A 57,671-nucleotide genomic window follows, 5' to 3' on the forward strand; every position below is an offset into this window, starting at 1 on the left:
CACCGAGCGACCTGCAGTGGATCCTGTCCGGGTACGCGTTGACCTTCGGTCTGATCCTGGTACCCGCCGGCCGGTTCGGCGACATCCGGGGACGGCGCAACGTCTTCATCATCGGCCTCGGACTCTTCACCCTGACCAGTGCGGGCGCGGGCCTGGCCCCGTCACCGACCTGGCTGATCGTCGCCCGACTGCTCCAGGGCGCCGCCGCCGGCCTGGTAAATCCGCAGGTGATCGGGCTGATTCAGCAGCTCTACCAGGGCGCCGCCCGAGGGCGCCCGTTCGGGCTGCTCGGGGCCACCATCGGCATCTCCACCGGGGTCGGTCCACTGCTCGGTGGGGTGCTGATCCAGCTCGGTGGTGAGCACAACGGTTGGCGGTTGGTCTTCTTCGTCAACGTCCCGGTGGGGATCCTCACGATGATCGCCGCCTGGCGGGTGCTCCCGACCCATCCCCCACGGCGGGCCGAACGGCAGGGTCTCGACCCGGTCGGCGTACTCCTGCTCGGCGTTGGCGTCGTACTGCTGCTGCTACCGCTGGTGCAGCGGCAACAGTGGCAGGGGTGGCTCAAGTGGTTGCTGATCCCCGCCGGTCTGCTGGTGCTGCTCGGCTTCGTCGGCTGGGAACTCCGGTACCGCCGGCACCGCGAGCCGCTGTTCGACCTCGCCCTGTTCCGACTCCGCTCGTACTCGCTCGGCACCCTGATCGGGCTGCTCTACTTCGCCGGCTTCGTCGCCATCTTCTTCCTCTTCACGATCTACCTGCAGAGCGGCCTGCGCTACACCGCGCTGGAGGCCGGAATCGCGATCACTCCGTTCGCGGTCGGCTCGGCGATCACCGCGACGCTCGGCGGCCGGATCGTCAACCGGTTCGGCCGGCCGCTGGTCGCCATCGGTCTGGCCACCGTCGCATTCGGACTGGCCTGCGTGGTACTCGCCCTGCACTACGTACCCGGGCACGGGGCTCCGTGGGCCACCGCCCTGCCGCTGCTGGTCGCCGGGCTCGGCAGCGGCCTGGTCATCACCCCCAACCAGAACCTCGCACTCTCCGAGGTGCCGGTCGCCCAGGCCGGCAGCGCCGCCGGAATGCTCCAGACCGGTCAACGGATCGGCGCGGCCGCCGGGATCGCCGGCGTCGGCGCCATCTTCTTCACCACCCTCGCCTCCACCCACAACGGCTGGTCGCGGGCCTTCCGGGACTCGCTCCTGGTGACCATCGGATTCGTGCTGGTCGCGCTGGTCGCCGCGATTGTCGACAGTCGGACCGAGCAACGAGGCAGTCCGGCGGGACCGGGCGGGACCGGTTGACCCGTCAGGCCGCCTCGCCCGGCCCGAGCCAGCGGTAGTCGTGGCCGCACCGCTCGGCGAGCCACCCGTGCACGCTGCGCAGTCCGCGCTCGTTGAGTTGGGCGTCGTGGATGCCGTACGCACGCTCAGGTGCGACGGCGCGGACGAAGTCGATCGCCTCGTCGGTCTTCAGCCACGACCCCTGCACCGGTACGAGCAGCGTCTCGACCGGCACCTCCGGCCGGTGCAACGAGTCGCCGGGATGGTAGACCCGCTCCTCGACCAGATACCCGAGGTTGGCGCAGTCCGGCTGCCCTCCGTAGATCACGGCGTGCCGCCCGCCGAGCGCGCGTACCCGGAAACCGGCGGCGGCGAATTCCTGGCCCGGCGTGACCGGTACGTGGGCGAGATCCGGGAGGTCCGCTCCGGCGGGGGCGTAGACCGGGACATTCAAGCCGGCCAGCCGCAGTACGTCGATGTGGTCGATGTGCTCGTGCGTGACCAGTACGGCGTCGGCTCCGCGCAAGGCGCTCGGCTCGCTCCAGACTCCGGGGTCGATCACCAGGACGGCCCCGTCCTGTTCCAGCCGGACGCAGGCGTGCGTGTACTTGAGAAGACGCATCCGGCGAAGTTACCCGGCCCGACCCGACCGGGCCGACGTGTGGCACAGATCACACAGAAGCTTGGGCTGCCGGGGTTCGACTTCTGTCCCAGCGTGTAAGCCAGTGCCGACCTGCCGCACGCTCACCGGGAGGACGCATGTCCCGCCAACAGTTCGGCTTTGTCATCGGGTTCCTCATCGCGGCGGTCTGGGCCATCGCCGGCTTCGGCGCGGCTGCGGGCACCGTGCTCGCCGGCCTGGTCGGGTGGCTCGCCGTACGGGTGATCGACGGCGACATCACCGTTGCCGGCCTGGCCGATCGAGCCACCGCGTCCCGACGGCGGTGAGCGCTGTCGAACGCCGCGTCGGACCGACCGAGGAGGCAGCAGCAGATGGGGGCAGGAAATGGCTGATACCAGCACCGCCACCAGAGACGACAACCGCGAGAAGACGAGGTCGCCGAGCCGGATGGCCCGGTCCGACGGCGGAGAGCCTGCCCGGGCCCAGCTGAGCACGGATGCCGGAAAGACGAGAATCGCCGAGGGCGTGGTCGCCAAGATCGCCGGATTCGCCGCACGGGAGATTCCGGGCGTCCACTCGATGGGTGCCGGACTCGCCCGGCGGGTCGGCCAGCTACGTGGCCTCGTCCCCGGGGCCTCCGAGACCATCGGCCAGGGCGTCTCGGTCGAGGTCGGCGAGCGCGAGACCGCCATCGACCTGGACATCGTCACCTGGTACGGCCAGAGCATCGTCGACATCTCCGACGCGGTACGCCGCAACGTCGTCGACCGGGTCCAGGCGATGACCGGACTGAAGGTCATCGAGGTGAACATCAACGTCGACGATGTCTTCGTCGAAGGCGACCAGGACAACGACAACCGTCAGCAGCAGGCGCGATGAGCGGGCGGGCGGGGCCGGGCACGACGGCGAGGGGCGACCGCGCGGAAACGACCGGCCCGGGCGCGACGGCGACGACCAGCGACGCGACGCGGAGCAGCGGCCCAACGGCGGCCACGGCCACGGCATCGCCGACGTCCGGGAATGCGACCGAGCAGGCGCAGCGGGCCGATCCGGCGACGGTGGCGGCGGAGATTCGCACGGCGGTACTCGCGGTTCCCGGCGTGACCCGGCTGACCCCGGGCACCGGCGTCGAGGTGGCCACCCACTTCCCCGGCGGCAAGATCACCGGCATCCGGCTCGGTGAGCCGATCGAGGTGCACGTCGAGATCGGCCCCGTGCCGATCGCGCCGGTGGCGGAGCAGATCCGGGACGCGGTCCGGGACGTACTGGGCAGGTTCGGTCGACGTTCGCCGGTGGAGGTGGTCGTCGACGACATCGACCTGCCGGTGCCGGCCACCGCCACGGTGGGGAACTGACGTGCGTCTGGTCAACCGGCTGGCCACCCTGCTGCTGGCACTGGCGCTGCTCGGAGGCGGCCTACTGCTGATCGCCGAGGTGGTCACGGTCGCGTTGAACCGGCCGTCGCTGGTCGTGGACCGCACCGGCTGGTACCAGACGCTCACCAGCGTACGGCTGGAGAACGCCTGGGTCCGGACCGTCATCATCGGGCTGGGGGTACTCGGACTGCTGATCCTTTCCGGACAGCTGCTGCGTTGGAAGCCTGACCGGTTGCCGAGCCGGCTGGCCGACGGCTGGCATCTCCAGCGCCGCTCGGTCGAACGACACCTGGCGATGGCGGCGGACGGGGTGCCCGGGGTGGCGTCGACGAACGCCCGGGTCCGACGGGATGGGATCGGCTGGCGGACCCGGATCCGGGCGGTCGGAGCGGACTCGTCCCGCTCCGAGGTGGAGAAGGCGATCCGGCGCGAGTTGGCGCGGCTCGGGGCCTCGGCGGACGACCATGTCGGGGTGGAGATGGTCCGGCCGGGTACCCGGCCCGCCGATCCGGGGGTCCGGGCATGAGTCGGCCCGGAGTAGGAAATCGGAACGGCCGCGTGTGCGGGCGATGCGACGACGCGGGGTGACGGCATGACGAACGGTGCGCTGCGGGTGCTCTGGACGGTGATCGGCATCGTGCTGACCGCCATCGGCGTGGTCGGGTTGATCGCCAGCCTGGGGCACCTCGCCGGCGTCGACGAGAAGACGCCACTGCTCTGGTCGGGTCTGCTCGACCTGTGGCGGAGCCTCAACCCGTGGGGACTGGTCATCCTCGGCGTACTCGGCCTGGTCTTCGCCTGGCTCGGCTTCGACATGCTCGGACGGCAGTTCCGGACCCGCCGCTACCCCGCGATGGGCGACCTCGATCTGCGGGCCGTCCGAGAGAGTCCCCCGGACGGGCAGCCGATGCTGCCCGGGGCGACCCGGATCCGTGGGGCCCGCCTGGTCCGTGGCCTGGAACGTGATCTCACCCGGGATCCACTGGTCCGCAAGGCCTCGGTCAGGCTGGCCGGTACGGTGCCCCGACCGGAACTCTGGATCGAGTTGCAACTCAGTTCCCGGGCCGGGATGGCCGTGGTCCGGGAGCACGTCTCGGCGGCGGTCGACCGGTTCCGGGACACCTCCGGTCTGGCGCCGAGCCGGCTCGAGGTGACCGCCAGGATCGACACCGCCAACCCGGTCCGGGTGCACTGACCCGTACCTCGCCCCGGTCGGGCCGGATCAGGCCGACCATCAGGTGCAGCAGCGATCCTTTCCCGGCGGCGGGACCAAGCTCCCCGCTGCGCCCTCGGTCACCACACCGGACGCAGTGGCGGCGGCGAGTCGCCGGCCAGGTGCCGGACCAGCCGGGTCAGCTCGGCACGCAGCGTGGCCAGGTCTTCGGCACCGATCCCGGCAGCGAGCTCGGCCTCCAGGGCGTGCAGTACCCGACCCGCCACCGCCAGGTGCTCGGTCGCCCGTTCGGTCAGTACGACCAGCCGCCGCCGCCCGCCCTCCGGATGCGCCTGCCGTCGTACGTAGCCGCGCCGCTCCAGGTCGTCGACGAGTTGACCGGCGGCCTGCTTGGTCACCCCGAGCCGGTCGGCCAACTCGCTGCTGGTGACACCGGGACCGCGCAGCACCTGGAAGGCCAGGCCGTGCACCGGGCGCAGGTCCGGATAGCCGGCCTCGGCGACCCGCCGGACGAACTCCGCGAGCACCAGTTGGAATCCCAGGCCGAGCAGGAAGGTGAGTTCGGTACCGGCGAGGGGGTCATGGTCTGTGGTCACGGCCCATCTTGACACGGCCGAGTCAAGTCGCTTTACTCATCTCAGCAAGTAAAGCAACTTGACTCAGGAGGCGTCATGATCGTGGTAACCGAGAGCGAGAACCGGACGATCCGGACGGCGTCCGGCATCGCGGCCGGGCTTGCCGCGCCCAGCCAGGGCAGCGGGGAGCTGGCCACCTGGCGGGTCCGGATGACCCCGGACGCGGCCGGGCCGGTGCACGAGATCGACCGGGAACAGGTGTGGATGCCGCTGTCCGGGACGTTCTCGGTCACCGTCGCCGACGACACTCAGGTGATCGGGGCGGGTCAGGCCGTGATCCTGCCGGCCGGAGCGGTCCGGCAGATCCGCGCCGGAGCCGAACCGGCCGAGGCCCTGGTCTGCATGGCGATCGGCGGCACGGCCACGGTGCCGGGCAACCCGGAGCGCCGGGAGCTGCCCTGGGCGCGCTGACTGTCGCGATGACGACGTCGGCCCGGGTCACCGGCGGGCCGCTGGAGAAGACTGCGAGACGGCCGGCCGGGGCCGGGTCAGATCCAGCCGTACCGGCGGGCGATGCTGACCGCCTCGTGCCGGTTGGCGGCCCCGACCTTGCCGGCGGCCGAGGAAAGGTAGTTGCGGACCGTCCCCGGGGAGAGGGAGACCCGTTGGGCGATCTCCTCGACCGGGGCGCCGTCCGCCGCCAACTCCAGCACGTCGGCCTCGCGGGGAGTGAACGGGCTGTCCCCGGCACTGATCGCCTCGGCGGCGAGGTGCGGATCGACGTACCGGCCGCCACGGTGGACCGTACGGACCACCTCGGCGAGCACCTCGGCGGTGACCGTCTTGGGCAGGAAGCCCCGTACGCCGGCCGAGAGTGCCCGCTTGAGGTGTCCCGGACGGCCGTGGCTGGTGACGATCATCGTCCGGCAGTACGGCAGCTCGGCGTGGATCGCCTCGGCGACCGCGATGCCGTCCAGCTCCGGCATCTGCAGGTCGAGCATCGCGACGTCGGGTCGCAGCGTCCGGGCCAGCGCCAACGCCTGGCCACCGGTCGCGGCCTGCCCGATCACCGCCAGGTCGTCGTGCAGGCCGAGCAGGGCGGTCAGGGCGCCCCGGATCAGGTGCTCGTCCTCGGCGAGCAGAATCCGGATCGGCCCGGCGGTCTTCCCCGGGTCACCCGCACCCGACACGTCGTCCGGACGCGGCAGCCCGCCGGCCCGGGTCACGCCGGCTCACCGCCCCGGGTGCCGACCCACGACCCGGTGTCCCGGGCCGGTCCGACGTCCGCCCCCGCTGCCCCGGCCGGCGGCGCCGCCGCTGTCGCAATCGCGTCCACCGTGGACAACGGAAAGTCCGGCTGGCCGGTGGACTCCGACGACGGACCGTCGGTGCGGCCGGTACGCGGTTGCGCGACCGGTGGCACCACCGGCAGTTCCGCCGTCAGCCGGAACCGGTCGCGCCCCCGCCGCTCGACCGTGACCCGGCCGCCGAGCGGGGCCAGTCGTTCGCTGAGTCCGAGCAGGCCGTTGCCGAACTGCGGCGGATCGCCCGGACGCACCCCGTCGTTCTCCATCACCAGCGTCACCAGCCGCTCGTCTGGATGGATTGTCGGGACGTGTCCGAGGCCGCTGTCGCCGTCCGGCAGGTCGCCCGGCACCGGATCGGTGGCAGCCCCGCCCCGGCGCAGCGACACCGTGCAACTGATCGCCTCACTGTGCCGCAGCACGTTCGTGGTGCCCTCCCGGACCACCCAGCCGAGCGCGCTCTGGGCCTGCGGGCTGAGTTCGTGGCCCTCCCCCAGCACCCGGCACCGTACCCCCGCCGAGGCGAGGACGGACCGCGCACCGGCCAGTTCGGCGTCCAGGTCCGCGGAACGGTAGCCCCGGACGACCTCGCGGACCTCGGCCAGCGAGTCCTGGGCGATCCGGCGCACCTCCAGCATCTCCTCCACCGCCCTGGGCCGGTCCCGCTTGGCCAACTGGGCGGCCAGCTCGCTCTTCAGGGCCACCACCGACAGGTTCCGGCCCAGCACATCGTGCAGGTCCCGGGCGAACCGGAGCCGCTCCTCGGCCACCGCCAGCCGGACCTGGTTGCCCCGGGACCGGTCCAACTCCCACAGCACCCCGAGCATCCACAGCGAGGAGCGGAAGCCGAACAGCAGCACGAAGAACCCGAAGAAGAACGTCGCGACCGCGGAGACCAGCACCTCCGGCGACGCCGCGTCGATGAGCCCGACGATCAGCAGGACCCCGGCCATCCCGGCCGCGCCGGCCAGGGCGTAGCGGGGTGTGGCGACGGTGCAGAGGACGGCGAGGAAGTAACACGAGACGACCACCGCCACGCGCAACGTCCAACTGTCCGGATCGGCGGGCAGGCTGCCCGGTCCGTTGGCGAGCAGGCAGGCGACGATGACGGTCAGAGTCATCCCGGCCGCGGCCAGCAGGAGCCGGACCGGACGGTCCCGGCGCCCGAGGTAGTGCTCGACACCGGCGCGTACGGCCAGCAGGCACAGCACCGTGTGCCCCAGGCTGAGCAACAGCACCACGGCACCGCCGACCGGCGACACCCGGCTGTCGATCGCGTTGAACAGGGTCACCGGCTCGGACGCCGAGACGAGGTAGAGGGTGGCCCGGGTGAACAGGTCGAAGCGCTCGGGCTGGCTGCACGCCCGCCACCATCCGATCACGTCGCGCACTCCCGGGCCTCCCTCCGTGCGAACCGACTAGTGACGCGTGTCCCAGCGGAACCAGCGACGGATCGCGGAGACCCCGATGGCCAGCCACAACAGTATGATCACAGCCGGCTGCCGGGCCTCGGACAGGACTCCGACGAAGTCCCGAGGTGCCTCGGCCCCCGTGGTGCCGAGCCAGCCGAGCCGGACCAGGTCGAGGACCGGGGTCAGCGGCAGCATCCGGCACACCGTGGCGAGCGTGTCGGGCATCGAGTCCAGCGAACCGGCGACCCCGGAGCCGATCATCGAGACGACCAGCACCGGCAGGGTGGTGATCTGTGCCGTCTCCACGGTCCTGGTGAAGCCCGACGAGGCGGCCGCCAGCAGGACGAAGATGGCACAGCCGGCCAGCATCGCGAGCAGCAGCACCGGAAGGTTGACCGGTACCGGCAGGTCGATGAGGACCATCGCGGCCACCACCGTCAGTACCGTCTGGGTCAGGGCGAGCGCCAGGGCCGGAACCGCCGCGCCGATCAGGATCTCGGCGTCCGTCGCCACCCCGGTACGCAGCCGCTTGAGCACCCGCTCCTCGCGCCGGGCCACGTACGTCGTCACCAGGTTGTAGTACACGACGTACAGCAGGACGAAGCCGAACATCGAGGTGGCCAGGAAGGCACCGGCGGAGACGTGTCCGTCGCCCTCCAGAAACGTCGAGAAGAGCGCCACCGTGCCCAGCGGCAGCAACAGCGCCGTCGTCGCGGCGGTCTTGTTGCGCAGCAGCAGGATCATCTCGGCCCGGCCGAGCGCGCTGATCCGGCGCGGGCTCACCCCGCCGAGTCCGAGCCGGCCGGCCATCCCGGTCCGTCCACTCCGCGCCTGCACTGGTGCCGTCATCGGGTCCCCTCCTTCATGGGATCGTCCTCGGAGTGGGCCACCGCGAGGAATGCCTCCTCCAGGGACGCGGCGCGGGCGTCCAGGCCACCCAGCTCCAGCCCACGCGGATTCGCCCACTCCAGCAGGGCGGTCAGGGCCGGCTGCAACGCGTCGGTGTAGATCGTCAGCCGCGCCCCGCCACTGGGGGCTGCGCCGGACGGCGGCGGTTGCACACCGGGCACCGTCGGCAGGTCGGCCGGGCTGGTTCCGGCAGGCAGTTCGAAGCTGATCCGGGCCGGATGCGCGGCCACCACCTCGGCGACGGTGCCGGCGGTGACGATCCGGCCCCGGTGCATGATCGCCAGCCGGTCGGCGAGTTCGGCCGCCTCCGCCAGGTAGTGGGTGGTCAGCAGCACTGTGATGCCGTCGACCAGCAGTGCCCGGACCAACTGCCAGGTGTTGTGCCGGCTCTCCGGATCCAGTCCGGTGGTCGGCTCGTCGAGGAAGAGGACCTCCGGCTGGCCGAGAATCGCCATCGCCAGGTCGAGCCGGCGGCGTTCACCGCCGGAGAGCTGCTTCACCTGCGTACGCGCGCGGTGGCGCAGGTCGACCAGTTCCAGCGTGTGGTCGACGGGGCGGGCCCGGGGCAGCGTACCGGCCCACATCCGGGCCGTCTCCGCGACCGTCAGGTCGGCCGGGAAGCCACCCTCCTGCAACATCACCCCGGTACGCGGACGTACCGCCGCCCGGTCCCGGTACGGGTCCCGGCCGAACACCCGGATCGTCCCCGCACTCGGTGCGGCCAGCCCCTCGACCAGTTCCAGGGTCGAGGTCTTGCCCGCACCGTTGGTACCCAGAAGCGCGAACAGTTCCCCTCGGCCGACCGAGAAGGAGACGCCCCGCACCGCCTCGAAGCCGCCACTACCGCCGTACCGCCGCCGCAGGTCGGTGACCTGGACGACGGTTTCCCGACCGGGCGGCGCCATCGCCGGGTCGGGAGCCGTCATCGTCTGGTTCATGCAGATGATTATTTGATGTCTCAGCCGGCGGCGGCAGTGCCGTCACTCACCGCTTTCCGGGTATCCCACCCGGCTCCGACCATGACGAATCTCATGCCCCGGATCACCGCCCCGCCGGATGGATCGCCTGGAACAGCGCGATCCACTGCTCCGGCCAGACCTGTCCGACCAGGGCCTGCGGCGGTACCCGGTTGGCCCGCAGCGCGGCGTCGACCCGCCGCGCCGGGTACCGCCGGCGGAGCGAGGCGCCCAGCGAGCCGCCGAGCCCGCTGAACCCGAGGGCCACGAACCGTTCATAGTCGACGGACTGCCGAGCCGGCAGCAGGTCCACCGGGCGGCGCTCCAGCCGCAGGATGGCGGAGTCGACCCGGGGCGTCGGCCGGAACCGTTCCCGGGGAATCCGGCCGGCCAGTCGCCAGTGGAACCGGGGCCAGGTCTGCACGGTCCGCAGGGTCCAGCGGCCGTAGTCGCCACAGCGTTTCCGGGCGTACTCGAGTTGGGTGACCAGGGTCGCGGAGGTCAGGTTCGGCGCGTCCAGACACCAGTCGACGATCCGGGTCGTCGAGGCGTACGGGATGTTGCCGACCACCGCGAACGGCTCCTGCGGAGGTGACGACGCGACGAAGTCGCCGTGCACCAGCCGGATCCCCTCGGTGGTACCGAACTCGTCGTCGAGCCGGGCGACCAGGGTCGGGTCGATCTCGTACGCCACGACCCGCCGGCACAGCCGGACCAGTTCCCTGGTCAGTGCGCCCTGCCCGGCACCGACCTCGAGGATCAGTCCGCCCGTTGCCGGTTGGACGGACCGGATTATCTGCCCGATGGTGCGTGCGTCGTGCAGGAAGTTCTGTCCGAGTACCCGCCGGGACCGGTCCGTCCCGGTCCGGGGCGACCCTTCCGGCCTGGCCCGGGGCGACCGGCCCTGGTCTGTTCCGGGCGCCGCCCGGCCGGTGTGGCGAACGTGGCGATGGTTCTCTCGATTTCCGCGATGGTGCGGCACAGCCGTGTCCTCCCGCCCGGGGTCTGCCGGGCCGGTTGTGGGACAGGCGGCACGAGCGGCCATGGCCTGTCCCGAACTGACGGGGACTCGGATGACCCTGGGCGTGCGGCCGCACGGCGGCTCGCGCCGGCGCGTCGCTATGGACGCGGGTGGCCTGTGCCGGTCACGGCGACGCGAGGCGTCGCCAGGACAGGACGGAGGTCACGGCGCGATTCGCCGGAGAAAAGGGGACGACTGTTCGGCCGACGCCGCGACAGCGGGCGCCGGGTAGTCGAACGTGCGTTGTCCGTGTTCAGCCAGCCAGGGCGGATCGCCGGGGCCGAGGGCGGAACAGGAGCAGTAGCGACGCCCCACCAGCGGTGCACATCCCGGTCAGGGACCCGCGGATCAGGGCTTGGAAGGTGCTGGACACCCGCCCACTCTAGTTCAGTGGGTGGTCACCGGATCAACCGAATAACCGCTCTGGTCCCGGCCCCTGGCCATCCGACTGATCACCTCGGGATCGCCGGGCCGGGCGAACCACCAGCCCTGGGCGTGGTCACAACCCATCGAGCGCAGCAGCTGGGCCTGCTCCTGGGTCTCCACGCCCTCGGCGGTGACGGTCAGGTTGAGCCCGTGGGCGAGCGCGATCACACTGGCCACGATCTGCCGGTCCGCCGGGGTGCCGGGATGACCGGGTGCCAGTCCCTCGATGAACGCTCCGGCGATCTTCAACTCCCGTACCGGCAGTCGGCGCAGGTAGGCCAGATTGGAGTAGCCGGTACCGAAGTCGTCGACCGCGACCCGTACGCCGTGCTCGGCCAGCACCTCCAGCGCGTCGGCCGGGCCCTGGGCCGGGCCGAGCAGGGCGCTCTCGGTCAGTTCCAGTTGCAACTGGTGGGCCGGCAGCCCGACCTCGTCGAGGGTACGCAGCACTTCGTCGGCGAGGCCCACGTCGTGCAGTTGCCGGGCGGACAGGTTGACGCTGATGAACGGCGCCTGGTCACCGAGTTCCCGGTACCAGCCGGCGGCCTCCCGGCAGCCCCGGGTCAGTACCCACCGGCCCAACTGCCCGATCAGGCCGAGCTCCTCGGCGAGGTCGATGAAGATCTCCGGTGCGATCGGCCCGTGCTCGGGATGGGTCCACCGGAGCAGCACCTCGGCGCCGATCGGCACACCGTCGGTGAGCCGGACGATGGGTTGGTACCGAAGGGCGAAGTCGCCGCGTTGCAGGGCCGAGCGGAGTCCGGAGCTGAGCGTCGAGCGGAGGGCCTGGGCATCGTGCCGGTTGGCGTCGTAGACCTCGTACCGGTCGCCGCCAGCGGCCTTCGCCCAGTACAACGCGATGTCGGCGGCCCGCATCAGATCACTTGGCTGGCTGTGCGGGATGCTGTCGTCGGTCACACCGATGCTGACCGACACCGAGAGCTGGTGTCCGGCGGCCGGAATCGGCTCTCGGACCGCCGACACGACCCGCTCCGCCACCCGTACCAGTTGGTCGAGTTCGGTCCCGGCGGCCGCGACGATGACGAACTCGTCCCCGCCCAGCCGGCCGGCGAGCCAGCCGGGCTCCGAGACGCAGCCGGTCAGCCGGCCGGCGACGGTACGCAGCACGTCGTCCCCGGCGGCGTGCCCGAACGAGTCGTTGATGGTCTTGAAGCCGTCGAGGTCGAGGTAGCAGATTCCGATGTGCTCGTCGGCCCCCAGCCCGTCGACCAGCTCGTCGAGGCGACGCAGCAGCAGGGCCCGGTTCGGCAGGTTCGTCAGCGGGTCGTGCAGGGCCTGGTGGGACAGCGCGGACTGCAGGTGGTACCGCTCGGTGTCGTCCTGCGCGGTGACCACGAGGTGGGTCATCGCGTCGTGCCGGACCGGCGCCAGCGAGAGCCGGAGCCAGACCGTACCGCCGCCCGGCCGGCTGAAGGCGGCGTCCAGCTCGGTATGCGTCCGCCGTCCGGCGTGAAGATCGCCGAGGGCCCGCTCGAGCGCCGCCCGATGGTCCGGCTGGCTCAGCCCGGTCAACCGTCGCCGGTCCAGTTCGGCCACCGGGCGGTCGAGCATCCGGGCCAGCGCGGGGTTGGCCTGGACGATCCGGTTCTCCAGGTCGACCACGCAGATCCCGCTCGCCGAGGAGACGAAGAGGGCCTCGAAGCGCGCCTCGCTCGCCGCTCGGGCCCGCTCGGCGCTTTGGCGGGCGGTCAGCACCGCCCTGATGATCGACTCCAGCTCGGACTGGGTCCGCTCCCGCAGCGCGCGGGCGTATCCGGCGGCGACCGCGCCCAGCAGCGCGGCCCGGTCGGTCGCCCCGGCCGGGCCGGCTGGCAGCCGGTCGACGAGCGCGGAAATGGTCGCCTGCACCGCATCGGTGTTGGTGTAGCCGTCGGCGACCAGCGCCGCGCCGACGTCCCGGGCCACGGCCGCACCGCCGTCGGCGCCGGTCAGCCGCACCAGGTAGCTCCGGAGCACGTGGCGCAGGTCGTCCAGACGCACCGGTACGTAGCTGATCCGGGCCATCAGGTGCGCCCAGTGCAGGGCGAGTTCGTCGAGACCGGCCGAGGTCGACCCAGGCCCGTCGCCCGCATCGGTCACGGCTTGCGTCCCACCCCGGCGTAGATCAGGGCGCCGGAGAACTGGTCGTCGACCTCCACTGTGGGGTCCGGGCGCCAGTCCGGCAGGTTCACCAGGCCGGGTTCGACCAACTCGAACCCGGTGAAGAACCGCTCGATCTCCGCCCGGCTGCGGGGGGTGAGCGGTGTCGGGGTGCGCCGGTAGAGTTCCCGGACCCGCTCGTCGGCCTCGGGACTGGCCCCGTGGGCGCCCTGGGTCAGCACCAGGCAGCTGCCGGCGGGGAGTCCCTCGGCCAGCCGGGCCACCGCCGCGTGCGGGTCGTCGGAGTCCTGGATGAAGTGCATCAGCGCGACCAGCAGCAGCCCGACCGGGCGGTCCAGGTCGAGCAGGCCGCCCTGCCGGATCTGGTCGAGGATGTCGCCTGGCTGCCGGACGTCCGCCTGGAGCACGGCGGTGCGGTCGTCGTCGTGGAGGATCGCCCGGCTGTGCGCCACCGCCACCGGATCGATGTCCACATAGACCACCCGGGCCGCCGGGTCGACGCGACGCGCGACCTCGTGCACGTTGTTCGCGGTGGGTATGCCGGAGCCGATGTCGAGGAACTGACCGATCCCCTGTGCCGCGAGGAACCGGACCGCCCGGCCGAGGAACGCGCGGTTGGCCCGGGCGTACCGGACCGAATCGGGCCAGGCCAGCTCGGTCTGCCGGGCGATCTCCCGGTCGACTTCGAAGTTGTGCGACCCGCCCAGCCAGACGTCGTAGATCCGGGACGCGCTGGGCCTGTCGATGTCGATGTCGTCGGGCGCCCAATCCGGTCTTGTCACCGTCTCACCCCGCCAGTTCGCTGTCCGCCGACCGGCCCTGGCGAGCGGCCACCGCCTCGTACTGGCTCCGCCTCGGCTCAGCGCCGGATTCCCGAGCCGACAGCGTACCGATCAAAGTGCGGTTGGCGAACCCGCAGACATCGAGACATGCCGTCGTCTTGGCCGTACACACGAATGGGTTTCGGCTGGACCGGCGGGTCCGGCCCGGCCCGGTGGACCGGCCCCGGGCAAACCCGGCCGACGCTCCGGACGGGCGGACGTGATCACGGCCGTGGGCTGGAGTTAAGGTACCTGAATGGAAAAGCCCACCGTAGGTCTGGTCGAGGGCCCACCGCCGGCCGACCTCGTCATCGAGGACATAACGATCGGGAACGGCCAGGAGGTCCAATCCGGCCAATGGGCCGTGGTGCAGTACGTCGGGGTCTCGTTCGACACCGGCGAGGAGTTCGACGCCTCGTGGAACCGTGGCTCGCCGTTCAGCTTCCAGGTCGGCGCCGGCAGGGTGATCGACGGCTGGGACCGCGGCGTGCTCGGGATGCGGATCGGCGGCCGGCGCAAGCTGGTCGTGCCGCCGCACCTCGGATACGGCAACCAGGGCGTCGGCAACCGGATCAAGCCCGGTGCGACCCTCGTCTTCGTCGTCGACCTGGTCGACATCAAGTAGTCGGACCCGACCGCCCGGGTTGGGTGGGTCCACCCGGGCGCCCAGGCCCCGGACGTCATCGACGTCCGGGGCCGTGACTGTTCTCGGGCCGGCGTCGTGCTCAGAAGCCGAGCGCGGCCCGGCCACCGACCACCGGGATGGTCAGTGCGCTGAACTTCGGCGCCACTGTCAGCCGGGTACCCGGCAACGGCAGCAGGGTGTACTCCTGGTCGCTGGAGAAGATCACGACCCCGAGCCGGTGCCCGGCCGGGAAGACGTAGTCCTTCGGTTCCAGCGTCCAGCGGTAGTCGTACATCTGGCCCTGCCGGACCGGGCGTGAGTGCGACTCGCTGGTGCGGTTCTGCGGATCGAGCCAGCCCCTGGTCACCACGAACGGGGCGTCGGTCGAGCCCGCCGGGCCGTAGTCGACAAGGTAGCCGGTCAGGTTCGCGGCCGTGCGGTTGTCGATGGACAACCGGACCCGCAGCTCCGGGCGTCCGGAGATCCGGACGTCCTCACGCAGCGCCGGGGACGTGTAGGCGAGCCGGTTCGGGTTGACGGTCTCCGGGCCGGCCACCAGATCGGCCGGTGCGATCGTCCGTCCAGAGTCGACGAAGCTCTGCTCGGCGCGGCCCCGGGGACCGTGGGTCAGCAGCTTCCCCGGTGCGGTGGGGCCGGTCGCGGAGAGTTCCACCGAGACGTCCCGGGCCGCCCGGTCCGGCCAGTCCGGGTACGTGGTGTAGGCCTGGTCCTCCCGCTGCACCACCGCCCTCGGCTCGGCCATGATGTCGTTGTCGACGCCCCAGAGCCAGTGGTCGAGCCAGCGGTTCTCGGTCTGCCGGTAGGTCCACGACCGCCCGTCCGGCAGGGTGACGCTGGCGGCGCTGCCCGGACCGCCGTGACCGCCCTGGTGCAACCAGAGCTTGCGCGGTACGCCGAATCGGGCGAGCTGCTCCCACCAGTCGGCGAACTGCCCGGTCTTGACGTTCCAGTCGTTGAGCCCGTGCACGACCATCACGCTGGCCCGGACCTGACGCGCCTCCGGCAGGTAGTCCCGGTCCCGCCAGAACTCGTTGTAGTCGCCGGTGACCCGGTCCTGTTCCTCGACGATCCTGGCGATCTCGTCGGCGCAGGGGCCCTCGGCGCGGGCCTGGCCGGCGGTGAACATGGTGAGGATGTCCGCGTCCTCGCCCTGGTACGTGCCCGGCGCCACGACGAGGCCGTTCGCCCGGTAGTACTCGTACCAGCTGCTGATCGCGGCGACCGGGATGATGGTCTTCAGACCCTTGACGCCGGTGGTCGCCACCATGTTCGGCAGGGTTCCGTTGTAGGACGCCCCGGTCATCCCGACCGCCCCGGTGGTCCAACCGGCCCGGACCGGTGCGCCGGTGGCGTCGAAGGCTCTGGCCCGACCGTTCAACCAGTCGATGATGGCCTTGGTGCTCAGCGTCTCCGCCTGGTCGCCGGTGGTCGGGCAGCCGTCGGAGTCACCGGTGCCGATGCCCGTCCCGGACATCACCGCGTAACCACGTGGAACGTAGTAGTCGTCGAGCTGGCCGGGCAGGTTCGCCTTCGCCCGGAAGATGCCCGGCTCCCCGGCCCGGGCCGCCGACGAACGGCCGGACGCGTTCTGCGGCAGGTCGTCGACCAGCACGCTCGGGTACGGAACGTCGTCCCAGGTGTCCTTCCGGTACGGCGAGTGCTCCAGGATCACCGGAACCCGCATCCCCCGGGTCTCGGTCTCGCGGGGACGGGAGATGTCGACCACGACCCGGTCACGCCGGCCGTCGGAGTCGGTGTCGAGCGGGGTCTCCACCCACACCCGTTCCTCGATCGCGTCGGCGAACGAGAACACCGGCTGGGTCATGCCGTCCTGCACGACGATGTCCGGCGGCGGGTCACCGGTCCCGGCTCGTGCCGGCACGGGTGACGCGAGCAGGGCCAGCGCGACGACGTACGCGCCGAGGATCCTCGCGGAACCTGGTAAGCGCATGGACGTGCTCCTCTCGGACGGTCCTCATGGGTGAGGCGGTGGCGCCGACGGTACGGCTACCGGAGCGGCTCCAGGTCATCGGGTTGACGCATTGTCCACACCGGACGGTCACGGGTGATTTCCGGGGTCGCCGGAAATGGTCGGAGCCGGGCCGGTACCCGATGTCGGCAGGGTTACAGAAAAGGCATTGGTGAACGTGGACACATTGACCGCCTATCCTAGATACACCAGCCGGGTACGTCGATTGGTGTCGCGTACCCCGGGCGGATCACGGCAGCACGGAGGCGGTCCCTGGCTTGGCCAACTGCCTTACCTAGAGGTAGCTTGGCCGCCGACAACATTGGAGGTCGTACCGTCGCGTGCCTCTACGGGGCCGGCACGCCGCGGTCGAAGCTCTCAGCTATGGAGGTTGCATCCCGGTGAGTTCCTACACAATTACGATCGCCCCGGACGATCAGACCCGTGCCACGACGACGTTGCGGGTCGAGGTTACCGACAACGCCACCCGGATCACCGAACTCCTGGTTCGGGCCGGCGAGGGTGACGGACTCACCCCGGGACAACTGCCGGCGGTCGATCTGGACCAGTTGCTGCGCGCCGTGGTGCCGGCCGCCACCCCACCGGCGGTTGCCGCGTCGGCAGCCACCCCGGAGACCCTCGCCCCGGTCGTGGCGTCCTCCGGCGTGCAGAACGCCGAGCCGACGGTCGACGCCTCGCACACCGACGTTTCGGCGGCATCCCCGACGGACATGCCCACGGTGACCCCGGAACCGGTGACGACGTCGGTGGAGGCGCCGGTGGCCACTGTGGACTCCGACGCGGCGCCTGAGGCGGTCGTACCGCAGCCGGTGTCGGCGGAGACGGTCGGGTCCGTCGCGGCAACGACCGGCAAGGCGAAGACGACCCCGACCCGGAGCACCGCCAAGCGTGGCGGCACGGCGCCGGCCACGACCACTCGGTCCAAGGCCGGCCGGACCGCCACGAAGCAGAGCGCCACCGCCGGCACGGGGCAGGACGGTTCGGCATCCCCGGCCACGAAGCGGGCCCCGGCCAGGAAGGTCGCGGCGAAGCGGAGCGCTCCGGCCAGGAAGACCGTCGGGACCGGTGAGAGCACCGCCCCGAAGAAGAGCCTCAGCGCCGGCAGCGGCACCCCGGCGGCGACGCGGAGTGCGGCAGCGGGCAGGAGCGGCGCGACGCGGAAGAGCACGACCCCGGCAAAGAGCGGCACCGCGCGGAAGACCACGGCGTCGAAGAGCGTCCCCGCGAAGACGACCGACGCGTCGTCGACCGCTCGGAAGAGCACCTCGGGCCGGAGCAGCGCGGCGACGGCCGGAACCGGGCGTACGGCCGCGACGAAGCGGGCGGGCGGCCGGACGTCGGCCACGAAGGCGACCTCGGACCCGACCGGTACCGGTGCGGCGACGGGTAAGCGGGCGGCCCGGAGCAACGCGGCCGAACCCACCGCGGGCCGGTCGTACCGCCGGGCTCCGGAGGATCTCGCCGCGGTACTCGGGCAGGCCGGCACCGCCACCGCCGTCGCGGACCACTACGGCGTGCCCCGGCACACCGCGCAGAGTTGGATCAGGACGCTGCGCCGCAACGAGGACCCGGCAACGAACTGATCGCGCCATCGACCGGAGCGGTCCGCCTCGACCGCTGGCCGGCTCCGGTCACGGCGGCGTCGTCGATCCAGGTACGCCGGTACCGCCCGCTCAGCCGTCGGGACGGATGGTCAGTACCGTCCAGGCGCCGAGATAGATCCGGTCGCCGCTGCCCAGCCCCACCGGGGTGTTAGGCGCGATCGACGTCGTCTCGGGATCGTTGAGGTAGGTGCCGTTGGCGGATTCGAGGTCCACCACGGCCCAGCCGTCGGTCTGCGGCACCAGCATCGCGTGCAGGTGGGACACGCCGGGGTCCTCGGGCGGGCCGATCAGGTCGATGTCGGGACGTACGCCCCGGGATCGGCTGCGCCGGCCGATCAGCAGTTGCCGGCGGTCCAGTACGAACCGCCTTTCGGGTACGAAGCGTGGAAAGTGCAGCGCCGCGGCGTCCACCCCGCCGAGGGATCTGATCACCTCGAAGTAGTCCCGGTCCGCGCCGACCACGATCTGCCAGTCGGCGACGTGGCCCGGTGGCCCGCCATCCGTCCCCGCCGGTCGGTGGGCGGGCGGGCCGGGACGCCCCGGATCCGGACCGTCGTCGTCCGGAGCACCGGCCACCGCGTCGGGGCTGGCTCCGGCTGCGGCGTCCGGGACCGGCGGGGCGAGCAGGAAGTCGTATCCGTCCTCCTCGCAGAACCGGTCGACCTGCGGGGTCCCGCACAGCGGGCACGGCGTGGCCGGCGTGAGCTGCCGCGCGGCGACCGGTCCGCCGCCGCGCGGCAGCCCCGGCTCGAGGACGCCGTCCGCGACGCCGGGTGTAGCGACCGGTCCTCCCCCGGCGTTCGCCTGGTCCGGGCCGGAGCCGCGGCCCGCCATCGGCGTCCCGCAGACGTCGCAGTAGTCCGCAGTCGTCGAGTCGTGTCCCCGGGGACAGCTGGGCGTCGTCACGACCGTCACCCCGGCTCTTTCCTCACCCGCACCGTCTTGATCGACCGCACGTCGGTCAACTCGGTGTCCCCCGCGTTCACCTGCCGCTTCAACGATATGGTGCCGGTCGGCGCGTCGACGACGTCGACGACCCGACCGAGGAGTTGAGCGGTTTCGTCGTGTCCCGACTCGGCAGCCAGTTGTACGGCCCGGCCCAGCCTCGCCGTCGCCGTCTCGATGTCCCCGACCTCCCGGGCCCGCAGTCCCTCCTGGATGGCGGCCGCGAGCTCGGCCTGTCCGGTGTAGTGGGCCACCTGTGCGCTGATCCGGGTGGACAGGGCGGTGTCGTCGGTCCAGCGGGCCAGGATCAGTCGCTGCGTGAGCATCTGACCGGCGCTGACCAGGCTGACCCGCGCGGCGAGCACCTCCTCGCCGACCGTGTCGGGTTCGAGCGCCACCGAGAGGTGGTACTCGCGGGTCTCCGCCCCCCAGGCGCCCGTCGGGTAGTCGCCGATCCGCGCGCTGACGGCGGTCCGGCGCCCGCTGAGGTCCTGAACGTGCGGAAAGACCTGCTTGACCGTACGGATGGTCGAGCCGGCCGGACTCCAGATCCGCAGCGCCACGTCGGCCACCCACTTGCCCATCGCCGCGGCGGTCATCGCCTGGAAGGCCGCCGGCAGCTCGGCGGGGTTCTCCAGCCCGTCGGCGGTACCGAGCAGGGTGGCGGCGATGGCGCGCAGCTCACCCGCCACCCAGCCGGTACCGATGCCCCGGCTGTCACAGACGAATCGGCCCTCGCACACGGCGAGCATCCGCTGCAGCTCCTCGGGCCGCTCGTGTTCGTTGCGGCCGTCGGTGAGCAGGATGGCGTGTCTGACCTCGGCCGGATAGCTGGCGAACAGCCAGTTGGCCAGGTCCAGCCATCGCCCGATGGCGGTTCCGCCGTCCGCCCGCAGTCCGGCCACCGCCGCTTTCGCCTGGGCCCGGGTCTGTGCCGTTGCCGGCACCATTCCCGGCTGTGGTGGGTACACCATCCGGGCGATCGACGTACCGGACACCACCGCGAAGCCGACTCCCTCGCGCAGGGTGTCGATCGCGACCGCCGTGGCCCGCTTCGCCTCGGCGAGCTTCGTCGCGGGCATCGCCATGGAGCCCGAGGTGTCGATCATGATCACTTGCGCGGCACTCGGTACGTTCGCGGGATCGCGCAGGTCCGGCCCGGACGCGGTCACGGTAAGAATCGCGTCCACCACCTGGCCTCCGGCCGGCAGATACTCGTTGTGGTCGACCTCGACGAGGAACTGCGGCGCTCCGCTCACGCGTTGGGCCCTCCCGGTCGTACGACGGGCCCTCCCGCTTGGACGACCGGCGGGAACGGCAGCACCGCGACGGCGACGTTGTCGTGTCCGCCGGCCTCCACGGCGAACCGGGTCAGGTCCCGGGCGATCGCGATCGGGGCGGGACCACCGGGTCCCGGCACCCGGGCGGCCAACGCGGGCGCGTTGGGCAGGTAGTGCGACAACCCGTCGGAGCAGAGCACCAGCCGTCCCGGCCGGTTCGGCTGGAACGTCATCACCTGCGGCTCCGCGTCGCTGGAGTCCGCGCCGAGCCAACGGATCAGCGCCTTCGAGGTGGGATCCAGCTCGGCACCGGGCGGCACCGGGCGGCCGGCCCGGATCTGTCCGACCACCGAGTCGTCGATGGTGAGGCAGACGGCCTCGTTCACCGCGCCATCGGGGCCGAGCCAGTACGCCCGACTGTCGCCGATCCAGCCGATCGACACCGAGCCGACGGTGACCACCGCGCAGACGAACGTACAGCTCGGCGGCACCTGCCCATCGTCGCTGGCGGCGGTCGCCCGGGCCGCGGTGGCGGCGGCCCGGCCGCTGGCGATGATCGCGTCGGGGGCGTTGGCACCGGCCGACAGCGCCGACAGCATGGCCGTCAGACCGGCTTCCGTCGCCGCGTGCGCGGCCACGTCGGCGCGCAACGAGGTCGATACCCCGTCACACACGACGGCCGCGATCGTCTGTCCGAGTCGGCCGATCGCGACGGCGTCCTCGTTGCGCCGTCGCCGGGCCTTGTCGGTGACCGCGGCGACCGGGCCGAGGTCCAGGTCCGCCCGGTCCCGGCCGACGAGCCACCGCTGTCCACAGTGGTCACAAAGGCCCGGGTTGCCCACCGGCGGTTTACCGCACCCTGGACAGGGTTGACCGACCGCCCGGGACGAGAGCCAGGGGTCGGCCGTCGCGCCGGAACCGGACTGGCTCTGCGGAGCGGTCGCCGTGGGTGCTGGCTGCGCCGGTACACCCCAGCCGGCCGGCGCGCCCGGGGCGCTCCACCCGGCAGGCGCCGGGGGTGGGGGCGGCGGACCCCATCCGGCCGGTGCGGGCGGTGCCGCCGGTACGGACGGCGCTGCCGGTGCCGCGGGTGTGCTCCAGGCGGCCGGGCGGGGCACGGCGACCGGGCCGGACGACACGCTCCAGACCCCGGTCGTGGACGAGCCGGTCGGTGCCGCCGATCCACCCCAGCTCGTGGCCCCGGTCGCTCCGGGCGATCCGTGCGTCGGCCCGGCGGGCGAGTACTGCCCGGGAGGGGCGGTCGGCCCCGACGGCGCGAACGGACCGGGAGGTGTGGCCGGGCTCGGATGACCGACCGGCCCGGCGGGCCGCAGGGGTTCCGGTACACCGGCCGTTCCGGTCGGCCGGAACGCTTCGGTGGGTCCGGCCAGCGCCGCGAGCCGGGAGAGCTCGGTCTGCGACGACGACCCGGTGGACCCCGCCAACGCGGTCAGCCGGGACAACTCGGTCGCGCCGGACGGCTCGGGCGCCGACGACGGTCGTAGCCCGCCGGACTCCCCCGCCGCCCAGGCCGGTGACCCGGTCGGCTCCGCCGCCGCGACGCGCTCCAGTTCCCGACCGCACACCTCGCAGTACCGGTGCTCCGGCGCGTCCGGCGGGCCGTGCTCGGGGCAGGGTTTGGCCGTGCTGCCGGCCGCGCCGGTACTACCCGTGGCCGTCATACCAGCGTCCTCGGCCGGACCGCGTTCGCGTGGTCGACCAGTGCGATCCGGAGCTCCGGATCCCGGGAGAGCTGGGCCAGCGTCCGGTACGACCGTTCCAGCCCGAACCGGAGGCCCCGCTCGGTGAGATCGTGCCCCAGGATCCTGGCGTCGGACGTCGGCACCGTACGGCCCCGAACCCAGGCCAGGGCGACCTCCAGCACCTCGATGGTGAGTCGGGTCTGCCGCTCGACATCCAGCCCGAGCCGCTCCAACCGGGCGGAGGCCCGCAGCAGCTCGTCAGGGCCGGTCCCGCCGCCACTCAGTCCGGGCAGGCTGGCCCGGACCGCCGCCACCTGCGCGGCGACGTGCTGGCTCGAACTGTCCGGCACCTGGTCGAGCACGGCGAGCGCGCCCACCCGGTCGCCGACCAGGAACCGGATCCTGGCCAGCCCGAACGCCGCGCTCAGGTGGCCGCGATCGGCGCGCCACACCCGGTCGTAAAGTCTGGCGGCCAGCTCCCGGTCGCCGGTGCACTCCGCGCTCACGGCCAACGCCAGCCGGGCCGCCGGCTCCCCCGGCAACACGTCGTACACGGCGTCGAACGCCACCCGGGCCTCGGCGGGGCGGTTCGCCGTCAGCGCCGCGATCCCCCGGTACCAGTCCACCCGCCAGTCGAACGGGTCGGCCGCGGCCAGGCGATCCAGGTCGGCGCCCGCCCCGGCCAGGTCACCCCGCTCGATCCGGGCTCCGGCCAGCCGGAGCGCCACCTCCACGCTGCGTACCGGTGCCGCCGTCAACTGCCGGACCAGTTCCGCGGGGTCGGTCGCGCCGAGCGAGGCGAGGAATCCGGCCCCCGGGTCGAGCACGTCGACCTGTGGCAGCGGTAGCGCGGCGGCCACCGCCGCCGGGGCCGGCGCTATCGAGCCGGGCGGCACCCCACCGCCGGCTCCCCAGGCCCGACCGGCGACGGCCCGGTTGACCTCGCCCGCGTCGGTGCCGAACGCGCGTCGCTCCGGGGTGAACTGCCGGGACACCGCCGGTCGGGGTACGCCGTCCGCGGCCGAGAGCACCTCCCGCAGGACGCCGAGCAGTTGCTCGCTCATCTCGGCCGCGCTCTGGAACCGTCGATCGGGATCGGGATGCGTCGCACGCCGGAGCAGCCGGTGGTACGACATCTCGGCGGCGAACAGCGGGGCGTCGGACGGTTCCGGCAGCCGGTTGGCGAAGGTCGTCGAGAAGCCACGGAAGTCGAGGCTGAGCACGGCCAGCGCCCGACCCACGGTGTAGATGTCGGAGGCGACCGACGGTCCGAAGGTGCCGACCTCCGGCGCCTGGTAGCCGGGAGTGCCGAAAATGGCGCTGGCGCTGTCGTCGACGTGTCGTACCGCGCCCAGGTCGAGAAGTTTGAGCTGCTCCTCGGCGTGGATCACGTTGTCCGGTTTGAAGTCGCAGAACAACAGGTTCCGGTCGTGCAGGTAGTCCAGCGCCGGCAGGATCTCCACCCCGTACGCGATCACCTCGGGCAGTGGCAGGGCCCGCTGGCCGCTGTCGCGGCGCCGGGAGAGCAGCATGTCCCGCAGGGACTGGCCACCGACGTACTCCATGACGATGTAGCCGACCGGGGTGCCGGTGCGCGGGTCGGGATGCTCCACGAAATCGTGGATCTTGACGATGTTCGGGTGGTCCAACTCGACCAGGAACCGACGCTCGGCCACCGCAGAGGCCATCGCGTCGGCGTCCGAGGTGTTGATGAGTCCCTTCAGGACCACCCAACGGTCGCTGACCGTGTCGCTGACGTTCCGGTCCCGGGCCAGATAGATCCAGCCCAGGCCGCCGTACGCAAGGGCGCCGAGGATCTCGTACCGCCCGTTGATGATGTCGCCCGCGCCGAGCCTGGGGAGAAAGGAGAATCGGCTGCCGCAGTGCGGACAGAAGCCCTCGGCCCGGCCGGGCTTGCCGTCGCGGCCCCGACCCACCGGCTTCTCGCAGCTGATGCAGAACCGCCGCGACTCGGCGACCTTCGGCTCGGACATCACCGCCGTGGCCGGATCCCGCAGTGGCACCCGGGCGATGTCCACCAGGCCGGCGCCGAGCCCGCCCCGGGCCGCACTGCGGGACCGGGTCGATCCCCGCGTGCCGGAGTTCGCCGTGCCCCGGCTGGGCATTGTGCCGAGGCCTGTCGGGCCGGTGCCCGTCGACGCCGGGCCTCTGCCGGTGCCGGTCGACGCCGGCCCCGTACCCGTGGACGCCGGGCCTGGACCGTGGCCTGACGACGCCGGCCCGACCCCCACACCCGGCGCCGGTCCGGCGCCGGCACTCGGCACCGCCGCCCGCCCGGTCCCGGTCGGCACCGCGGCCCGCCCCCGACCGGTCGGCGCGGCGGCCCGCCCGGTACCCGTCAGCGCGCCGGTACCGGTCGCCGTCGAGGTCGCACCGGCAGCCGACGACAGCCCACCGCCACCCGTGGACGGCGCGAACGCGCCCGTGCTGGTGGGTGCCACGCCCGCACCTTCGGCACCGGTCGAGCCGGTGCCGTCCGGGCCGGCTCCGGGCACCGGTACCCGACGTCCACAGTCATCGCAGTATCCGTCGGGGAGGTAGGAGCCTGGGCAACCGGGCCGCAGGCAGCGGGTGCTCATGGAACGGCTCCCTTCGCACCGGGCGTCGGGCGCTCGGCGAGGTCGTTGAGTTGACGCTGGTACGCGACCACGGCCCGGGTCGCCGCCGCCAGATCACACGGGCTGGTGTAGAGCAGATCGCGAGCCAGACGGTACCGGGCGGAGAGGTCGACGTGTTCGATGAGGCCGAGCCGGCCCGCCTTGGCGCGGTAGGCGTCGAGTCGGCCCCGCAACTCGGCGCGTCGCCGCAACAGCCCGTCGGCCGCTTCGTGCAGCTCGGCCATCCGACACCGGGCGGTCGCGACGGCCTGCTCGACCGCGACCAGTTCCGTGCCGAGCCGAGGCCATCGACGTTCCCGGTGCAGTTGGTCGAGCTGGTGCAGGTGGGTCCGCAGCGCCGGGTTCGGATCGGGCAGGTCGGGCAGGCCCGGATCCGCGATCTTCGTCAGCGCGGCCGCGTAGGTCCGGTTGGTCTCCGTCGTGGCGGCGGCCAGTTCGTCCAGTTCGGCGCCCAGCCGGGCGACCCGGCCGGAATAGCCGTCCCGCAGGTCGGTCAGCGCGGCGAGTCGATCGGCGAGGCCGGTGACCTGCACGGTCAGCTCCCGGAGCCGGGCCGCGACCGGCCCGTTCCTGGTCGCGGCGAGCGGGTCACCGAGCGCACTTCCGTACGCCTCCTCGATCTGCCGGCCGAGCCGGGTCAGGTCACCCTCGATCGTCGGGTCGTCGCCGGGGGCCCCGACCTCTCTCCGAAGCCCCGCGACCGTGGCGATGAGCTGCCCGAACTCCTCGGCGAGCCGGGTCCGCGCCGCTGCCACCTCGGACAACGAACCGGCCAGCCCGGTCGACTCGGTCTCGATCCGCCGGGCCAGTTCGACCAGCCCCGACGAGCGGGCCGACGGGTCGGCGACGGAATCGTCCAGCACCATCCCGTCGCCGCCGAGCCGGACCGCCGGCCCCCGGAGCAGCGCGGTGAGTTCCCGTAGCTCGCCGTCGCCCGGTCGGGAACGCCGGGCGCGGACCTCCCGGACCCGGTGCAGCAGCTCGGAGAACGCGGTGAACTGCGACCAGAGCACGGCGAGGCGGGCCAGCAGCCCGGCGGCGACCCGCGCGGTGTCGCCGTTGTGCGCCGTACCACGCAGGACAGCCAGGTCAGGATGGGTGTCCAGGGCGTACATCGCGGCCGAGATCCGGTCGTAGGCCGCACCGAGGTCGGCGATCAACCGGTCGGCCTCGGTGCGGCTCATCCGTGAGGGCGACACGTTCATCGGCATACCTATCCGGTGTCCCGGTGATCGCCACCGGTACGTCGCCACTTCGCACCGAGTTCCACGAGTCACGCTAGTCCCGATAACGGGCGACCGGTGGGGAAGGCGCGGGGCCCAACGACGTCAACCAGCGGTTGTAGAGCCGACCCCAGGTCCCGTCGGAACGGATCTTGGCCAGTACGCCGTTGACGAACCGAACCAGTTCCGGCGACTCCTTCGAGATGGCCACCCCGTACGGCTCGTCACTGAACCGGGGCCCGACCACCTCCGTGTTCGGGTCCTGCGCGGCGAGTCCGGCCAGGATGCTGTCGTCGGTGGACACCGCGACCACCTGGTTCTGCTGCAACAGCACCAGGCAGTCGGTCCAGTTGACCACCGAGACCGGTGCGGTGCCCTCCTCGGCGATCTTCCGGATCGAGGTGCTGCCCGCCGCCGCGCACACCTTCTTACCGCGCAGGTCCCCGATCGTCTTCGCCGCCGAGCCCCGGGTGACCAGGATCCGCTGGCCGGCGGTGAAGTACTCGGTGGAGAAGGAGACCTGCTCCCACCGCTCGCAGTTCATCGTCATGGTCCGGACCACCATGTCGACGGTGCCGTCCTGGACCACCTTGATCCGGTCGGCGGAGCTGATCGCTCGGAACTGGATCCGGCCGGGGTCGCCGAAGATACCCCGGGCGACTTCCCGGGCGATGTCGATGTCGAAGCCGGTGAGCTGCCCCGTCAACGGGTCACGGAAGCCGAAGTTGTAGCTGTTCTGGTCGACACCGACCACCAGCCGTCCGCGCTGGGCGATCCGGGACATCGCCGTACCGGACGGCATCTGCCGGGGTGGCGGCAGCGCGCCAGACGGTCGCAGACTGGCCCGTGGATTGCAGGAACCGGACGCCGCCGCCGGCCCGGTCGGAACGACCGCCGGGTCCTGCATGCCGACCGGGCGAGGCGGTTCGGCGTGGGTGGCGTTGTCGGGCAGCGCCGGATCGGTGCCACATCCGGCGAGGCTCACCGCGAACACCATCGCTATGGTGCCGGCGAGCAACCGGCCGGCACGGTGCCGGTTTCTCATCGATACTCCACTATCCGCCGCTGCATGCCGACCGCGGCTCCGATCACCAGCAGGAGGGTCAGTCCGACGATACCGACATCGGTCCCGGTCAGCGCCCGGCCGGCGCTCTCGGCTTCGCGCTCGAACCGGCCCCCGTTGTGGGTGATCGCCTTGGCGAGTGCCTCGTCGAGTTGGTTGAAGATCGACGCCGTGGTCTGGTCGCCGGTGCCCACGGTCGCGGCCACCGCCTTCGCGTACTCGCCGCTGTCGTCGAGGATCCGCACGTTGCGATGCGCGGCGGCCCACTCCTTGCTGCGTGCGATCGCGGTGTCCATCGCCTGCCGGGTGGTCTCGTCCGACGCCGCCGCCCGCGCCTGCGCCAGCAGCCCGCCGGAGCCGTCCGTCCCGGCGAGCCGTTCCATGACGACGCCGTAGTTCTCCTCGAACGCCGCACCGTTGCCCCGGGCGACCAGGGTCAGGGCCTCGTCGGCCCGGGCCTGCAGTCCGGCGATCCGCGCCTCGGCCAGGAGGTTCACCTGGGCGGAACCGTCGTCGCGACTCGCCGCCAGGGATCCGGCCGCCACCAGCGCCGACACGGTGAGCCAGCCCACCAGCAGTACCGTTGCTCCGGTCGCGACGAGCAGCCCCACGTTGAGCAGCCGATTGGTGCGCCGGGTGAGGTGGACCTGCACCAGTACCAGGCCGGCCAGGGTGAGCACGCCCAGCAGCACCGCGACCCACGGGAAGCCCGCCGCGCGGTCCCGGGCGTCGTCGAGTTCGCCGGAGGCCGCCGCGTAGAGCTCCTGGGCCGCCGGCAGCAGTTCGGTCCGCATCAGCCCCGAGGCTTCCTGCAGATAGGCCACGCCCAGAGGCAGGCCCTGCCGGTTGTACGTCCGAGCGGTCTCCACCAGGCCGGCGTACACCGGCAACCGGGCGGTGATCCGGGCGATCGCCGTGGCGCCCCGACCCTCGTCGGCGGCGGCCGCCGAAACGATGGTCAGCGCCGCGGCGGCGTCGGCGAGGTCCCGCTGGTAGCGGTCCCGCAGGGCCGGCGGTTCCAGACCGTTGGACAGGAACGCGCTCGCGGCGGTCGCGTCGGCGTCGGACAGCGCCCGGTACAGGCTCTGCGCCGCGACCGCCAGTTCGCCGCTGCGGGCGGTGACTCCCCGGACCAGGTCCGCGCGCTGCCGGACACCGACCAGCGCGACCACACCGGCGATCAGGCCCAGCACGACCACGGCGGCCAGGATGGCGGTGAGCCGGCCGGGGGTCTGCCGCAGCGGCGCGGTGACCCGGCGCAGCGTGGCCGGTGGGCGGGGTTGCGGCGCGACGGCCAACTGGCCTCGCGGGACAGCGACCGCCGACCCGTGCGAACCCACCCGTAACCTCCCCATTCGAGCAACCGGAACGGCGCGCCGCAGGCAGACGCCGGCGGTCAGATCTTGACGACCGGCTTCAAGGTAACCAATCGGCTCAACCGGCGGGGGGCGGCCCCGACGATCCCGGGAAGCCTACGGCCGCCCACCGACGCTCGTAACCCGGCACCGTCCACTATCGGCAGGGCGGCCCGGAACGGCCGTCGGTCCGGTGTCGGCTCTCGATCTCCCGGCCCAGTTCCCGGAGGGCGGCCGGGAGGCGGACTCGTGATCGGGTGGAGGCCACGCGACGCGGCGAGCAGCGTACCCGCGTCGGGCGGCGACCGCCCCGTCACCCCCGGCGGCGGCTGATCCCCACCTGCGTCGCGAAAGGTCGTGGCGACCACCGGCTCACCGGCGGTCGCCACGACCGGTCGTCGGGCGGGTCGGGGTCAGCCGTTGGTCCAGACGTACGTGCCGGCGACGGTCCGCGCCGAACCGCGGGCGTACGCGGGTACGAGGGCACCGGCGAACAACGAGTCCACCCGGGCCGCCTCCGCCGCGCTCGGGTACGCGTTCCGGCAGGAGACCGGGGCGCTGCTGCCGGACATCAGATCGGAGCAGAGTCCGGTCCTGCGGTCCGGCAGCCCGAGAATGTGCCCGAGTTCGTGGGTCGCGATCCGGGTCCGGTCGTACCCCTGGTCCACCGCCTGCCAGCCCATGTAGATCCGGCCGGAGCCGAGCCCGGTGACGTACGCGCGGGGCCAGCCGTTGTCCACCTGGATGGTGACCGTCGCCGGGGTGCCGGCCACCAGCCTGACGTTGCTCACCCTGCTGTTCCAGATCTGGGCGGCCTGGGTGAAGTTGGTGGTGAACTCCCCTGCCCGGCTGGCGTCGTAGTAGACCGTCCGCGCGGCGGGGGCGGCGACCGCCGGCGCGGCGACGACCTGGGTGCCGGTCAGGGACGCGGCCAGGGCGAGGAGGCCGAGCGCGGCCCGGAGGGCGTGGCGTCTGAGCATGACGACTCCTTATGGGAGCAGGGGCGAGGACGGACCGCCCTCAATCGATGCTGATTAATGTAGGTGGCGGATCCGACGACCGGCGCATAGCAGTTGCCTCATATCGGAGGGTCCGGCGGGCCGGCGGTCATCTGAATCGGCCCGGGGCCTCGGGGCCGGACCGGCGCCGGAACGCCGAACGCAACCTGTTCGGAACACGGACCGTCGCGATCGCGGATCAGCATGGTGGGGCTAACCTGGAGCGGGTGTCCGGCGTCGCCGGCGGGGGGCGGAAGGCGGTAGGCGTTTGTGCTGGCGGAGGATGACCCGATGACCACGCCGTCGCGGGCGGGACGCCCGGCGGTGATGACCGACGTGGCCCGGCTCGCCGGGGTGTCGCACCAGACGGTCTCACGGGTGATCAACGGCCATCCACGGGTACGCCCCGAGACCCGGGACCGGGTGGTGCGGGCGATGGCGGAACTGAGCTACCGACCGAACGCGATGGCCCGGGGGCTGGCCAGCCGCCGGTCCCGGGTGCTCGGTGTGGTCAGCTTCGACACCATCCTGTTCGGTCCGGCGTCCACCCTGCTCGGCATCGAGCGCGCCGCCCGGGCCGCCGGCTACGGCGTCAGCATCGTCACCCTGGAGATGGTCGACCGCCGGGGTGTGCTCAGCGCCGTGGAGGCGCTCGACGGTCAGGGTGTCGACGGGGTCATCATCATCGCACCGCAGATGGCGGCCGCCGCCGCGCTGCACAGCCTGCCCCGGGGAATGGTGGCGGTGGCGGTGGAGGCGGGCCAGGACAGCGGCCTGCCCTCCGTCTCGGTCGACCAGATCACCGGCGCGCGACTGGCCGTCCGACACCTGCTCGAACTCGGTCACCGCACCGTCTGGCACGTCTCCGGCCCCAGCGACTGGTTGGAGGCGCGGGATCGGATCACCGGCTGGCGGCAGAGCCTGGAGGAGGTCGGTGCCGCGGTGCCGCCGATCATCGCCGGGGACTGGAGCGCCCGCTCCGGGTACGCCGCCGGAACGGCACTGGCCGGAAACCCGGACGTGACCGCTGTCTTCGTCGCCAACGACCAGATGGCGCTGGGCCTGCTGCGCGCCCTGCACGAGCGGGGCGTACGGGTGCCGGCGGACATCAGCGTGGTGGCGTTCGACGACATCCCGGAGGCGGAGTTCATGCTGCCGCCGCTGACCACGGTGCGTCAGGACTTCGACGAGGTGGGTCGGCGCGGGATGGCCACTCTGCTGCGACTGCTCGGCTCGACCGCGAACGGAGCTCGGCCGAGCGCCGTACTGCCGACCGCCGTCATGGCGACGACCACGCCGATCGAGCCGACCCTGGTGATCCGGCAGAGCACCGCCGCACCCGCCGCGGGCTGAACCGGACGGCCGGATTCAGGCTCATGGCGTGGGTCGGAACGAGCTGTCCCCCCGGAAGGGTGGCGTTGTCGGCGTAGTTGTCGAACGGCACCAGCGCCTGTCGATCCCGGGGCCCGCCCGACGGGTCAGCGGTCCGGGGCAGCCACCTGGGAGACTCTGAGCCGGACCGGCTCCGTGGGGCGAGGCCGCACGACGGACGCCGGAGCCACCAACGGAGCTGGAACGGGAGCGGAACGTGGAACTGGTCGGAACCCTGTCGCTGATCGCCGCCACACTGGGCACGGGTCTGATGGCCGGACTCTTCACCAGCTTCGCGTACGCCGTGATGCCGGCCCTGCGGCGGGCCGACGACCGGACGTTGGTCATCACGATGCAGCAGATCAACAGGGTGATCATCAATGGCTGGTTCCTGAGCAGCTTCCTCGGCGCCCCGGCGCTCGCGATCGTGGCCGTGGCCACCCACTGGAACGGTGACCTGCGCCGGGCCCTGCCGTGGATCGTCGCCGGGTTCCTGCTCTACCTGGTGATGTTCGGCATCACCATGGGGCTCAACGTCCCCCTCAACAACCAGCTCGAGGCCGCCGGTGATCCCGATCGGCACACCGACCTCGCGACCGTCCGTGAGCGCTTCGAGTCGCGGTGGATCACGTACAACCTCGCTCGGGCGGTGGCCTCCACCGCCGCCTTCGGCTGCCTTCTCTGGGCCCTGGTGCTGCACGGCACCGCCACCGGTTGACCGGTGGCCGCGAGTCCATCGCGGGTGCGACCCATCCCCCGAGCGTCAGGCAAGGTCGGCCGGCGGCCGGCCGGGCCGCGCGGGAGCCGGCAGCGGGTCGGACGTCGCCGGATCGGAGGCCCACGGACCCGACCCCGGCGGCTCCGACGGCGGCGGATCAGCGACCTGCGGACCGGGCTGCGGCGGGTCAGCCGCCTGCGGTGGGTCGGACGGCGGGCCGGGCAGCGGCGGTAGGGACTGCGCCAGGTCGGGCAGGGGCCGGCCGGCCAGCGCGGGATCGGGCGTCGGCCGGTCGCCGCCAGGCAGTAGAACAGGCCGATCAGTGGAACGAGCAGCAGGCAGCACTGGAGATTGGGAACCTGGAGCCGTTCCAGCATCGCCGCGTTGTCGAAGCCGACGCCCGGGTCACGGGACGTCGGAGTGAGTACACCCGCCCAGAGGATGCCGACCGTCAGGATTCCGGCCAGCACGAGTAGTGCTCTGACCCGTCCGGCGGCCCGCCGGAACGGACCGACGGGTGGCCCGAGCACCGGTCCCGGCCGGACCTCCCGAACCGGCGGCAGGTTCCGGATACCCACCGGGGCGTACCGGCCGGTGTGGCTGACCAGCACCGCCGCGTGCAGCCGGCGCCACCGCGCCCGCGTCACCCCGGGCAACCAGCACAGCGTCACCGCGCCGGGAAACTCCTCGTGCAGCCGGGCGAGGTCGAATGATCGATCGAAATGGATGGTGCCTCTCGCCTCCGGCCCGTTGAACTCGGCCGGCAGGGTGCCGGGCTCGTCGGTCCGGACCGATGCCGCTTCGAGCCGGCCGGTGAGCACGATCGCCGGCTCGCTCCGGTGGAGAAGTGCGCGGCGTAGCCTCGCCTGGGCCCGCCAACCTCCTGGCGGCCCCGACCGGTAGGCGAGGACCACGATCATCGCGACCCCGCCCGACAGGAGGCCGAGGAACCAGCCGGGGAGGCCTCCGGCCAACAACTCGAACAACTCGTCCGGATCCTCGGCGATCACGGCACCGGCGGTCGGGTCGGTCGGGGCGTACAGCACGTGGACGAGCTGCCCATCCTGCGGATAGCGGTCGAAGGCCACCCGTTCCGTCACCGAGCGGAGTGGCCCGGTCGAGTCGGTGAGCCGTACCGTCACCCGGGCCTCGTACCAGTCCGGACCTCTGACGTGGTGCGAGGCGACCGGACCCAGCGCGGCGATCTCCACCTCGTACACGTCCGGATCGGCCTGTCGGAGCGTGACCAGTTCCGGAGGTGTGGCGCCGGCCGCCGAGGGCAGCGCCAGCGCGCAGATCCCACCGAGGATCAGCACGGTGTCGGCGACGATCCGCCGTCGCGCGGGCCACCAGCCGGCCCGCGACGGTGGGCCGTCGGCGGGTCCGGCCCGGACCGCCAGCAGCCACCACCCGACGCTCGCCACGATCGTCAGGCCGAACGGTCCGAGGACCTCCGGGCGCGGCCAGGTGCGGTCCCAGGTGACCAGCAGTCCCGCCACGGTGCCCAGGACGCCGGCCAGGGCCAACCCGGCGAGACAGACCCGGAGGAGAACGGAGGCGCGCACGAAGATCATTATGTGGTCGGCACGCAACCGGAGGACCGGACTGTCCGGGCCGGGCCACCTGGGGGTGCAGACCGGCGATAGCCGTACCCGGCACGGTCACCGGCCCAGCTCCCACCAGTCCTCCTCGGCCATGACCTTGTCCTCGTACGTCACCCGGGGCAGCGAGTTGACGTCGTAGCCGCGCGACTCGAGTACGGCGATCCGGGTGTTGCCGTCCATCACGGTGCCGTCCGGCTTGGCGGTCAGCGGCTCCTGCGCCCCGGGACGCAGGGAGGCGACGATGTCGTTCGTGCTCTGGTCGTTCCAGTAGTCGACGGAACTCTTGTCGAGGGTGCCGTACGGGTGCAGCATCGTCAGCGGCGCGTCATCGTCCTGCACACCGCCCTCGCCGCCGGACTGGGCGGTGTCGTCACCGGCCTGTCCGGTCCCGTCCGGGGTTCGCTCCTCGCCGTCCTCCCGGTCCTGCTCCGCGACGGCCTGTCGAGCCTCCGCCCGCGAGGTGCCCACGCCGAACTGCTCGTCGCCCTGCGCCGTCGGCTCGTCGGGCCGCTTCGTGGACTCGTCGCTCTCGTTCGGTGGGTCGGTACCGGGGATGGTGTCGGTGGCCATCGTTCCGCCTTCGGGTGCTCAGGTCTAGGTACCGGGCGGCCCGCGCCGCTGTGCCGGGCGCTGTGCGGGCTCGGCGGGTGGTCGCACTAATCCGCCGAGATGGTGAACTCGACGTAGAGCGTGGGGTCGTCCTGCCAGGCGTCCACGACGCGTCCGGCCGACTCGGTGCCGTGGGTCGCCTCGCTGAGGTCGGCGATCCGGTCGAGATCCGGTCGGAAGCCCGAACCGTCGGTGTGGAATCCATCGACGCCGAGCACGCGCCAGTTCCGGGAGCGCAGAAAATCAATGACCCGGGCCGCGTCGGGTACGCCGAACAATACGGACTGGCCGCGTACGACTGCCTCGGCCGGAAATGCGGTGAGCAGGGCGGCGGTCACATCGGTCATGTGAACGGAGACCTCCAGTCGGGATCGGTTCGGTCACTGACCTGAACGATATCGCCGGTCCGGTCGTTACGAACCACGTAACTCTCGTCCTCGTTGATATATGCCGTCGCCGGATCGTCGTTGCGGGTACCGTCCGGATTCCAGCGGGTGTCGGCCGTCTCCTGGGTCCGATGCGGTGAATTGATCGTGTCCTCGACGGAATCGTGCGTCCAGCCCCGCTTCTCCAGCTGTCCTTCGATCTTCTCGCCGAAGCTCGTCTCCACTCCGGCATCGCTCTCCTGCCCCTTCTCGTCGTGCTGCCCGGCCTCATTCGACGCCTGCCCGTCCGGCTCCTGCTGTGCCGTCTCCTGCCCGCCCGGCTCCTGCTGTGCCGTCTCCTGCCCGCCCGGCTCCTGCTGTGCCGTCTCCTGCTGTGCCGTCTCCTGCGGTGACGACTCCTGGCCCGCCGACTCCTGCCCGGACGCCTCCTGGTCCGATTCGGCGATTTCCTTTCTGGTCCGACCACGGGACTCGTCGTCGTCGCCCAGCGTCTCCGCCCGGGCCGTCTCGGGCGTACCGCCGGACGACTCCCGATCGTGCTCGACCGGGGGCGTCCCGTCGATGGCCGTCGGGTTCTCCGTCATCGGCCGGCCATGAGGTACCTGGCCGGCCAGGTGCACTTGACGAACCGCCCGAGTACGTCGTCGACGCGCTCGTTCCAGCCCGGCTCGCCCGGTCCGACGCCGATGGCCGTTTCGAGGGCGGGACGGTGCTCGGCACCGAAGACGACCGTACGGCGAACCGTCCGGTTCCGTTGGTCGGCGTCGAACCAGCCGTGTACCAGCGCGAACTGCCGGCCGCAGGGGGTGTGCGGGATGTTGACGCCGTACGCCGCGTTCCACTCCTGCGTGCGTGGATGGGCGGGATGGTCGGGGTCGGCCTGCCGGGTCTGGTTGAGCTCGTCGAGGATCAGCACCCACCGGTACGGCGTGGCGAGCCACTGTGGTTCCTCGTGGGCGCAGCGGACGGTCCGGCCGGGCAGTCCGGGCAGGGTGCCGAGGACGTGCGCGGCGAGTTCGTCCGGGCTGGCGATCCGGCCCAGCGCGCAGGCGCGGGCGGCGACGGCGGCGTCGACGGCGTGCGACAGCGCGCAGTGGCGTAGCCGGCGCGGCAGGGCGGCGACCTCGGCGCGCAGGTCGTCGTCCGGTAGCGGGCTGCCCCACCCGGTGAGGTGTCCGAGTACGGCGAGTTCGGCCCAGACGACGAGCAGTGGCCGGTCGTGCAGCAGGTGTTGGGCGTACCGGAGCTGCCGCAGGTCACACGGGACGCTCCGGCAGTCGATGCCGCAGGTGGCGCTGCGTCGGCCGATCAGGACGTCGACCGGGGCCGTACCGGCCGGGGTGTCGGACCGCTCCCGGTCGGTGCCGTCGGGTACGACGACGAGAAGTGGATGGTCCATTCCGTCGGTGAAGACCGCTCCGGTGCCGGGTCGGAGGGTGACCAGGTACTCCGACTGCGCCTCGGTGAGGTTGACCGTGGCGCCCACCGCCTCGCGGTCGTCCTGGGCCGGCAACCGGTGCATCACCTTCACCGCCGTGTTCTTGATGACGTCCGGGGCGAGTTTGCTGGGAATCTGTTCGGCGATGACCAGACCCTCGCCGTAGGCGCGGATCTCGGCGAGCAGCGCGGCGAAGAGTTCTACGGCGTGCGCGACCGGTCCGGGATGCTCGGTACGACGCAGCAGCCGGTGGGCCTCCTCGAAGACGCTCAGGTGGCGCAGGCCGGACCGGAACGACGCCGGATCGGTCCGCTGTGCCACCCGCAGGTGCTCGACGAGCCGGATCAGCAGGGTGCCCATCAGGAACGCCTTGTCGCGGTCGTCGCCGACATCCTCGATCTCGACCACGACGTTGCGGTGCAGCAGCCGGGGGAAGTCGAGCGGGTGGCCGCCCTCGAAGAACCGTCCGGTGGTGCCGAGCCGGAGGCTGGAGAGCCGGACCCGGACGAAGCCCCGCACGTTGTCGGTGATCTCCTGGCCGTAGCCGATGTCGGCGACCACGTGTTCGGCGGTGCGTTGCAGGTCGCCGAGGGTCGGATAGCGGGGCCGGTGCCCCGGGGTCCGGGCCGCGCTCAGCGGCAGGTCCCAGCCCTGCTCCTCGTAGCAGCGGGTCAGCGCGGCGGCGAGAACCTGTGGAAACGGCTCTTCGGCCTCGAAGGCGGCCAGGAACAGCGCCCGGACGAGGTCGAGGTGGGTCTGCAACGGGAAGCCGGCGGCGGGTTCGAGCGGATTGAGCCCGACCGGCGGTACGTCGGGATCGCCCGGCCGGATCGCGATCACCCGATCCGCACCGAGCCGGGTGGCCAACTGGCGGTACTCGGCCTTGGCCGGCTCCACCACCAGCCAGGGCAGGCCGGCGGCGTCGGCGCCCTCGAGCAGGTGCCGAATGGTCTGGGACTTGCCGCCGCCGGTCGCGCCGCAGACGAAGGTGTGCCGGTTCAGGCTCGCCAGCGGCAGCCGCAGCCGCCCGGCGGGTACGCCGTCGCGGTCGAGGACCTGGCCGAGGTCGATCCCACTGTCCCGACCGGCCCGGGCGAAGGCGCCGGTGTCGTCGCCGCCGTTGTCGGTCTCCGGGGTCACGTCGAAGCTGGACCGGGGCACCACCCGCACCCCGGGGACCTCCACACTGGGCGGGCGCGCGACCGAGGCGACCAGGAGCGAACTGGCCAGGAACGACACGGTGGCCGCGGTCCCGGTGGCGTCAGTTCCGGTGACGTCGGCGTGCAGCGCGGTCGGCAGGTCGGTCACGACAGGATCGGGGACGAGCGCGTACGGCAGGCCGGTCAGGTCGGTGGCCGCGCCCAGCAGCCCGGCGACCGCCATCGCCTCGGCAGGGCTCGTTCCACCGGCGAGCAGGCGTACCCGCCACAGACCGGTGGCCTCGGCGGCCCGCAGTTCGTGGTGCCGGTGTTCGAGCCGGATGGCCCGGACGGCGTGTTCGGGCGATGACGTACGGCTGCGGGAGTCCCGTTCCGCCGACGCGACCCGCTCGGCCTCGCGGCGCAGTTCGGCCGGCGGTACCGGCTGGGCGACCAGCAGCCAGCCGAACGGCGCGTGCCAGGCGCTGAGCAGGGTGTCGGCGAGATTGGGACGGGCACCGGGTTCGGGTACCTCGGCACGCTGCCCGACCAGCAGCCCGTCGACGATACCGGCGAGCCGGGTCCAGGCCGGCAGCGTGCCGAGCAGGGCCGACGGGTCGTCGGCCGGCTGCCGGTACCCCCGGGTGCCGGGTGGAAAGCTCAACGCCACAGGCCCCGCCCCGATGGTGGTGGCGGGGCGGGCGGTGGTCAGCACGGTGACCGGCCCACCGGCGACCGGGCGGTACCAGCCGAACAGCAGCGGCGCCGGCGGCTGGCTCAGGTGGGCCCCGGCGTGGTACTCGGCCACGACCGCGGCGTGCCGACGGGGCCGGTCCGGGTCGTGGCCGGCGCCGGCAGGCTGCGGTGCGCCGGGCTGCGGAGGTTCCGCGTAGACCTCGACGACCCGGCACAGCCTCGCCAGCACCGCCTCGCCGGTCGCGCTCACGGACGTCCGGGCCGGTAGCCGCCACCCGGCTGCCCGCCCGGTGCGGGCGGCTGCTGTGGGTACGGGTGCTGGACCGGTGGCCCGTACGGTGCCGGCATTGCGGAATGCGCGGTCGGGGGTACGAGCACCGCCTGCGGCGCGGGTCCGGGCAGGGCCGGCTGCGCCGGGCGGGGCTGCGGCACCTGCGGCAGCGGCGCCATGCTCAGCCGGGGCATCGTGACGATGTCCGGGTTGCACTCGACCGGGATGACGGCGGCGCCGTCGTCGTCACGCCGGACCACCACCATGGCGTAGTCGGGCAGGTCCTGCAACGCCCTCGGCTCGACCGTGTACTCGTAGACCCGCTGGGCCGCGGCGGCGTTGTTCCAGTTCGTACCCTCGGCGACGCTGCGGGTCTGGCTCCAGTTCCGGCTGACGCTCCAGCTCTTGGTCTCGCTGCGGCTCCAGCTCTTGCTCCGCCCCCAGTTGCTGCTGGTCCCGCCACCACCTCCGAACGAGCTGGACGATCCGCCCCCGCTGCTGGTGCCGGTCGTGGTGGTGTTGGTCGTGCTGTGCCCCTCGGTCTCGCTGCCACCCTCGGTGTCGCCGACCGTGTGCGTCTCGTTGCCGCCGAGGCTGCGGGTCACCTGGGACAGCACGAACTTGTGGTTGTGCCCGATGAACTCGGCCGCCTGCCGGGCCTCCTCGTGGTTGCCCAGCCGCATGAACCCGACCGTGCCACCGCCGATCGCCTGCACCGCGTGCCCGCGCAGGTGCCGGTAGAGCAGGACCAGCCGTACGCCGCGCCGCTCGCACAGGTCGCTGAGCCGCTCGATGTGCCGGGCCGGGATGTCGTCCGCCCCGGCGATGACCAGGCTGCCCAGTTCCGTCGCCTGTTGGGCGATCCGGCGGATCAGCCACTGCACGATCAGGTCGTTCAGCAGCTCGTTACGCACGTTGCGTCCGTCGGTGGCCAGTGCGAGGCAGGTCAGTGCCGCCTCCGGCCGGGGCTGCCGTCGGGTGCCGAGGCCGGCCAGCGGATGGACGAACGACTCCAGCCGGCTGAGATGCTGGTGCGCCTGGCGGCGGTACTCGTCGCCGAACAGGTCGTCGGCGATCGTCCGGCGTTCCTCGGGGGTCAGCGCCGACGTGTCCCCCGGCTCGTTCATCAGGACCCGTAGCGCCGCGCCGACCCGGGCCATCGACACGTCTTCGCCCAGGATGGAGCAGACGCCGGTGAGGATCCGGTCGTCCATCGACCGCCCGGCCCGGTTCGGGGAGTCCTCTCCCGAATAGATCGACTCCACCAGCGTGTCGACGAGTTCCCGCGACGAGAGCCCGACGAGAAGGTCACTGTCGTGCAGTTCGTCGGGCATCAGCAGCAGGTCGATGCTGACGTTGTTCGCGTCGGCGAGCCGCAGCAGTTCCCGGCTGACCGCCTCGCCGGAGAGGTCGACCAGCACCATCCCGCCCCTGGTCGACAGCAACGAGGTGCCGAAGACCGTCAGCAGCGCCTCCCAGCCCCACAGGTTGCCGCCCACGATGTCGACCCGCCGGCTGCCGGGGCCGGGCGGCACGGCACCCCACTCGAGCATCTGGTCGATCCGTTCCCAGTCCGCCCGCTCGAACGCCACCTTCCGGGCCGCCCAGTCGGCCTGCGCCTGGTCGTACCAGCGCCGCCGTTCCTCGTGCGCCGCAGCGACCCGGCTCTTCATCCCGACGTACTGGGCCACGACCACGGCCGCGGCGCCACCTCCGCCCAGGAAGGAGAGCAGGGCGAGGAAGCCGAAGAACGCGCCCGCGTCGCCGCCGGCCGCCGCACAGCAGCCCAGCACCATGGCCACCCCGAGCCCGATGCCACCGCTGGTGAGCAGCCGTTTCGGCAGCCGCGCCTTGAGCGCCTCCAGCTTCTGCATCAACTCGTACGGCGGCTCCGGTACGCCCGGCGCCGCCTCGCCGAACTGCTGGCGGAACAGATTCCGATCACGGAAAACCCAACCCAACCGCTCGCCAACCGTAAGAAGAATAGACAGTTCTTGTCCTGCCGGCGTTGTAGACATTGGAGTCGGCTACCTCACGATCACATCAGGGGGAGGTAATGACGCAGGAAAAGTCACTAAACCAGAAGCGATGTGAAGGTGCCAGGGCCGAAAGGAGTAAAAGTCGCCGGACTGACGCCAAGTCGACGTTCCGGAATTGGAGCTTCCGAAAGAGAATGGCTCCGCCGCTCGACCGAATACCGGAGGAAGAACCTCCGCCGGTGCGTACGACAGGAGCCGACAGGCAATTTACTCCTGCCCATTGAGTCAAGCTACCGGGACCATTTGGCCAGCGCCATCGCCATGACGACCCGCAGGACGCCACCACTGCGGCCCCACCCCGGTGTGGACGGCCGCACGTTCATGACCGTGCACGGGGTCGAATCCGCTGACCGGTCGCCGATCAGTGGCTGTCCACGGGTCCCCACGCGTGGCGGTTCCTGACGGCGGCCTTCCGGCCGAGCCTTCCCTCCCGGACCAGGACCGCGAGGGAATCAAGGATCACCCGGGAACTCAGCAGTGCTGTCTGCTCCGCCCAGTCGTACGGCGGAGCGCACTCGACCACCTCAAGGCCGGCGAGCCCGGGGGCCGCGATCCGGCGTACGAGATTCAGCGCCTCGCGTGGCAGTAGCCCGCCCGGCTCCGGCCAGCCGGTGCCCGGGACGAATCCGGCATCGATCACGTCGATGTCGAACGACAGGTAGACGGCCTTGGCGTCCTTCCACGCCGTCTCCAGCGCCACTTCGGCAACCTTCTCGATACCAACCCGTTCGACGTCGCCGACGGTGATGACCGTCGTCCCCCGCTCACGGCCGACCCTGACCCCGGCTCGCGGCGACTGCCAGCCGCCGATGCCGATCTGGACCAGGTTCGTGGCCGGTGCGTTCCTGATGTTCGTCGCGTGGAACCACGGGGTGGTGTGCATGCGCTCGTCCAGGTCGGTCTCCTGGGTGTCGACATGCCGGTCGAAGTGGATGATGCCGATGTTTCCGTCGACGTACGGCGCCATGCCACGGATCGTCGGGTACCCGATGGAGTGGTCGCCGCCCAGGATGACGGGGAACACGCCGCGGGCGTACACATGAGCCATGGCCTGGCTGATCTGGTCGAACGACTTCTCCAGGTTGCCCGGGATGGTGAAGACGTCGCCGATGTCGACCATGTTCAACTGTTCGCGCAGGTCGACACCCAACTCGTAGCAGTAGGTGCCGAACAGGTTCGTCGAGCGGCGGATGCCCTGCGGGCCGAACCGCGCACCGGGCCGGTACGTGGCTCCCGAGTCGAGCGGCGCGCCGAAGACGGCGACCTCGGCGTCCTCGATGTCGTTGACGTCCTCCAGGTACGGGGAGTTGAGGAACGTGCCACGCTCGCCCGCGAAGTGCGGCAGTTCGCCGCGCGAGAACGTGGGGATGGTCCGGTCGACCAGGGTCGGTGAGCCCGGCAGGCCGAAGGCCAGGCCACGCTCGATCTCCTCGTCGTGGCGGTACAGCGACAGTCGCTCCTCGGCGAGCTGCGCCCACCTGCCCTCCCGGGTCGCGAACGCGTCGCTGTGCGAGTGGCCGTGGTCGCGCCCCGGGGAACCGGCGTGCGGACCGGCTGCGCCAGTCGGGGCATCGTGCGGATGCTGAGTCATCGTCGGTCTCCCTCGTCGGTCGGAGCCCCCGACCAGCACCTCCCGGCACGTTACCCCGGGAACAGGCGCGACACCGTGGATACGGCGATCCTTTCCACCCCGGCCGCCCGGCCGAGCCCGCGAGGCTCGGGCCGGGGCTTGCGGGTGGATGGTTCGGGTACGGCACCGGGGAGGCCGCCCCGCGTTGCGTCCGGCCGACGATGGGGTGAGTATCAATGGCATCCCGGTCGATGGCGGGAGGGCATGGGCAACGCGTGGCTCGCCGAGGTTGGCACGGACCCGCTGACGCGGGCCCGCGAGATCGGACGGGCACATTCGGCCTTCGTCTCGACGCACGCGATGGCCGGTGTCGACGCCGTACGACCGGTGGTCGCCCAGTCGTGGCTGCGGTCGGCGGACGCCCGGGTCGAGCCGGCGGGCGACGCCCCGGTCACCCTCGTCGACGAGGACCTCTCCGGCTACCGGTCCCGACATCCGCTGGCGTCCGTGATCGGGCTGCTCCGCCAACTCGTCGGTACGGTGGCCGAGGAGGGCGAGCACCTGATGGCGGTGTCGGATGCCGACGGCCGACTGATGTGGGTGGAGGGGCATCCGGTCGCCCGCGCCTCGGCCGAGCGGATGAACTTCGTCGAGGGTGCGCTCTGGGACGAGGAGCATGCCGGCACCAACGCGCCCGGTACGGCGTTGGCACTCGACCACGAGGTCCAGATCTTCGCCACCGAGCACTTCCGGCCGGCGGTCCAGGCGTGGACCTGCTCGGCGGCGCCGATCCACGATCCGGCGACCGGCCGACCGCTCGGGGTCGTCGACATCACCGGTGATGACGGGGTGGCGAACCCGCTGAGCCTCGCGCTGGTCCGGGCCGCGGCCCGGGCCGCGGAATCCGAGCTGGCCCGGCGGCCGTCGGGGCTATGGCTCCCGGGTGCGGCTCCGCCACGGTTGTCGGCACTGGGCCGGCCCGAAGGGCTGCTGCGCCTGGACGGTCGGAACATCCGGCTGCACCGCCGGCACACCGAAATCATGATCATGCTGATGCTCCGTCCGGACGGGTTGACCGGTGAGCAGCTCGCCTCGGCCCTCTACGACGGACCGGCGAACCCCACGACGCTACGGGTGGAGTTGACCCGGCTGCGCCGCGTCATCGGCGACCGGCTCGCCTCCCGGCCGTACCGCCTGGTCGAGCCGGTCGGCGCCGACTTCCTCGACGTCGCCTCGGCGTTACGCGCCGACGATCTGGGCGGAGCGCTCGGCGGTTACCACGGTCCGCTGCTGCCGGATTCGGAGGCACCGGGCGTGGTCGAGCAGCGGAACTGGCTCGACACCCGGCTGCGCGCCGCCGTACTCGCCTGCCGGGAACCGGACCTCGTACGCGGCTGGGCCGACCGGCACGGCTTTGACGACCTACGGGTGTGGGAGCGGCTGGCCCGGATCACGGTGTACCCGTCGACGCACCGCACGATCGCCGAGCAGCGGTGCCGACAGCTCCGCACGGAGTACGGCCTCCCGGCCCGACGCAACGTCCATGCAACGTCCCCGAAACTACCGTGACCGCCATCCATCCCTGACCGTCCGACCAGGGGCGGCAGCAGCTGACGGAGGTCACCCCCCATGACCGACTTTGCGGCGCCCGGCACATCCGGAGCCACGCTGAACTACCAGTCCCGCTACGACCACTGGATCGGCGGAGAATACGTCGCACCCGCGCTCGGCCGGTACTTCGACAACCCGACTCCGGTCACCGGGCAACCCTTCTGCGAGATCGCCCGCGGCAGCGCCGAGGACGTCGAACGGGCCCTCGACGCGGCGCACGGCGCCGCACCCGCCTGGGGCCGTACCTCCGTCGGCGAACGCGCGAACATCCTGAACAGGATCGCCGATCGGATGGAGGCCAACCTCGAGGCGCTCGCCGTCGCCGAGACGTGGGAGAACGGCAAGCCGATCCGGGAGTGCCTGGCCGCCGACATCCCCCTGGCGATCGACCACTTCCGGTACTTCGCCGGCGCGATCCGCGCGCAGGAGGGCTCGCTCGCCGAACTCGACGAGGACACGGTCGCGTACCACTTCCACGAGCCGCTCGGGGTGGTGGCCCAGATCATCCCGTGGAACTTCCCGATCCTGATGGCCACCTGGAAGCTCGCGCCGGCACTGGCGGCCGGGAACGCCGTGGTCCTCAAGCCCGCCGAGCAGACCCCAGCCTCGATCCATTTCTGGATGAGCCTGGTCGCGGACCTGCTGCCGCCCGGCGTGGTCAACATCGTCAACGGGTTCGGCATCGAAGCCGGCAAGCCCCTGGCCACCAGCCCACGGGTGGCGAAGGTCGCCTTCACCGGCGAGACCACCACCGGGCGGCTGATCATGCAGTACGCCAGCGAGAACATCACACCCGTCACCCTCGAACTCGGTGGGAAGAGCCCGAACATCTTCTTCGCCGACGTCAGCGCGGCGCGCGACGACTTCTACGACAAGGCTCTCGAAGGCTTCACGATGTTCGCCCTCAACCAGGGCGAGGTCTGCACCTGCCCGTCGCGGGCGCTGATCCAGCAGGACCACTACCAGGACTTCCTCGACGCCGCGGTGGCCCGTACCGAACAGATCGTCCGAGGTCATCCGCTCGACCTGGCCACGATGATCGGTGCGCAGGCCTCGAACGACCAGTTGGAGAAGATCCTGTCCTACCTGGACATCGGTACGAGGGAGGGCGCCAAGGTCCTCACCGGCGGTGCCCGGGCCGACATGCCCGGCGAACTCTCCGGCGGATACTACGTCCAGCCCACGATCTTCCAGGGCAACAACTCGATGCGTGTCTTCCAGGAGGAGATCTTCGGCCCCGTGGTGTCGGTGGCCCCGTTCGCCGACTACGACGACGCCATGAAGATCGCCAACGACACCCTGTACGGGCTCGGCGCGGGCGTCTGGACCCGCGACGCCAACACCGCCTACCGGGCCGGACGGGCGATCCAGGCCGGCCGGGTCTGGACGAACTGCTACCACGCCTACCCCGCACACGCCGCGTTCGGCGGGTACAAGGGCTCCGGCATCGGGCGGGAGAACCACAAGATGATGCTCGACCACTACCAGCAGACCAAGAATCTCCTGGTCAGTTACTCGGCCAAGAAGCTGGGACTGTTCTAGGCCATGCCCAGCACCGACATCTCCCGGGTGGCCGTCACCGAGGCGGCGGCGGAACTGCTCCGCACCCTGTCCGGCGTACACGGGCCGTTGATGTTCCATCAGTCGGGCGGGTGCTGCGACGGCAGCTCACCGATGTGCTACGTACAGGGTGAGTTCCGGACCGGCGCGTCCGATATCCAGCTCGCCGCCCTGCGGGTCGACGGGGTACCGGAACCGGTGACGTTCTGGATGTCGAGGGCGCAGTTCGAGACCTGGCGGCACACCCACCTCACCGTCGACGTTGTGCCGGGCCGGGGCGGCGGCTTCTCGTTGGAGGCACCCGAGGGCGTGCGATTCCTGATCCGGTCCCGGATGCTCACACCGGAGGAGGACGCCGTCCTGAACGTGTAGCGCCACGGACCGGTGCACGTTTCCCGGACCCCTGCGCCGGTGGTTCGGCGACGGGTGGTCCGGGGTCCGGTAGGCGGCATTCCGCTGGCTGGTTGACTGTGACGCGTGCAGGCTGAGGAGATCGACCGCATCGCGGCGGCACTGGGTGGCAGGGTCGTCGCGACGCGTACGCTGGCCGGCGGCTTCTCGCACGAAACCTGCCTGCTCACGATGGCGGACTCCCAGGTGGTCGCCCGGCTCGGTGGTCCGGACCCGGCCATCGAGGCGGCGGTCATGGCCGTGGCTCGGCGGTACGCCCCCGTCCCGCCGGTGCTGCAGGTGTTGCCATCGTCGGCCGAGGCCGGCAGCGCCCGGCCGGCGATGGTGCTGGAGTACGTGGCCGGCACCCCGCTCAGCCAGGTGCTCACCGCAGGCGGGTACGACCGGGCGGTCCTGGCCGACCTCGGCGCCGAGGTGGGGCGGGTAGTCGCCGGCATCGGCGCGGCGACGTTCGACCGTCCAGGCTTCTTCGTCGACGAGCAACTCACCGTCGGCGCGGAGGCGCCATGGTCGGAGCAGCTTCCCGGGCTCGCCGCGACCTGTATGGACGGCACTCCCCCGGCCAGGCTGGACCAGGCCACCCGGCGGGCCTGGGTGGAGCTGTGCACGGCCCACGCCCCGGCGCTGAGGCGCGTCGACGCTCACGCCCGGCTGGTGCACGCCGACATCAATCCGAAGAACATCCTGGTCACCCGGTCCTCCGGCGGCTGGCACGTCGACGCCGTCCTGGACTGGGAGTTCAGCTACTCCGGCTGCACGTACGGCGATGCCGCGAACATGGTCCGGTTCGGCGCCGACTATCCCGACGGGTTCCTCGCCGGCTTCCGGCACGCCTTTTTCGATCAGCAGCCTGCCGATCCGGAACTCGCCGAGGAGCGCGGGTACCTGGGGCGGGTGCTCGACATGTTCGCGCTCAGCGACCTGGTCACCCGCCCCGTCGGGCACCCCGTCGCCGACCAGGCGGCACAGCAGATCCGGCACTGGGTGCGGGACGGCGTACCCCGGTCCGGCTGACCCTGGCGAGGGGTCATCCCTTTCCCCGCGTGCCGCTCGGGCCCGCCGGGGCCGGTGCCCCGGCTGACTTTAGGCATCAAAGGCGCCAATTCGGGGATTAACGCCCAATGTTGGGGTTTCTACCCGAGGTGCCGTGGCCACTCGGCCCGAGCATCGGGGTCTTCGCCGTCGCCGGGCTGATCACCATCCTGGGCAGCATCCGACTGGTCGCCCTCGGCGACGCCCTGGCCGACCGGACCGGCTGGGGCGAGGCGGTGTTCGGAGTGGTGTTCTTCGGCGTCGCGACCGGGCTGTCCGGAATCGTGATGACCGCGGTCACCGCGGCGAACGGGCATCCCGAACTCGGCTACAGTAACGCCGTCGGCGGAATCGCCGCGCAGACCACCGCCCTCGCGCTCGCCGACGCCTTCTACCGCAGGGCCAACCTGGAACACGCCGCCGCATCGCCGTCGAACCTGCTCTTCGGCTGCCTGCTCATCGCCCTGCTCGCGCTGGCCCTGCTGGGCAGCTACAGCCCCGATGTCACCGTCGTGGGTATCCATCCGGTGTCCGTGGTGATCGTCGCCTGCTATCTCGGCGGCCTCCGGCTGATCCGCAGGGCCGGCGCCGAACCGATGTGGCAGGCCGTCGGCACCACCGAGACCCGCCCGGACGTACCGCAGGAGCATGGCGCCCTCGACCGCCTCGGCCAGTCCCGGCTCTGGGCCCGGTTCGTGCTGGTCGGCGCCTTCGTGGCCCTGAGCGGCTGGGCGGTGTCGCTGGCGGCCGAGAGCGTCGTGGAGACGACCGGGCTGACCGCCGGGTTCACCGGTGGTGTCCTGCTGGGCGTGGTGAACGCCCTGCCGGAGGCTGTCACCGCGATCGCCGCGGTACGCCGGGGCGCGGTCACCCTGGCCGTCGCCGCCGTCCTCGGCGGCAACATCCTCGACCTGCTCACCCTCGTCGTCGGGGATGTCGCCTACCGACAGGGGTCGATATACCACGCCGCCGGCACCGAGGACCTGTTCATCACCACCACCGGCCTGCTCATGACCGCCATCCTGCTCGGCGGCCTGCTCGTCCGGCAGGCGTGCGGCTGGGGGCGCCTCGGTTTCGAAGGTGTCCTCCTCCTCGTCACGTACGCCGGGATGACCGCCATCCTCGCGACCTGACCCGCGCCCGGGACGGTTCCCGGAGGCGGGCGGGCGCGGCCGAGCCAGCTTCGGGACGTCCTGCCTTGATCGGCTGCCCGGCCAGCACCTCACGTACCCTTGCCGCCACAGGCCGGCCGAGCCCCGTACCGGCTACGTCGGCCATCCCCGGCAGTTCGAGATAGCGGAGGCAGGACGTTCAGTGGGTGGCTACGGGCTACAGGTAGCGCTGGTGGCGGTACTGGTACTGATCAACGCCGTGTTCTCCGGCAGTGAGATGGCCCTGGTGTCACTGCGCGAGAGCCAGCTCCAACGGCTGGAACGGCAGTCCCGGGGCGGAAGGGTCCTGGCCAGGCTGGCACGCGACCCCAACCGGTTCCTCGCCACCATCCAGATCGGCATCACCCTGGCCGGCTTCCTCGCCTCCGCCGCCGCCGCGGTCTCCCTCGCCAAGCCGCTCGTACCGGCGCTCGGATTCCTCGGCTCGGCCGCCGAACCGGCCTCGATCGTGCTCGTCACGATCCTGCTGACCTTCGTCACCCTCGTCCTCGGCGAACTCGCGCCGAAACGGATCGCGATGCAGCGGGCCGAAGGCTGGGCCCTGCTCGTCGCCCGACCACTCGACGCGCTCTCGACGTTCTCCCGCCCGGCGGTCTGGCTGCTCAGCAAGTCCACGAACGTCGTCGTACGGCTCACCGGCGTCGATCCCGACGGCGGCCGGGAAGAGGTCAGCGCCGAGGAGCTACGGGAGATGGTCGCCTCGCAGCGCGGGCTGACCGCCGAGCACCGCACCATCATCAGCGGAGCCTTCGAGATCGCCGACCGGATCCTGCGCGAGGTTCTCGTCCCCCGTGGGCAGGTCACCACCCTGCCGGCCAACCTGCCCACCGCGCAGGCGCGGCGCCTGCTCGTCGACTCCGGCCACAGCCGGGCCCCGGTCGTCAACCGGGGCGGTCTCGACGACGTGACCGGCATCGTCCACCTGCGGGATCTGCTCGACGACACCGGCACGGTGGCCGACCACGCCGCCCCGGTCCTGTTCCTGCCCGAGACCCTCCGCGTCACCGAGGCCCTCCGACAACTGCGCCAGCGGCGCCAGCAGTTCGCCATCGTGGTGGACGAACGCGGCGCCAACGACGGCATCGTGACCCTCGAGGACCTGATCGAGGAGATCGTCGGGGAGATCTACGACGAGACCGACCGCGACGTCCAAGCCGTCGTCCGGGAAGCCGACGGCACGCTGCTGCTGGCCGGAACGTTCCCCATCCACGACCTACCCGACCTCGGACTCGACCTCGACGAACCCGACGACGGCGACTACACCACCATCGCCGGACTCCTGCTCGCCCGCCTCGGCCACATCCCCACCGCACCCGGCGAAACCGTCGAGCTGCCGACCTTCACCGCCCAGGTCGTCGAGATCACCAAACACGCCATCACCAAGGTCCGACTACGCCCCCGGTCCGCGCCGGTGACGGAACCGGGCGCCGCCGATGCCGACCGGGCCGAGGGGCGCCGCAGATAGGCAGGGCCGCCTCACCTGCTGGAGCCGCGCATCACGCCGGAGATCACCCAACGCTGCGCGATCAGGTAGATCAGCACCATCGGCGCCAGCGCCATCAGGTACGACGAGAAGGCGAGCGTGTAGTTGGTGCTGAACTGGCCCTGGAACACGTACTGGACCAGTGGCAGGGTCTGCGCGTCCGGGCTGGAGAGCACCACCAGCGGGAGCAGGAAGTCGTTCCATGCCCACAGGCAGGTCAGGATGCCCACGGTGGCGTTGATCGGGGCCAGCAGCGGGAAGATGATCCGCCAGAACGTGGTCCAGACGCCCGCCCCGTCGGTCAGCGCCGCCTCCTCCAGTTCCCTCGGGATCGAGTTGAGGTAGCCGACGTAGATGAAGACGTTGAGGGCCAGGCCGTACACCACGTACAGGAAGGTCAGGCCGAGCTGGTTGTCCATGCCCAGCAGGGCCGTCTGCTTCACCACCGGCAGCATGATGATCGGAAACGGCACGAACAGCGCCGAGACGAAGTAGTAGAAGAGCAGCTTGAAGCCGCGCCGGTGCAGGTTGCGCGAGATCGCGTACGACACCATGGAGTTGGTCAGCAGGGTCAGCACCAGCGCGCCAACCGTGATCATCGCGCTGTTGACCGCGGCGTTCGGGAAGCCGGTCAGCTCCCAGGCGTCCGCGAAGTTTGCCCAGCGCGGGTTCTCCGGCGGCGCGAAGCCGGACCCGGCAAGCTCCTCCGGGGTCTTGAGCGCGGTGACCACCGCGAAGTAGAGCGGGATGAGAATGGTCAGCGACAGGACGGCCATCAGCGCGGTGAGCCACCAGTTGACCCGGTTCCTCCGACGGGGGCGGACCGGTCGGCCCGGCGGTTGTCCGGCGGCCGTGTCCCGGGTGGCGAGGGTCTGGCTGGACATCAGGCCTGCACCTCCCGGCGCATCAGGATCCGGAGCTGGAAGAGCGAGAACGCGACGATCACGATGAAGAAGAGCACGGCGTTGGCGGTCTGGTAGGCGAAGTCGCCGCCCTGGAAGCCGCCCCGGTAGATGACCATGGAGATGCTCTCGGTGGAGGTGCCCGGGCCGCCGGCCGTCAGCGGGATGATGTGGTCGAAGACCTGAAGGAAGTTCTTCAGCGACAGCACCATGTTGATGGTGAAGAACGCCGCGATCAGCGGGAAGGTGATCTGTCGGAACTGTCGCCACCGGCCGGCCCCGTCGATCGACGCCGCCTCGTACAGCTCGGTGGGGATGGTCTGAAGGCCGGCCAGGTAGAGAATGACCGCGAAGGCGGTCGCCTGCCAGACCGCGAAGACCACGATCGCGACCCAGGCCAGGTCCTCGTCGGCCAGGATGCTGGTGGCGAAGGTCTCGCTGCCCCACTTCTGGCCGAGGTACGGCAGGGTCGTGCTGAACAGGTAGTTGAAGATGTAGCCGAGCACCAGGATCGACATCACCTGAGGAAGGAAGAAGATCCCCCGCAGCGCGGTACGGAACCTGATCCGCGAGTTCAGCCCGACCGCGATCGCCAGTGCGATGACATTGGTCAGCACCGTGCTGAGGATGGCGAACTGGAACGTGAACAGGTACGAATCACGGATCCGCTCGTCGGAGAAGATGTACCCGTAGTTCTCCAGACCGACGAAGCTCCAGTCGCCGTAGCCCGCGTAGTCGGTGAAGCTGTAGAAGACGCCCTGCAGCACCGGGATCGTGTGGAAGACGAAGAAGAGTACGAGCGCCGGGACGGCCATCCAGTAGAAGACGGGGTCGGTGCGGTGGGACCGGCGCCGCCGGCGGCGGGAGCGGTGCGACGTCTCGTCGGTGTCGACCGGCGACGTCGTGGCAGTTGTCATGGGTGGAGTCCTCCGACCATCGTCACCGTCATCGCCCCCGGTCCGTCCGCTGCCCGCTCACTTCCGCCGCCGGGCGAACTTGTTCCACTCGCTGTCCAGCGTGGACAGGAAGGCCCGCTCGTCGCCGTCGATGAGGAACTGCTGGGCGATCTGCGCCAGCGGGATCACCGGCGGGATCTGATGGTCGGGGAAACCGACGATCCGGCCCTGCTCGAACAGCGGCGCCAGGTCCGTCAGCGCGGGGTCGGCCGGGGCCTGCCCGCGCAGCGTCGGGACCGCGCTCTGCTCCTCGGCGTACGCGGCGATCACCTCGGGACGCATCAGGTACTCCACGAACGCCAACGACTCCCGCTCGCGGCGTGGCTCGCGCGGCATGGTCACCGCCACGTCCACTCCGGACACCAGTCGTGCGTCACCCACCGGCATCGGGAAGACGCCGAGGTCGAAGGCGGGATCGAACTGGCGGATCGCCGGGATGGTCCAACTGCCCTGGACGTACATCGCGGCCTGTCCCTTGGCGAACGCCTGGTTGCCGTCGTCGTAGCCGCGGGAGAGCCTGTCCTGCTGGGCGTACGAGAAGAGCTGCTCGTACCGCTGGGCGACCTCGGGCCAGCCCTGCCGAAACGAGGTCTGGTCGCCGCGCAACCGGTTCCAGTAGTCGTCCGGCGACAGGTTGGCGGCGATCGGGTTGAGCGCGCTCAGCGCGGTCCACGAGTCGCTCAACGTGCCGTACACCGGTGTGATCCGCGCGGCCCGGAACTTCTCCGCGGCCGCGATCAGGTCCTCCCAGGTCTCCGGTACGCCGACACCATGGGCCGCGAAGATCTCCTTGTTGTAGATGACGCCCGAGGCGTTGCTGGCGAACGGTAGTGCGTTCACCTCACCGGGACTCGCGGTGCCGAGATCGTCCAGCACCTTCAGGATCGCGGGGATGACGGTCCTGCCGGCGGCGACGCCGGAGAAGTCGTAGAAGACCCCGGCACGGGCCAGTTCGGCGTACGAGGCGTTGCCGTTGAGCGTCATCACATCCGGAATGTCGTCGCGGACCAGTCGCGTCCGCAGCGCGGTCTCCGAGTCGGGTACGTGGTTCTGCACCACACGGATGTCCGGACGCTCCCGCTCGAAATCCGCAATGATCTTGTCGAAGGTCTGTACCGCCTCCGACTTGAACTGGAAGAACTCGATCTCGACACGCCCGTCCTCCGCGCCGCCGACCAGACCGCAGCCGGCGACCAGTGACGTCGTGGCGAGACCCGCGACGAGACGGGCGATGCGACGGGACATGCACGGCACCTCCGGCAACGACGGACGTGACGGGCGTCACGGTGATCGCTCCCTACCCTCGCCCTTCGGCCGGCAAACCGTCGCGGCGGCCAGCACCGAGACCGTTGCGACGCAGGGGCGGACGATCCCGGGTACGCCCGTTGGTCCAACCTCCCCAGGTCGAGGTCGGCGCGCTCATCGTGTCCCGACGTCGTGCGCGGTGCCGTCGGTGACGGCCCGGAGCTTGTCCGGGTTGGCCACGTTGTGGACGGCGGTGATCTGGCCGTCGGTGTCGAAGTCGAGGGTGACGGTGGCGATCACCCGGCCCATCCCCCGGAACACCATGCCCGGCCCACCGTTGATCTCGACGAGGTCGGCGTTCATGTCGGCCGGATCGACGCCCTGGTAGGTGACCGTACCGATGGCCGCGAACCAGGCGGCCACCGTGGCCGCGCCCACGACCGGACGCAGCGCCTGGCGGACCTTGCCGCCGCCGTCGGTCCAGAGCGTGACGTCCGGGGACAACAACTCCATCAGGGCGTTGATGTCGCCACCCGTCGCGGCGGCGAAGAATTTCTCGGTGACCTCGCGCTGCCGTGACCGGTCCGGGGCGAAGCGCGGTCGTCGCGCCAGCACGTGCTCGCGAGCACGGTGCGCGGCCTGCCGAACGGCGGCTTCGGACCGCTCCACCGCCTCGGCGATCTCGGCATGGCTGAAGTCGAAGACCTCCTTGAGTACGAACACCGCGCGCTCGAGCGGACTCAGCGTCTCCAGGACCACCAGCATCGCCATCGACACCGACTCGGCGTCCGTGACCGCCTCGGCCGTGTCGCCGCTGGTGAGGATGGGCTCCGGAAGCCACGGCCCGACATAGGTCTCCCGCTTGTACCGGCTGGAGCGCAGCCGTTCCAGCGCCAGATTCGACACGATCCGCGCCAGGTACGCCCTGGGGTCGGCCACCTGCGAGCGGTCGGCGGCCGACCACTTGATCCAGGCGTCCTGCACGGCGTCCTCGGCATCGGCCGCGCTGCCGAGGACGCGGTAGGCCACCGAGAACAGCAGCTTGCGATGCTGGTGGAACACCTGCTGGTCGAGTTCCGGGAACGGCTGGGTCACCCCACTCCCCCGACCCGGGTGAAGCGGCCACCGCGGGGCCAGAAGGCGCCCGAGGCGGGCATCTTCTTCATCCGGCGGTAGGTCGACCAGGGCGAAGCGGTCACCATCTCCTTGTACCGGGCCGCCATCCGGCCGGTCAGGTACATCCGCCGAGGACTGTCGTCGGGACGGGTGAACTGCACGACCGCGTCGTGCCGGCCCAGGCTCACCGGCGTGTGGTAGTAACCGAAGCGGAACCGCCCGGGCCGCTTGCCCGCCAGCACCCGGACGATCGACACCGCGGCGTGCACACCGGTCGGCATGCCGCCCTGGCAGGTACCGTGCATCACGCCGTAGCCCTGACGGATCGCGGCCGCGTCGCCCACGGCGTACACCTCCGGGTGCGAGACGGAACGCAGCGCGGCGTCGGTGACGATGCGGCCACGCTCGTCGACGGTCAGCCCGGCAGCGGCCGCCAGCGGCGACACCCGCGTTCCGCTCGTCCACAGGACCACGTCGGCGGCGATGCTCTCCCCGCCCGCCAGCTCGACCGCGTCGGGCAACACCTTCACCACCTCGACCTCGCTGCGTACCCGGACCCCCAGACGTCCGAGCGCCGACCGCAGGTACGCCCTGGCTCCCGGATTCATCGTCGCACCGGGCTCGGACCGACCCAGCAGTACGACGTTCAGCTCCGGATGCCGTTCGGCGATCTCCGCAGCCGACTCGATGCCGGTCAGCCCGCTGCCACCGACCACCACTGTGCCACTGTGTAGTCGGGCCAGCCGGTCCGCCAGCAGCTCGGCGTCCTGAACGCTGCTGAGGGTGTACGCGTGCTCCTCGACGCCCGGCACCGCCACCGTATCGGCCACGCTGCCCAACGCGTACACCAGGGTGTCGTAGGTCAGGACCCGGCCGTCGTCGATCCGCACCGTCCTGGCGTCCGCGTCCACCGCCGTCACCCAGCCGGGGACGAACCCCGCACCCGCATCCTCCAGCAGCTCCGGGATGCTCAGCTCGGCGAGCTGTTGTCCGGTCGCCGTCATGTGCAGCCGCAGCCGCTCGGTGAACCGCTCCTGCGCATTCACCAGGGTCACCCGCACGTCCTTGCGCCCGTTGACCCGGGCCGCGAGCTGGATCGCCGCGGCCATGCCCGCGTAACCCGCGCCCAGGATCAGAACGCGGTGCGGGATCGCCGGGCCGGCCCTGTGCTGTCTGCTCATCGTTGCGCCCCTCTCGGTGTGTTGCTCACGACCACCAGATGCGAGCTGCCCGTCCGGATGTGACATCGGGCCGGTGTGACGCGCGCCATGGTGAGCGCCGGCTCAGTGGCGCGCGTCCGGCGGTACGTCGCCGAGCGCGGTCAGCATCGTACGAAGCAGATTCGCCAGTTGCTCCTGCTCGTCCGGGCGCAGCACGCTCTTCGGAGTCGCCGGAACCATCGGAAGCCGGATCCTCGCCGAAGAACCTGACCGAGCCTTACGGCAGAAGGTCGGTCAGCCGCTGGCCTGCGGTCGGCAGTACCGGATTCGGGGCCGACCGTCGCCGGCCGTGTCGACCTCCGCCCGTACCTGGTAGACCTGTGCGATCCGGCTCGCGGTGAGCACCTCGGCGGGCGTACCCGCCGCGACCACTCGGCCGGCGCGCAACAGCACCAGCCGGTCGCAGTACTGCGCCGCCAGGTTGAGATCGTGCAGGGTCACCACGACGGTGGTCGCCGAGCCCGCGAGGAACCGCAGCAGTTCCAGCTGGTGCCGGATGTCCAGATGGTTCGTCGGCTCGTCGAGCAGCAGCAGATCCGGCTCCTGTACCAGGGCACGGGCAATGTCGACCCGCTGCCGCTCCCCGCCGGACAGGCTGGACCAGCGCCGCTGCTCGAAACCGGCCAGGCCGGCCTCGGCCAGCGCCTGCCGGGCCAGGGCCAGATCGGCGGCGGCGACCCCGGCAAGGCGCGACCGGTACGGGATCCGGCCCAGCAGGATCACCTCCAGGGCGGACATCTCCACGTCGGTCGCCGTGTGCTGGGTGACCACCGCGATCCGCCGGGCCAGTACCCGCCGGGGCAGCGTGCGCAGTTCGACGTCGTCGAGCAGCACCCGCCCCGAGTCGGGTCGGCCCAGCCCGGCCAGCAGCCGCAGCAGGCTCGACTTACCGGATCCGTTCGGCCCGAGCAGTCCGACCGTGGTACCCGGTTCGGCGGCGAGCGCCACCTCGGCCAGCACCCGCACGCCGGCCACGCCCCAACCGACCCGGTCCGCACGCAGCCGCGCCGGCTGCGCGCCCAGGGCGTACCCGTCGCCGCCGGCCCGGCCGTCGCGGGCGGGCCCGCCCGGCCAGCCGTGGTCGGCGGCGCCCCGATCCACGGTGTCCGATCCGGCAACGGCGGGGGCATTCCGACCGGTCACGACGTACCCGCCCGGTGCCGCATGACCAGCGCGAACACCGGCACCCCGAGAAGCGCGGTGAGCACACCCACCGGCAGTTCCTGTGGCGAGAACACGGTCCGCGCCGCCGTGTCCGCCCAGATCAGGAAGATCGCGCCGGTGACCGCACAGCTGGGTATCAGCGCCCGGTGCCGCGAGCCGATCATGAACCGGACCGCGTGCGGCACGGTCAACCCGACGAAGCCGATCGCCCCGCTCGCCGCGACCAGTGTGGCGGCCACCAGCGCGGTGACGCCGAACAGCAGCAGCCGGGTACGCCCGGGAGAGAAGCCGAGCGACTGTGCGGTGTCGGCGCCGAATCCGAAGGCGTCCAGCGCCGTCGCGGCGGTCCAGCAGACCAGCAGGCCGGCACCGGCCACCACGGCGCACAGCGTCACCGTCGGCCACGATGCCGCGGTCAGCGAACCGAGCAGCCAGAACGTCACGCTGCGGGTGTCCTGGGTGTGCGCGTCGGAGATCACTATCAGGCTGGTCACCGCGCCGAACAGCTGCGAGACGGCCACCCCGGCGAGCACGATCCGGGTCGGCTCGCCGGCTCGTCGGCCAGCCAGCAGCAGTACCGCGCCGAACGCGGCCACGCTGCCGACGAACGCGCCGGTGGTCAGATCGACCGGACCGGTGCCGATCCGGATCCCGAGCACCAGCACCGCCACCGCGCCGGTGGAGGCGCCGGCGGAGACGCCGAGCAGGAACGGGTCGGCCAGCGGGTTGCGGGTGAGCGCCTGGAGCACCGCGCCGCATACCGCCAGGCCCGCACCGACCAGCGCGGCCAGCAGCACCCGGGGCAGCCGCAGGTCCCACACGATGCTGTCCGGCAACGGCGGCAGCGGGCGGACCGGCAGGCCCAGATGAGTACCCACCGCACGCAGTACGTCGGCGACGGAGAGCTCGGCCGAGCCCACGGTTACCGCTGCCGCGACGCTGAGCAGCAGCAGGAACACGGTCAGCGGCAGAATGTACCGGGCGCCGGCCCGCCGTAGGCCGGTTGCCGGGCTGGACGAGCCTCGTTGCGCTCCGGCAGCGGGCCCGGGCGCCGGGGTGCGAAGTGGTGTGGTCGGTGGACTCATCGGCGGGCGAAGACCACGTAGTCGTCCAGGTACTGCCAGACCGTGCCGACCTCGGCGAAGCCGGCCGTACGCAGGGCGGCGAGGTGGAACTCCAGTGGGGACAGGGCCTGCGGCGGCCGGTCGGCGAACCGCCGCTGGCGTTGCGCGGCCAGTCCAGCCAGTTCCGGATGACGGGCCGCCTCGGCGTACCAGGCGGAGTAGGTGAGCGCTCCGGTGGCGAACGCCTCCCGCTGCACCTGTGCGTCGTGCCGGGAGGCGATGTCGCGCAGCGTGGGCGCCGATTCGTCGTACCTGAGGTGGTCGGCGTTGAGCAGCACGCCGCCGGCCGGCAGCAGCCGTGCCGCAGTGGTGTAGACGCGCAGCAGTTGCTCCGGTGCGAGCCAGTGCAGCGCGGTCGAACTGAGTACGGCGTTGATCCTCCGCCCCGCCAGCGCCCGCTCCCAGCCGGCTGCCGTCAGATCCACGTCGTGGACCTCGGCCCGTGCGCCGTACCGCTCGAGCGCACCCCGGGCGACCCGCAGCAGGATCGGGTCGTAGTCCACCGCGACCGCGGCGGCCTGCGGAAAGGCGGCCAGTACCCGGTCGGTGATCGCTCCGGGACCGCAGGCCAGGTCCAGGATCGTCAGGTCGTCGGGACAGTGCAGCCGCAGCACGTCGATCATCGCCGCGAACCGCAGATCACGGTGGGCCACGTAGGTGGACTGCTGGTCGTCCCAGAGCTGGAGCAGGTGCCGGGCGGTCAGCTGGTCCAGCGCCCCGGCCGCCGGCGCACCCGCGTCCGCGTTGTTCGGCGCGGTCATCGGGCGATCCCGCGCAGTCCCGCGCCGACCAGTTCGGCCGCCTCGACGCTGCGGACCGACGGATCCATCGACGAGCCGGGCACGGTGATGAACCGTCCGGCGACCACCGCGGCCAGTTTGGACGTCACCGGGTTACGGCGCAGGAAGTCGATCTTCGACTGGGCGCCGTCGCCGTCGCCGCCCCGGGTCAGGTCGGCCAGCACGATCACGTCCGGGTTGCGTTTGGCGATCTCCTCCCAGTTGCCGGCGGGCCACTTCTGGGCGGTGTCGGCGAACGCGTTGCGGGACCCGAGCAGCGAGCTGATCGCGTCCGGTACGCCGCCACGGCCGGCGACGTACGGGGTGGTGGTGCCGGAGTAGTACCAGAGCAGGGAGGGGCCGGTACCCCGCGCAGTGGTGGTGCTCGGCAGAGTCGTCGCAGCCGTGCCTCGGGCCGCGTCCAACCGGTCCTGCTGCTCGCGGATCAGCTTCTCGCCCCGCTCCCGTACGCCGAAGATGGTGGCGATGTCGCGGATCTCGCCGAACAGCCCGTCGAAGCTGACCGTGGGGATCGCGTCTGCCGGGTTCTCGCAGGCGAACCCGGACAGGTACGCGGGTACGCCGAGCCTGGCCAGGTCGGCGCGGGGA

50 protein-coding genes (2 of these 50 only partly in view) are annotated in these 57,671 nt (G+C 71.6%); 17 read left to right on the forward strand and 33 right to left on the reverse strand.

The window, feature by feature from the left end:
• Positions 1–1,304: the 3' portion of an MFS transporter gene (locus H4W31_RS30905; protein WP_192772524.1), read on the forward strand. It extends 94 nt beyond the left edge of the window; the window shows 1,304 of its 1,398 coding nt (coding positions 95–1,398); its start codon lies off the left edge, out of view; it ends in the stop codon at positions 1,302–1,304.
• 4 nt (positions 1,305–1,308) lie between these two features.
• On the opposite strand, the gene H4W31_RS30910 is transcribed toward H4W31_RS30905, so the two are convergent.
• Positions 1,309–1,905, reverse strand: a complete 597-nt coding sequence (locus tag H4W31_RS30910; RefSeq protein ID WP_192769848.1) for an MBL fold metallo-hydrolase — start codon at positions 1,903–1,905, stop codon at positions 1,309–1,311.
• Positions 1,906–2,042: 137 nt separating this feature from the next.
• On the opposite strand from H4W31_RS30910, the gene H4W31_RS30915 reads away from it, so the two are divergent.
• The 5 genes from H4W31_RS30915 (at position 2,043) to H4W31_RS30935 (ending at position 4,476) form a co-directional block, all read left to right on the forward strand.
• A complete protein-coding gene (locus H4W31_RS30915) occupies positions 2,043–2,231 on the forward strand; it encodes a hypothetical protein (protein ID WP_192769849.1) in 189 nt (62 codons plus the stop codon).
• Positions 2,232–2,289: 58 nt separating this feature from the next.
• Positions 2,290–2,784 carry an Asp23/Gls24 family envelope stress response protein gene (locus H4W31_RS30920; RefSeq protein WP_225945763.1) on the forward strand — a complete coding sequence of 165 codons (495 nt, stop codon included), beginning with the start codon at positions 2,290–2,292 and terminating at the stop codon, positions 2,782–2,784.
• Positions 2,781–3,260: a hypothetical protein gene (locus H4W31_RS30925; protein ID WP_192769850.1), complete on the forward strand. Its 480-nt coding sequence runs from the start codon at positions 2,781–2,783 to the stop codon at positions 3,258–3,260. Before H4W31_RS30920 ends, H4W31_RS30925 begins: the two co-directional genes overlap by 4 nt.
• 1 nt (position 3,261) lies before the next feature.
• The gene (locus H4W31_RS30930; protein ID WP_192769851.1) at positions 3,262–3,807 is read left to right on the forward strand and encodes a DUF6286 domain-containing protein; all 546 of its coding nucleotides are present in this window, start codon (positions 3,262–3,264) and stop codon (positions 3,805–3,807) included.
• A gap of 66 nt (positions 3,808–3,873) precedes the next feature.
• Positions 3,874–4,476: a hypothetical protein gene (locus H4W31_RS30935; RefSeq protein WP_192769852.1), complete on the forward strand. Its 603-nt coding sequence runs from the start codon at positions 3,874–3,876 to the stop codon at positions 4,474–4,476.
• A 98-nt stretch (positions 4,477–4,574) separates the two neighbouring features.
• Here the strand turns inward: H4W31_RS30935 and H4W31_RS30940 are convergent, their stop codons facing one another.
• Positions 4,575–5,051 (reverse strand): MarR family winged helix-turn-helix transcriptional regulator, encoded by a 477-nt coding sequence (locus tag H4W31_RS30940; protein ID WP_318783501.1) that lies wholly within the window; start codon positions 5,049–5,051, stop codon positions 4,575–4,577.
• Positions 5,052–5,126: 75 nt separating this feature from the next.
• On the opposite strand from H4W31_RS30940, the gene H4W31_RS30945 reads away from it, so the two are divergent.
• Positions 5,127–5,501, forward strand: coding sequence for a cupin domain-containing protein (locus H4W31_RS30945; RefSeq protein WP_192769853.1), 375 nt, complete (start codon positions 5,127–5,129; stop codon positions 5,499–5,501).
• 77 nt (positions 5,502–5,578) lie between these two features.
• On the opposite strand, the gene H4W31_RS30950 is transcribed toward H4W31_RS30945, so the two are convergent.
• From H4W31_RS30950 to H4W31_RS30980, 7 genes are all read right to left on the reverse strand, one after another.
• Positions 5,579–6,181, reverse strand: coding sequence for a response regulator (locus tag H4W31_RS30950; RefSeq protein ID WP_404825737.1), 603 nt, complete (start codon positions 6,179–6,181; stop codon positions 5,579–5,581).
• Positions 6,182–6,252: 71 nt separating this feature from the next.
• Positions 6,253–7,725 (reverse strand): sensor histidine kinase, encoded by a 1,473-nt coding sequence (locus H4W31_RS44495; protein WP_318783502.1) that lies wholly within the window; start codon positions 7,723–7,725, stop codon positions 6,253–6,255.
• Positions 7,726–7,752: 27 nt separating this feature from the next.
• Positions 7,753–8,595 (reverse strand): ABC transporter permease, encoded by an 843-nt coding sequence (locus H4W31_RS30960; RefSeq protein ID WP_225945764.1) that lies wholly within the window; start codon positions 8,593–8,595, stop codon positions 7,753–7,755.
• Entirely contained in the window at positions 8,592–9,593 is a 1,002-nt protein-coding gene (locus H4W31_RS30965; RefSeq protein ID WP_225945765.1) for an ABC transporter ATP-binding protein, read from the reverse strand. Before H4W31_RS30965 ends, H4W31_RS30960 begins: the two co-directional genes overlap by 4 nt.
• Positions 9,594–9,696: 103 nt before the next feature.
• Entirely contained in the window at positions 9,697–10,593 is an 897-nt protein-coding gene (erm, locus tag H4W31_RS30970; RefSeq protein ID WP_318783503.1) for an ErmE/ErmH/ErmO/ErmR family 23S rRNA (adenine(2058)-N(6))-methyltransferase, read from the reverse strand.
• A 426-nt stretch (positions 10,594–11,019) separates the two neighbouring features.
• Positions 11,020–13,158, reverse strand: a complete 2,139-nt coding sequence (locus tag H4W31_RS30975; protein ID WP_192769855.1) for a putative bifunctional diguanylate cyclase/phosphodiesterase — start codon at positions 13,156–13,158, stop codon at positions 11,020–11,022.
• A complete protein-coding gene (locus tag H4W31_RS30980) occupies positions 13,155–13,961 on the reverse strand; it encodes an SAM-dependent methyltransferase (protein WP_192769856.1) in 807 nt (268 codons plus the stop codon). The genes H4W31_RS30975 and H4W31_RS30980 overlap by 4 nt, the downstream gene beginning before the upstream one ends.
• A 295-nt stretch (positions 13,962–14,256) precedes the next feature.
• Between H4W31_RS30980 and H4W31_RS30985 the strand changes: the two genes are divergently transcribed.
• Positions 14,257–14,625 carry an FKBP-type peptidyl-prolyl cis-trans isomerase gene (locus tag H4W31_RS30985; protein WP_192769857.1) on the forward strand — a complete coding sequence of 123 codons (369 nt, stop codon included), beginning with the start codon at positions 14,257–14,259 and terminating at the stop codon, positions 14,623–14,625.
• 100 nt (positions 14,626–14,725) lie between these two features.
• On the opposite strand, the gene H4W31_RS30990 is transcribed toward H4W31_RS30985, so the two are convergent.
• Positions 14,726–16,597 (reverse strand): Xaa-Pro dipeptidyl-peptidase, encoded by a 1,872-nt coding sequence (locus tag H4W31_RS30990; protein WP_192769858.1) that lies wholly within the window; start codon positions 16,595–16,597, stop codon positions 14,726–14,728.
• A gap of 419 nt (positions 16,598–17,016) precedes the next feature.
• Here H4W31_RS30990 and H4W31_RS30995 point away from each other — a divergent pair, with 419 nt between their 5' ends.
• Positions 17,017–18,219 (forward strand): hypothetical protein, encoded by a 1,203-nt coding sequence (locus H4W31_RS30995; protein WP_192772832.1) that lies wholly within the window; start codon positions 17,017–17,019, stop codon positions 18,217–18,219.
• A 90-nt stretch (positions 18,220–18,309) separates the two neighbouring features.
• On the opposite strand, the gene H4W31_RS31000 is transcribed toward H4W31_RS30995, so the two are convergent.
• The 8 genes from H4W31_RS31000 to H4W31_RS31035 form a co-directional block, all read right to left on the reverse strand.
• On the reverse strand, positions 18,310–19,146 hold the full coding sequence (locus H4W31_RS31000) for an FHA domain-containing protein (protein WP_318783504.1): 837 nt from the start codon (positions 19,144–19,146) through the stop codon (positions 18,310–18,312).
• Between the two features lie 5 nt (positions 19,147–19,151).
• Positions 19,152–20,444: a VWA domain-containing protein gene (locus tag H4W31_RS31005; protein ID WP_192769859.1), complete on the reverse strand. Its 1,293-nt coding sequence runs from the start codon at positions 20,442–20,444 to the stop codon at positions 19,152–19,154.
• Positions 20,441–22,147 (reverse strand): PP2C family protein-serine/threonine phosphatase, encoded by a 1,707-nt coding sequence (locus H4W31_RS31010; RefSeq protein WP_192769860.1) that lies wholly within the window; start codon positions 22,145–22,147, stop codon positions 20,441–20,443. Before H4W31_RS31010 ends, H4W31_RS31005 begins: the two co-directional genes overlap by 4 nt.
• Positions 22,144–24,630, reverse strand: a complete 2,487-nt coding sequence (locus H4W31_RS31015) for a serine/threonine-protein kinase (RefSeq protein ID WP_318783505.1) — start codon at positions 24,628–24,630, stop codon at positions 22,144–22,146. The genes H4W31_RS31010 and H4W31_RS31015 overlap by 4 nt, the downstream gene beginning before the upstream one ends.
• A gap of 134 nt (positions 24,631–24,764) precedes the next feature.
• Positions 24,765–25,991 (reverse strand): hypothetical protein, encoded by a 1,227-nt coding sequence (locus H4W31_RS31020; RefSeq protein WP_192769862.1) that lies wholly within the window; start codon positions 25,989–25,991, stop codon positions 24,765–24,767.
• A 94-nt stretch (positions 25,992–26,085) separates the two neighbouring features.
• Complete coding sequence (locus H4W31_RS31025) at positions 26,086–27,075, reverse strand: glutamate ABC transporter substrate-binding protein (RefSeq protein WP_192769863.1); 990 nt, start codon at positions 27,073–27,075, stop codon at positions 26,086–26,088.
• Complete coding sequence (locus H4W31_RS31030; protein WP_192769864.1) at positions 27,072–28,433, reverse strand: hypothetical protein; 1,362 nt, start codon at positions 28,431–28,433, stop codon at positions 27,072–27,074. Before H4W31_RS31030 ends, H4W31_RS31025 begins: the two co-directional genes overlap by 4 nt.
• Positions 28,434–28,861: 428 nt before the next feature.
• On the reverse strand, positions 28,862–29,428 hold the full coding sequence (locus H4W31_RS31035; RefSeq protein WP_192769865.1) for a snapalysin family zinc-dependent metalloprotease: 567 nt from the start codon (positions 29,426–29,428) through the stop codon (positions 28,862–28,864).
• 309 nt (positions 29,429–29,737) lie between these two features.
• Between H4W31_RS31035 and H4W31_RS31040 the strand changes: the two genes are divergently transcribed.
• Both H4W31_RS31040 and H4W31_RS31045 read left to right on the forward strand, forming a co-directional pair.
• Positions 29,738–30,799, forward strand: coding sequence for a LacI family DNA-binding transcriptional regulator (locus tag H4W31_RS31040; protein WP_192769866.1), 1,062 nt, complete (start codon positions 29,738–29,740; stop codon positions 30,797–30,799).
• A gap of 235 nt (positions 30,800–31,034) precedes the next feature.
• Positions 31,035–31,535, forward strand: a complete 501-nt coding sequence (locus tag H4W31_RS31045) for an anthrone oxygenase family protein (protein WP_192769867.1) — start codon at positions 31,035–31,037, stop codon at positions 31,533–31,535.
• A 1,661-nt stretch (positions 31,536–33,196) separates the two neighbouring features.
• Here the strand turns inward: H4W31_RS31045 and H4W31_RS31050 are convergent.
• The 6 genes from H4W31_RS31050 to H4W31_RS31075 form a co-directional block, all read right to left on the reverse strand.
• Complete coding sequence (locus H4W31_RS31050) at positions 33,197–33,709, reverse strand: hypothetical protein (RefSeq protein WP_192769868.1); 513 nt, start codon at positions 33,707–33,709, stop codon at positions 33,197–33,199.
• An 86-nt stretch (positions 33,710–33,795) separates the two neighbouring features.
• On the reverse strand, positions 33,796–34,095 hold the full coding sequence (locus H4W31_RS31055) for a hypothetical protein (RefSeq protein WP_192769869.1): 300 nt from the start codon (positions 34,093–34,095) through the stop codon (positions 33,796–33,798).
• Complete coding sequence (locus H4W31_RS31060) at positions 34,092–34,718, reverse strand: colicin E5-related ribonuclease (protein ID WP_192769870.1); 627 nt, start codon at positions 34,716–34,718, stop codon at positions 34,092–34,094. Before H4W31_RS31060 ends, H4W31_RS31055 begins: the two co-directional genes overlap by 4 nt.
• A complete protein-coding gene (locus H4W31_RS31065; protein ID WP_318783506.1) occupies positions 34,715–37,657 on the reverse strand; it encodes an ATP-binding protein in 2,943 nt (980 codons plus the stop codon). The genes H4W31_RS31060 and H4W31_RS31065 overlap by 4 nt, the downstream gene beginning before the upstream one ends.
• Entirely contained in the window at positions 37,654–39,639 is a 1,986-nt protein-coding gene (locus H4W31_RS31070) for a hypothetical protein (RefSeq protein ID WP_192769871.1), read from the reverse strand. Before H4W31_RS31070 ends, H4W31_RS31065 begins: the two co-directional genes overlap by 4 nt.
• A 439-nt stretch (positions 39,640–40,078) precedes the next feature.
• Entirely contained in the window at positions 40,079–41,308 is a 1,230-nt protein-coding gene (locus H4W31_RS31075) for an agmatinase family protein (RefSeq protein ID WP_192769872.1), read from the reverse strand.
• A 243-nt stretch (positions 41,309–41,551) separates the two neighbouring features.
• Between H4W31_RS31075 and H4W31_RS31080 the strand changes: the two genes are divergently transcribed.
• From H4W31_RS31080 to H4W31_RS31105, 6 genes are all read left to right on the forward strand, one after another.
• Positions 41,552–42,856, forward strand: coding sequence for a GAF domain-containing protein (locus H4W31_RS31080; RefSeq protein ID WP_192769873.1), 1,305 nt, complete (start codon positions 41,552–41,554; stop codon positions 42,854–42,856).
• A 60-nt stretch (positions 42,857–42,916) separates the two neighbouring features.
• A complete protein-coding gene (gene exaC / locus H4W31_RS31085; RefSeq protein WP_192769874.1) occupies positions 42,917–44,440 on the forward strand; it encodes an acetaldehyde dehydrogenase ExaC in 1,524 nt (507 codons plus the stop codon).
• A gap of 3 nt (positions 44,441–44,443) precedes the next feature.
• A complete protein-coding gene (locus H4W31_RS31090) occupies positions 44,444–44,830 on the forward strand; it encodes a DUF779 domain-containing protein (protein WP_192769875.1) in 387 nt (128 codons plus the stop codon).
• A gap of 105 nt (positions 44,831–44,935) precedes the next feature.
• Complete coding sequence (locus tag H4W31_RS31095) at positions 44,936–45,883, forward strand: phosphotransferase (RefSeq protein ID WP_192769876.1); 948 nt, start codon at positions 44,936–44,938, stop codon at positions 45,881–45,883.
• 107 nt (positions 45,884–45,990) lie between these two features.
• The gene (locus tag H4W31_RS31100; protein ID WP_192769877.1) at positions 45,991–47,034 is read left to right on the forward strand and encodes a sodium:calcium antiporter; all 1,044 of its coding nucleotides are present in this window, start codon (positions 45,991–45,993) and stop codon (positions 47,032–47,034) included.
• 181 nt (positions 47,035–47,215) lie between these two features.
• Positions 47,216–48,538, forward strand: coding sequence for a hemolysin family protein (locus tag H4W31_RS31105; protein WP_192769878.1), 1,323 nt, complete (start codon positions 47,216–47,218; stop codon positions 48,536–48,538).
• Between the two features lie 11 nt (positions 48,539–48,549).
• Here the strand turns inward: H4W31_RS31105 and H4W31_RS31110 are convergent, their stop codons facing one another.
• The 9 genes from H4W31_RS31110 to H4W31_RS31150 all read right to left on the reverse strand — a co-directional run.
• Positions 48,550–49,440, reverse strand: coding sequence for a carbohydrate ABC transporter permease (locus tag H4W31_RS31110; RefSeq protein WP_192769879.1), 891 nt, complete (start codon positions 49,438–49,440; stop codon positions 48,550–48,552).
• Positions 49,440–50,375 (reverse strand): carbohydrate ABC transporter permease, encoded by a 936-nt coding sequence (locus H4W31_RS31115; protein ID WP_192769880.1) that lies wholly within the window; start codon positions 50,373–50,375, stop codon positions 49,440–49,442. The genes H4W31_RS31110 and H4W31_RS31115 overlap by 1 nt, the downstream gene beginning before the upstream one ends.
• 57 nt (positions 50,376–50,432) lie before the next feature.
• Positions 50,433–51,659 carry an ABC transporter substrate-binding protein gene (locus H4W31_RS31120; protein WP_192769881.1) on the reverse strand — a complete coding sequence of 409 codons (1,227 nt, stop codon included), beginning with the start codon at positions 51,657–51,659 and terminating at the stop codon, positions 50,433–50,435.
• A gap of 174 nt (positions 51,660–51,833) precedes the next feature.
• A complete protein-coding gene (locus tag H4W31_RS31125) occupies positions 51,834–52,754 on the reverse strand; it encodes an RNA polymerase sigma-70 factor (RefSeq protein ID WP_192769882.1) in 921 nt (306 codons plus the stop codon).
• Positions 52,751–53,956, reverse strand: coding sequence for an NAD(P)/FAD-dependent oxidoreductase (locus H4W31_RS31130; RefSeq protein ID WP_192769883.1), 1,206 nt, complete (start codon positions 53,954–53,956; stop codon positions 52,751–52,753). Before H4W31_RS31130 ends, H4W31_RS31125 begins: the two co-directional genes overlap by 4 nt.
• Positions 53,957–54,229: 273 nt before the next feature.
• Positions 54,230–55,096: an ABC transporter ATP-binding protein gene (locus H4W31_RS31135; RefSeq protein WP_318783507.1), complete on the reverse strand. Its 867-nt coding sequence runs from the start codon at positions 55,094–55,096 to the stop codon at positions 54,230–54,232.
• A gap of 38 nt (positions 55,097–55,134) precedes the next feature.
• Entirely contained in the window at positions 55,135–56,244 is a 1,110-nt protein-coding gene (locus tag H4W31_RS31140; RefSeq protein WP_192769884.1) for a FecCD family ABC transporter permease, read from the reverse strand.
• A complete protein-coding gene (locus H4W31_RS31145; RefSeq protein ID WP_192769885.1) occupies positions 56,241–57,044 on the reverse strand; it encodes a class I SAM-dependent methyltransferase in 804 nt (267 codons plus the stop codon). The genes H4W31_RS31140 and H4W31_RS31145 overlap by 4 nt, the downstream gene beginning before the upstream one ends.
• Positions 57,041–57,671 carry the 3' portion of an ABC transporter substrate-binding protein gene (locus H4W31_RS31150; RefSeq protein WP_192769886.1) on the reverse strand. The gene runs 371 nt beyond the window's last position, so 631 of the gene's 1,002 nt are visible here — the last part of the coding sequence; its start codon lies beyond the right edge, outside the window — the gene reads right to left on this strand; it ends in the stop codon at positions 57,041–57,043. Before H4W31_RS31150 ends, H4W31_RS31145 begins: the two co-directional genes overlap by 4 nt.

Source organism: Plantactinospora soyae (assembly GCF_014874095.1).
Taxonomy (GTDB): Bacteria; Actinomycetota; Actinomycetes; order Mycobacteriales; family Micromonosporaceae; genus Plantactinospora; species Plantactinospora soyae.

Bases quoted from the DNA above. Each gene is read 5' to 3' on its own strand.
- H4W31_RS30910 (WP_192769848.1), bottom strand. From the start codon at position 1,905: ATGCGTCTTCTCAAGTACACGCACGCCTGCGTCCGGCTGGAACAGGAC.
- H4W31_RS30915 (WP_192769849.1), top strand. From the start codon at position 2,043: ATGTCCCGCCAACAGTTCGGCTTTGTCATCGGGTTCCTCATCGCGGCG.
- H4W31_RS30920 (WP_225945763.1), top strand. From the start codon at position 2,290: ATGGCTGATACCAGCACCGCCACCAGAGACGACAACCGCGAGAAGACG.
- H4W31_RS30925 (WP_192769850.1), top strand. From the start codon at position 2,781: ATGAGCGGGCGGGCGGGGCCGGGCACGACGGCGAGGGGCGACCGCGCG.
- H4W31_RS30935 (WP_192769852.1), top strand. From the start codon at position 3,874: ATGACGAACGGTGCGCTGCGGGTGCTCTGGACGGTGATCGGCATCGTG.
- H4W31_RS30945 (WP_192769853.1), top strand. From the start codon at position 5,127: ATGATCGTGGTAACCGAGAGCGAGAACCGGACGATCCGGACGGCGTCC.
- H4W31_RS30960 (WP_225945764.1), bottom strand. From the start codon at position 8,595: ATGACGGCACCAGTGCAGGCGCGGAGTGGACGGACCGGGATGGCCGGC.
- H4W31_RS30965 (WP_225945765.1), bottom strand. From the start codon at position 9,593: ATGAACCAGACGATGACGGCTCCCGACCCGGCGATGGCGCCGCCCGGT.
- H4W31_RS30985 (WP_192769857.1), top strand. From the start codon at position 14,257: ATGGAAAAGCCCACCGTAGGTCTGGTCGAGGGCCCACCGCCGGCCGAC.
- H4W31_RS30990 (WP_192769858.1), bottom strand. From the start codon at position 16,597: ATGCGCTTACCAGGTTCCGCGAGGATCCTCGGCGCGTACGTCGTCGCG.
- H4W31_RS31010 (WP_192769860.1), bottom strand. From the start codon at position 22,147: ATGACGGCCACGGGTAGTACCGGCGCGGCCGGCAGCACGGCCAAACCC.
- H4W31_RS31020 (WP_192769862.1), bottom strand. From the start codon at position 25,991: ATGAGCCGCACCGAGGCCGACCGGTTGATCGCCGACCTCGGTGCGGCC.
- H4W31_RS31025 (WP_192769863.1), bottom strand. From the start codon at position 27,075: ATGAGAAACCGGCACCGTGCCGGCCGGTTGCTCGCCGGCACCATAGCG.
- H4W31_RS31035 (WP_192769865.1), bottom strand. From the start codon at position 29,428: ATGCTCAGACGCCACGCCCTCCGGGCCGCGCTCGGCCTCCTCGCCCTG.
- H4W31_RS31040 (WP_192769866.1), top strand. From the start codon at position 29,738: ATGACCACGCCGTCGCGGGCGGGACGCCCGGCGGTGATGACCGACGTG.
- H4W31_RS31050 (WP_192769868.1), bottom strand. From the start codon at position 33,709: ATGGCCACCGACACCATCCCCGGTACCGACCCACCGAACGAGAGCGAC.
- H4W31_RS31055 (WP_192769869.1), bottom strand. From the start codon at position 34,095: ATGACCGATGTGACCGCCGCCCTGCTCACCGCATTTCCGGCCGAGGCA.
- H4W31_RS31060 (WP_192769870.1), bottom strand. From the start codon at position 34,718: ATGACGGAGAACCCGACGGCCATCGACGGGACGCCCCCGGTCGAGCAC.
- H4W31_RS31075 (WP_192769872.1), bottom strand. From the start codon at position 41,308: ATGACTCAGCATCCGCACGATGCCCCGACTGGCGCAGCCGGTCCGCAC.
- H4W31_RS31080 (WP_192769873.1), top strand. From the start codon at position 41,552: ATGGGCAACGCGTGGCTCGCCGAGGTTGGCACGGACCCGCTGACGCGG.
- exaC (WP_192769874.1), top strand. From the start codon at position 42,917: ATGACCGACTTTGCGGCGCCCGGCACATCCGGAGCCACGCTGAACTAC.
- H4W31_RS31090 (WP_192769875.1), top strand. From the start codon at position 44,444: ATGCCCAGCACCGACATCTCCCGGGTGGCCGTCACCGAGGCGGCGGCG.
- H4W31_RS31100 (WP_192769877.1), top strand. From the start codon at position 45,991: ATGTTGGGGTTTCTACCCGAGGTGCCGTGGCCACTCGGCCCGAGCATC.
- H4W31_RS31110 (WP_192769879.1), bottom strand. From the start codon at position 49,440: ATGTCCAGCCAGACCCTCGCCACCCGGGACACGGCCGCCGGACAACCG.
- H4W31_RS31115 (WP_192769880.1), bottom strand. From the start codon at position 50,375: ATGACAACTGCCACGACGTCGCCGGTCGACACCGACGAGACGTCGCAC.
- H4W31_RS31120 (WP_192769881.1), bottom strand. From the start codon at position 51,659: ATGTCCCGTCGCATCGCCCGTCTCGTCGCGGGTCTCGCCACGACGTCA.
- H4W31_RS31130 (WP_192769883.1), bottom strand. From the start codon at position 53,956: ATGAGCAGACAGCACAGGGCCGGCCCGGCGATCCCGCACCGCGTTCTG.
- H4W31_RS31140 (WP_192769884.1), bottom strand. From the start codon at position 56,244: ATGAGTCCACCGACCACACCACTTCGCACCCCGGCGCCCGGGCCCGCT.
- H4W31_RS31145 (WP_192769885.1), bottom strand. From the start codon at position 57,044: ATGACCGCGCCGAACAACGCGGACGCGGGTGCGCCGGCGGCCGGGGCG.